At 50.3% G+C, this 57671-nt stretch carries 53 protein-coding genes, 1 rRNA gene and 2 pseudogenes (1 of these 56 running past the window's edge); 23 read left to right on the top strand and 33 right to left on the bottom strand.

Annotated features, from left to right (window positions below; translation table 11 throughout):
• A protein-coding gene (locus ACXAF9_RS07730; protein ID WP_475072514.1) for a DUF2333 family protein crosses the window boundary here: on the bottom strand, nt 1-251 show its beginning. The gene continues 787 nt to the left of window position 1, outside the view; only the first 251 of its 1038 coding nucleotides appear in the window; its start codon is at nt 249-251; the stop codon falls past the left edge of the window.
• Between the two features lie 583 nt (nt 252-834).
• Here ACXAF9_RS07730 and accB point away from each other — a divergent pair.
• From accB to ACXAF9_RS07685, 9 genes are all read left to right on the top strand, one after another.
• The gene (gene accB, locus ACXAF9_RS07725; protein WP_475072512.1) at nt 835-1293 is read left to right on the top strand and encodes an acetyl-CoA carboxylase biotin carboxyl carrier protein; all 459 of its coding nucleotides are present in this window, start codon (nt 835-837) and stop codon (nt 1291-1293) included.
• A 32-nt stretch (nt 1294-1325) separates the two neighbouring features.
• On the top strand, nt 1326-2666 hold the full coding sequence (gene accC, locus ACXAF9_RS07720) for an acetyl-CoA carboxylase biotin carboxylase subunit (RefSeq protein ID WP_475072510.1): 1341 nt from the start codon (nt 1326-1328) through the stop codon (nt 2664-2666).
• Nucleotides 2667-2779: 113 nt separating this feature from the next.
• A complete protein-coding gene (prmA, locus tag ACXAF9_RS07715; RefSeq protein ID WP_475072508.1) occupies nt 2780-3673 on the top strand; it encodes a 50S ribosomal protein L11 methyltransferase in 894 nt (297 codons plus the stop codon).
• Nucleotides 3670-4665 carry a zinc-ribbon and DUF3426 domain-containing protein gene (locus ACXAF9_RS07710; protein WP_475072506.1) on the top strand — a complete coding sequence of 332 codons (996 nt, stop codon included), beginning with the start codon at nt 3670-3672 and terminating at the stop codon, nt 4663-4665. Before prmA ends, ACXAF9_RS07710 begins: the two co-directional genes overlap by 4 nt.
• A gap of 130 nt (nt 4666-4795) precedes the next feature.
• Entirely contained in the window at nt 4796-5782 is a 987-nt protein-coding gene (dusB, locus tag ACXAF9_RS07705) for a tRNA dihydrouridine synthase DusB (protein ID WP_475072504.1), read from the top strand.
• A 42-nt stretch (nt 5783-5824) separates the two neighbouring features.
• The gene (gene fis / locus ACXAF9_RS07700; RefSeq protein ID WP_475072926.1) at nt 5825-6097 is read left to right on the top strand and encodes a DNA-binding transcriptional regulator Fis; all 273 of its coding nucleotides are present in this window, start codon (nt 5825-5827) and stop codon (nt 6095-6097) included.
• Nucleotides 6098-6137: 40 nt separating this feature from the next.
• Nucleotides 6138-7745 carry a bifunctional phosphoribosylaminoimidazolecarboxamide formyltransferase/IMP cyclohydrolase gene (purH, locus tag ACXAF9_RS07695; RefSeq protein ID WP_475072502.1) on the top strand — a complete coding sequence of 536 codons (1608 nt, stop codon included), beginning with the start codon at nt 6138-6140 and terminating at the stop codon, nt 7743-7745.
• A gap of 60 nt (nt 7746-7805) precedes the next feature.
• Nucleotides 7806-9092, top strand: a complete 1287-nt coding sequence (purD, locus tag ACXAF9_RS07690) for a phosphoribosylamine--glycine ligase (RefSeq protein WP_475072500.1) — start codon at nt 7806-7808, stop codon at nt 9090-9092.
• Between the two features lie 176 nt (nt 9093-9268).
• Complete coding sequence (locus ACXAF9_RS07685) at nt 9269-10699, top strand: tetratricopeptide repeat protein (RefSeq protein ID WP_475072497.1); 1431 nt, start codon at nt 9269-9271, stop codon at nt 10697-10699.
• Nucleotides 10700-10755: 56 nt separating this feature from the next.
• Here the strand turns inward: ACXAF9_RS07685 and ACXAF9_RS07680 are convergent, their stop codons facing one another.
• Together ACXAF9_RS07680 and ACXAF9_RS07675 are read right to left on the bottom strand one after the other, a co-directional pair.
• Nucleotides 10756-11577 carry a L,D-transpeptidase Cds6 family protein gene (locus ACXAF9_RS07680; RefSeq protein WP_475072494.1) on the bottom strand — a complete coding sequence of 274 codons (822 nt, stop codon included), beginning with the start codon at nt 11575-11577 and terminating at the stop codon, nt 10756-10758.
• A gap of 48 nt (nt 11578-11625) precedes the next feature.
• Nucleotides 11626-12831: a L,D-transpeptidase family protein gene (locus tag ACXAF9_RS07675; protein ID WP_475072490.1), complete on the bottom strand. Its 1206-nt coding sequence runs from the start codon at nt 12829-12831 to the stop codon at nt 11626-11628.
• Between the two features lie 804 nt (nt 12832-13635).
• On the opposite strand from ACXAF9_RS07675, the gene ACXAF9_RS07670 reads away from it, so the two are divergent.
• From ACXAF9_RS07670 to ACXAF9_RS07650, 5 genes are all read left to right on the top strand, one after another.
• Entirely contained in the window at nt 13636-15558 is a 1923-nt protein-coding gene (locus ACXAF9_RS07670) for a PrkA family serine protein kinase (RefSeq protein WP_475072488.1), read from the top strand.
• A gap of 31 nt (nt 15559-15589) precedes the next feature.
• Entirely contained in the window at nt 15590-16879 is a 1290-nt protein-coding gene (locus ACXAF9_RS07665) for a YeaH/YhbH family protein (protein WP_475072486.1), read from the top strand.
• Complete coding sequence (locus ACXAF9_RS07660) at nt 16876-18393, top strand: SpoVR family protein (RefSeq protein ID WP_475072484.1); 1518 nt, start codon at nt 16876-16878, stop codon at nt 18391-18393. Before ACXAF9_RS07665 ends, ACXAF9_RS07660 begins: the two co-directional genes overlap by 4 nt.
• Before the next feature lie 50 nt (nt 18394-18443).
• Nucleotides 18444-18809 carry a histidine triad nucleotide-binding protein gene (locus ACXAF9_RS07655; RefSeq protein ID WP_475072483.1) on the top strand — a complete coding sequence of 122 codons (366 nt, stop codon included), beginning with the start codon at nt 18444-18446 and terminating at the stop codon, nt 18807-18809.
• 103 nt (nt 18810-18912) lie between these two features.
• Nucleotides 18913-19878, top strand: coding sequence for a peptidoglycan-binding domain-containing protein (locus tag ACXAF9_RS07650; protein ID WP_475072481.1), 966 nt, complete (start codon nt 18913-18915; stop codon nt 19876-19878).
• 80 nt (nt 19879-19958) lie between these two features.
• Here ACXAF9_RS07650 and ACXAF9_RS07645 read toward each other — a convergent pair whose 3' ends face one another.
• Entirely contained in the window at nt 19959-20561 is a 603-nt protein-coding gene (locus tag ACXAF9_RS07645) for a LysE/ArgO family amino acid transporter (RefSeq protein ID WP_475072480.1), read from the bottom strand.
• Nucleotides 20562-20676: 115 nt separating this feature from the next.
• Between ACXAF9_RS07645 and ACXAF9_RS07640 the strand changes: the two genes are divergently transcribed.
• The 6 genes and pseudogenes from ACXAF9_RS07640 (at nt 20677) to ACXAF9_RS07615 (ending at nt 26903) form a co-directional block, all read left to right on the top strand.
• Entirely contained in the window at nt 20677-21609 is a 933-nt protein-coding gene (locus ACXAF9_RS07640; protein WP_475072479.1) for a LysR family transcriptional regulator ArgP, read from the top strand.
• Between the two features lie 129 nt (nt 21610-21738).
• Nucleotides 21739-22677: a bifunctional enoyl-CoA hydratase/phosphate acetyltransferase gene (locus tag ACXAF9_RS07635; RefSeq protein WP_475072477.1), complete on the top strand. Its 939-nt coding sequence runs from the start codon at nt 21739-21741 to the stop codon at nt 22675-22677.
• Nucleotides 22678-22689: 12 nt separating this feature from the next.
• Nucleotides 22690-23874 carry an acetate/propionate family kinase gene (locus tag ACXAF9_RS07630; RefSeq protein ID WP_475072475.1) on the top strand — a complete coding sequence of 395 codons (1185 nt, stop codon included), beginning with the start codon at nt 22690-22692 and terminating at the stop codon, nt 23872-23874.
• Between the two features lie 68 nt (nt 23875-23942).
• Nucleotides 23943-25256, top strand: coding sequence for a DASH family cryptochrome (locus tag ACXAF9_RS07625; RefSeq protein WP_475072474.1), 1314 nt, complete (start codon nt 23943-23945; stop codon nt 25254-25256).
• On the top strand, nt 25181-26731 hold the full coding sequence (locus ACXAF9_RS07620) for an FAD-binding domain-containing protein (RefSeq protein WP_475072472.1): 1551 nt from the start codon (nt 25181-25183) through the stop codon (nt 26729-26731). The genes ACXAF9_RS07625 and ACXAF9_RS07620 overlap by 76 nt, the downstream gene beginning before the upstream one ends.
• 5 nt (nt 26732-26736) lie before the next feature.
• Nucleotides 26737-26903, top strand: a pseudogene (locus ACXAF9_RS07615) (DUF2256 domain-containing protein).
• 14 nt (nt 26904-26917) lie between these two features.
• Here the strand turns inward: ACXAF9_RS07615 and fucP are convergent.
• A complete protein-coding gene (fucP, locus tag ACXAF9_RS07610) occupies nt 26918-28195 on the bottom strand; it encodes an L-fucose:H+ symporter permease (RefSeq protein ID WP_475072470.1) in 1278 nt (425 codons plus the stop codon).
• Nucleotides 28196-28427: 232 nt separating this feature from the next.
• Here fucP and ACXAF9_RS07605 point away from each other — a divergent pair, with 232 nt between their 5' ends.
• Nucleotides 28428-29444: a LacI family DNA-binding transcriptional regulator gene (locus tag ACXAF9_RS07605; protein WP_475072468.1), complete on the top strand. Its 1017-nt coding sequence runs from the start codon at nt 28428-28430 to the stop codon at nt 29442-29444.
• Here the strand turns inward: ACXAF9_RS07605 and rlmB are convergent.
• From rlmB to ACXAF9_RS07540, 13 genes and pseudogenes are all read right to left on the bottom strand, one after another.
• The gene (gene rlmB, locus ACXAF9_RS07600) at nt 29441-30172 is read right to left on the bottom strand and encodes a 23S rRNA (guanosine(2251)-2'-O)-methyltransferase RlmB (protein ID WP_475072467.1); all 732 of its coding nucleotides are present in this window, start codon (nt 30170-30172) and stop codon (nt 29441-29443) included. The genes ACXAF9_RS07605 and rlmB overlap by 4 nt on opposite strands.
• Before the next feature lie 22 nt (nt 30173-30194).
• Nucleotides 30195-31205 (bottom strand): ferrochelatase, encoded by a 1011-nt coding sequence (gene hemH / locus ACXAF9_RS07595; protein WP_475072465.1) that lies wholly within the window; start codon nt 31203-31205, stop codon nt 30195-30197.
• A gap of 166 nt (nt 31206-31371) precedes the next feature.
• On the bottom strand, nt 31372-32025 hold the full coding sequence (adk, locus tag ACXAF9_RS07590) for an adenylate kinase (protein WP_475072463.1): 654 nt from the start codon (nt 32023-32025) through the stop codon (nt 31372-31374).
• Nucleotides 32026-32321: 296 nt separating this feature from the next.
• Nucleotides 32322-34934 (bottom strand): phosphoenolpyruvate carboxylase, encoded by a 2613-nt coding sequence (gene ppc / locus ACXAF9_RS07585; protein WP_475072462.1) that lies wholly within the window; start codon nt 34932-34934, stop codon nt 32322-32324.
• Nucleotides 34935-35074: 140 nt separating this feature from the next.
• Nucleotides 35075-35473 carry a hypothetical protein gene (locus ACXAF9_RS07580; protein WP_475072460.1) on the bottom strand — a complete coding sequence of 133 codons (399 nt, stop codon included), beginning with the start codon at nt 35471-35473 and terminating at the stop codon, nt 35075-35077.
• Between the two features lie 28 nt (nt 35474-35501).
• Nucleotides 35502-36317, bottom strand: coding sequence for a nucleoside triphosphate pyrophosphohydrolase (gene mazG, locus ACXAF9_RS07575; protein ID WP_475072457.1), 816 nt, complete (start codon nt 36315-36317; stop codon nt 35502-35504).
• Nucleotides 36317-38602 carry a GTP diphosphokinase gene (relA, locus tag ACXAF9_RS07570; protein ID WP_475072456.1) on the bottom strand — a complete coding sequence of 762 codons (2286 nt, stop codon included), beginning with the start codon at nt 38600-38602 and terminating at the stop codon, nt 36317-36319. The genes mazG and relA overlap by 1 nt, the downstream gene beginning before the upstream one ends.
• A 237-nt stretch (nt 38603-38839) precedes the next feature.
• Nucleotides 38840-39745 carry a cysteine synthase CysM gene (gene cysM, locus ACXAF9_RS07565; protein WP_475072454.1) on the bottom strand — a complete coding sequence of 302 codons (906 nt, stop codon included), beginning with the start codon at nt 39743-39745 and terminating at the stop codon, nt 38840-38842.
• A gap of 152 nt (nt 39746-39897) precedes the next feature.
• Nucleotides 39898-40656 (bottom strand): spermidine synthase, encoded by a 759-nt coding sequence (locus ACXAF9_RS07560; protein ID WP_475072451.1) that lies wholly within the window; start codon nt 40654-40656, stop codon nt 39898-39900.
• 75 nt (nt 40657-40731) lie between these two features.
• The gene (locus ACXAF9_RS07555) at nt 40732-41067 is read right to left on the bottom strand and encodes a 4a-hydroxytetrahydrobiopterin dehydratase (RefSeq protein WP_475072447.1); all 336 of its coding nucleotides are present in this window, start codon (nt 41065-41067) and stop codon (nt 40732-40734) included.
• 20 nt (nt 41068-41087) lie between these two features.
• Nucleotides 41088-42299 (bottom strand): annotated as a pseudogene (locus tag ACXAF9_RS07550) (quaternary amine ABC transporter ATP-binding protein).
• Nucleotides 42292-43188: an ABC transporter permease gene (locus tag ACXAF9_RS07545; RefSeq protein ID WP_475072446.1), complete on the bottom strand. Its 897-nt coding sequence runs from the start codon at nt 43186-43188 to the stop codon at nt 42292-42294. Before ACXAF9_RS07545 ends, ACXAF9_RS07550 begins: the two are co-directional and overlap by 8 nt.
• Nucleotides 43189-43242: 54 nt before the next feature.
• Nucleotides 43243-44250 carry an ABC transporter substrate-binding protein gene (locus tag ACXAF9_RS07540; protein WP_475072444.1) on the bottom strand — a complete coding sequence of 336 codons (1008 nt, stop codon included), beginning with the start codon at nt 44248-44250 and terminating at the stop codon, nt 43243-43245.
• A 128-nt stretch (nt 44251-44378) separates the two neighbouring features.
• Between ACXAF9_RS07540 and ACXAF9_RS07535 the strand changes: the two genes are divergently transcribed.
• Nucleotides 44379-44906, top strand: a complete 528-nt coding sequence (locus ACXAF9_RS07535) for a MarR family winged helix-turn-helix transcriptional regulator (protein ID WP_475072442.1) — start codon at nt 44379-44381, stop codon at nt 44904-44906.
• A 17-nt stretch (nt 44907-44923) separates the two neighbouring features.
• Here ACXAF9_RS07535 and acpS read toward each other — a convergent pair whose 3' ends face one another.
• The 12 genes from acpS to rpoE all read right to left on the bottom strand — a co-directional run bounded on the left by acpS (nt 44924) and on the right by rpoE (nt 55019).
• Nucleotides 44924-45301, bottom strand: coding sequence for a holo-ACP synthase (gene acpS / locus ACXAF9_RS07530; protein ID WP_475072440.1), 378 nt, complete (start codon nt 45299-45301; stop codon nt 44924-44926).
• Nucleotides 45298-46071, bottom strand: coding sequence for a pyridoxine 5'-phosphate synthase (gene pdxJ, locus ACXAF9_RS07525; RefSeq protein ID WP_475072438.1), 774 nt, complete (start codon nt 46069-46071; stop codon nt 45298-45300). The genes acpS and pdxJ overlap by 4 nt, the downstream gene beginning before the upstream one ends.
• 12 nt (nt 46072-46083) lie before the next feature.
• On the bottom strand, nt 46084-46782 hold the full coding sequence (recO, locus tag ACXAF9_RS07520; RefSeq protein ID WP_475072436.1) for a DNA repair protein RecO: 699 nt from the start codon (nt 46780-46782) through the stop codon (nt 46084-46086).
• Nucleotides 46782-47723, bottom strand: a complete 942-nt coding sequence (gene era, locus ACXAF9_RS07515) for a GTPase Era (protein WP_475072435.1) — start codon at nt 47721-47723, stop codon at nt 46782-46784. Before era ends, recO begins: the two co-directional genes overlap by 1 nt.
• Nucleotides 47723-48409 carry a ribonuclease III gene (gene rnc / locus ACXAF9_RS07510; RefSeq protein WP_475072433.1) on the bottom strand — a complete coding sequence of 229 codons (687 nt, stop codon included), beginning with the start codon at nt 48407-48409 and terminating at the stop codon, nt 47723-47725. Before rnc ends, era begins: the two co-directional genes overlap by 1 nt.
• A complete protein-coding gene (locus tag ACXAF9_RS07505) occupies nt 48406-48783 on the bottom strand; it encodes a DUF4845 domain-containing protein (protein ID WP_475072430.1) in 378 nt (125 codons plus the stop codon). The genes rnc and ACXAF9_RS07505 overlap by 4 nt, the downstream gene beginning before the upstream one ends.
• Before the next feature lie 20 nt (nt 48784-48803).
• Complete coding sequence (gene lepB / locus ACXAF9_RS07500) at nt 48804-49619, bottom strand: signal peptidase I (protein ID WP_475072428.1); 816 nt, start codon at nt 49617-49619, stop codon at nt 48804-48806.
• A 9-nt stretch (nt 49620-49628) separates the two neighbouring features.
• Nucleotides 49629-51428, bottom strand: coding sequence for a translation elongation factor 4 (gene lepA, locus ACXAF9_RS07495; RefSeq protein ID WP_475072426.1), 1800 nt, complete (start codon nt 51426-51428; stop codon nt 49629-49631).
• 214 nt (nt 51429-51642) lie between these two features.
• Entirely contained in the window at nt 51643-53055 is a 1413-nt protein-coding gene (locus ACXAF9_RS07490; protein ID WP_475072424.1) for a DegQ family serine endoprotease, read from the bottom strand.
• Between the two features lie 20 nt (nt 53056-53075).
• Nucleotides 53076-53510 (bottom strand): SoxR reducing system RseC family protein, encoded by a 435-nt coding sequence (locus ACXAF9_RS07485; protein WP_475072423.1) that lies wholly within the window; start codon nt 53508-53510, stop codon nt 53076-53078.
• 3 nt (nt 53511-53513) lie between these two features.
• Nucleotides 53514-54395: a MucB/RseB C-terminal domain-containing protein gene (locus ACXAF9_RS07480; RefSeq protein ID WP_475072421.1), complete on the bottom strand. Its 882-nt coding sequence runs from the start codon at nt 54393-54395 to the stop codon at nt 53514-53516.
• 39 nt (nt 54396-54434) lie between these two features.
• On the bottom strand, nt 54435-55019 hold the full coding sequence (gene rpoE, locus ACXAF9_RS07475) for an RNA polymerase sigma factor RpoE (RefSeq protein ID WP_475072419.1): 585 nt from the start codon (nt 55017-55019) through the stop codon (nt 54435-54437).
• Between the two features lie 210 nt (nt 55020-55229).
• Between rpoE and nadB the strand changes: the two genes are divergently transcribed.
• Entirely contained in the window at nt 55230-56831 is a 1602-nt protein-coding gene (nadB, locus tag ACXAF9_RS07470; protein ID WP_475072417.1) for an L-aspartate oxidase, read from the top strand.
• Here the strand turns inward: nadB and ACXAF9_RS07465 are convergent.
• From ACXAF9_RS07465 to rrf, 3 genes are all read right to left on the bottom strand, one after another.
• On the bottom strand, nt 56824-57246 hold the full coding sequence (locus ACXAF9_RS07465) for a protein YgfX (RefSeq protein ID WP_475072414.1): 423 nt from the start codon (nt 57244-57246) through the stop codon (nt 56824-56826). The genes nadB and ACXAF9_RS07465 overlap by 8 nt on opposite strands.
• Nucleotides 57230-57484, bottom strand: a complete 255-nt coding sequence (locus tag ACXAF9_RS07460) for an FAD assembly factor SdhE (protein ID WP_475072412.1) — start codon at nt 57482-57484, stop codon at nt 57230-57232. The genes ACXAF9_RS07465 and ACXAF9_RS07460 overlap by 17 nt, the downstream gene beginning before the upstream one ends.
• Before the next feature lie 110 nt (nt 57485-57594).
• Nucleotides 57595-57671, bottom strand: a 5S ribosomal RNA gene (rrf, locus tag ACXAF9_RS07455); the annotation flags it as partial.

The following is a 57671-nucleotide window of genomic DNA, read 5'->3' as shown; positions in this document are numbered from 1 at the left end:
AATGTCGATGTAATGTGCACCAGTGCACCCACCGTACCCGCACCCACAACCGAAGCCGTGCCCGCTTCCGAGAGCGAGTACTCATACACGTTGAACTCGTCAGGCTCGTTGCTCCAATACACACCCAAAACAACACTGACCAGAAGATACACACCCAACAGGGCAAATATCGCTTTTATCCAAGTACTGCCACCGATAAAGCCAGTAATCGAATCCCAAAACCGAAACCAGATTCGTTGTAAAGCGTCCAAAAAAAACTCCTTTCGTTTTTCCAGCGATGGACCCATCGAGTGACGTTTAACAATCTCCCTGTCAGCGAGCACTCAACGGTAATGATAGGCGGATGTCTTTTATATATGCTGCATCGCAATATAGAGATCCCTTAAAGATGGATCATCACTGATTTACCCACCGATATCAACTTTTTAGTACAGTCTAACCCCTTGCCCTAATTGACGTTAAAAGCCATGAAAAGCACGCATGAATCGTTGCTGAACTGCACTAGCCTTTTGTCTAACGGCCTTTAAATCTTGCTAAGAACGTCGGCTATCTAGACGATAATTTGCAAAAAACGAGACAACTTCTAGACTCTTTTAGACCTTTAATGCAAACTATCGCGCACATTTGCTGTCACAGATTTTCATGTGGATGTTTGCCCATATTTACACCGGTGTTAATACGCACTCCGGTATGGCAACACCTGATAGATCCGTTGACTGAGCGGCAGGACGCCCTACTACTGTTTTTCGAGAACCCGGCATTGATGCCGCACGTCAACGCAGCAAGCGAACATAAAAGAAGCCTCATGCCAGTATCTGAGAGAAAGAGACAAGAATGGACATTCGCAAAGTAAAAAAACTGATCGAGCTGTTAGAAGAATCCAACATCAACGAAATCGAAATCAAAGAAGGCGAAGAGTCTGTACGCATTAGCCGTGCTTCTAGCGTCCAACAACCGGTTGCTATGCAAGTACCTGTTCAGCCGGCAGCGCCTGCACCTGTAGCGACTCCTGCGGCTCCACCTGTTTCAGCTCCGACTGCTGCTGAACCGCAATCCAGCGGTCACGCTGTAAAATCGCCAATGGTAGGTACTTTCTATCGATCACCTTCACCAACGTCACCTGCGTTTATTGAAGTTGGCAAAAGCGTTAAAGCCGGTGATGTCATCTGTATCGTTGAAGCGATGAAAATGATGAACCAGATTGAAGCGGACAAATCAGGCGTGATCGAAGCGATCTTGGTTGAAGACGGCCAGCCTGTTGAGTTCGATCAACCACTGGTTACTATCGTTTAAGATCCGATTCATCACAGCGAAAGGAATTTTCCATGCTGGAAAAAGTTGTTATAGCCAACCGCGGTGAAATCGCTCTGCGTATTTTGCGCGCGTGTAAAGAGCTGGGCATCAAAACCGTCGCAATCCACTCCCAAGCAGACCGTGATCTTATGCACGTGCGTTTGGCAGACCAAGCGGTTTGCATTGGCCCAGCGCCGTCTGCAAAAAGCTACCTAAACATCCCTGCGATCATCAGCGCTGCTGAAGTAACCGACGCTACAGCGATTCACCCAGGTTACGGTTTCCTTGCCGAAAACGCAGGTTTTGCAGAACAAGTTGAGCAATCTGGCTTTACCTTTATCGGCCCAACCGCTGATGTGATTCGTTTGATGGGCGACAAAGTATCCGCCATCGAAGCGATGAAAAAAGCAGGCGTACCAACGGTACCCGGTTCTGATGGCCCACTGCCTGAAGACGACTCAAAACTGTACCCGATTGCTGAACGTATTGGTTACCCGGTTATCATCAAGGCTGCTGCCGGTGGTGGTGGCCGTGGTATGCGTGTTGTGCATTCCGAAGCATCGTTGATCAACTCTGTACACATCACTCGCTCTGAAGCGGCTGCCGCTTTTGGCGACCCAACCGTGTACATGGAAAAATACCTCGAAAACCCTCGTCACGTTGAGATTCAGGTATTGGCTGACGGTCAAGGTAATGCGATCCACCTGTACGACCGTGATTGCTCGATGCAACGTCGCCACCAAAAAGTGGTTGAAGAAGCACCGGCACCGGGCATTGACCCGGACGCGCGTCGCCAAGTACTGCAAGCCTGTGTCGATGCCTGCATCGAGATCGGCTACCGTGGCGCGGGTACGTTCGAATTCTTGTACGAAAACAACGCGTTCTACTTTATCGAAATGAACACCCGTGTTCAGGTAGAACACCCAGTAACCGAAATGGTCACCGGCGTTGATATCGTTAAAGAGCAGCTGCGTATAGCAGCAGGTATGCCTTTGTCGTTCACTCAAGATCAAATCGAGTGCAAAGGCCATGCGTTTGAGTGTCGTATTAACGCAGAAGACCCGAAAACCTTTATGCCAAGCCCTGGTAAAGTGATCCACTTCCATGCGCCAGGCGGTAACGGTGTTCGTGTCGACTCTCACCTGTACGATGGCTACAGCGTACCACCGCACTATGATTCATTGATTGCAAAATTGATCACCTACGGTGAAGACCGTGACGTCGCACTTATCCGTATGCGTAACGCACTGGATGAGCTGCTGGTGGATGGCATCAAAACCAACGGTCCATTGCATCAGGACATCATGCGCGATGCGCACTTTATCGAAGGTGGTGTCAACATCCATTACCTCGAGAAGAAGCTAGGGCTGTAATTCATCCCTACGATAGAAAGCCCGCACTTGCGGGCTTTTTTATGCCCACCAATTCCCTTCAATGCACGAATACGTAATAATTTGTCGCTCTTTACCCGCTTTTAGGACGCATCATGCCCTGGCTACAAATCAAGTTACAGATCGCCCCTGACACCGCTTCATTCTATGAGGATGTTTTATTAGAAACAGGCTGTGCCGCTGTAACCCTACAAGACACTCAAGATACCCCGATTTTTGAGCCAGACTTAGGCACGACGCCACTGTGGTCCAATACAACCATCATGGGTTTATTCGATTCGGACTACGACCTTGATACCACCATTGAAGCGATCAAATCCGCCCATCATGCCCAATATTCGGACAAGCCGGTTCCGGTCATCTCTTCTGAAATTTTGGAAGATAAGGACTGGGAACGTGAATGGATGAAAAACTACCATCCGATGCAGTTTGGCCAACGTTTATGGATCTGCCCTAGCTGGCGCGAAGCACCCGAGCCTAATGCCGTAAACTTGATGCTGGATCCTGGCCTTGCCTTTGGTACGGGCACGCACCCAACAACCGCACTGTGTCTTGAGTGGCTGGATGCGCAAGCGTTGGATAATCTGAAAGTCACCGACTACGGATGTGGCTCTGGTATTTTGGGAATCGCGGCCCTGTTATTGGGCGCCAAGCATGTGCTGGCGGTGGATATTGATCCACAAGCGATACAAGCAACAAAAGATAATCTGGATCGCAATAAGCTGTCTCATGAGACACTCCATGCCTACCTGCCAGAAAACGCCCCGCACGAAGAGAGCGACCTCTTAGTCGCGAACATCTTAGCTGGGCCTTTGGTCGCACTTGCACCAACCTTGGCAGAGCGCGTTAAATCCGGTGGTCTTATTGCTCTTTCGGGCTTACTGAACCATCAAGCAGACGAGATTGTTGCCACCTACAGCCAGTGGTTTGATTTAGATCCGGTCACTGAGCGTGAAGAGTGGATCCGCGTCACCGGACGTAAAAAATGACAGAGCGCGCTTTTCAGACTCAATGCCCAGGCTGCAGCACCCGCTTTTCCGTGAACGAGCGGCAACTAACCGTTGCCTCAGGTAAAGTTCGTTGCGGTGTTTGCCTCAAAGTCTTTAAAGCGCACGAACACATTCCGGTTCCGGAAGAGGCTCTAGAAGACTTTCAGTCAGAGTCAATCTTAAAAACGGAGCAACCGGTCAACTCATCGACTGTACCGGAGCCAACACCCGCGCCACTTACCGCTGAAAAGCGCTCCAGTGTAGCGAAACGTTCAGCGCCCCCCAGCAAGAAAACTCGGCCTACTAAAAAGGTCGATATCGACACACTGGCGAACCAGCTGGATGCGTTCGACAACGGCACAAAGGGTTCAGCTAAAACTAAAAAATCATCCGGCCCATCAAGTATGGATCGCCCTTCATTTGATCAAGAAGCGATTCCATTTATCCCATCTGAATCGATCATACTTGAAGGGCAAATACCACCGAATAAGCGATCATCAACGTCACCGTTGCGCTTTGTTCAGTGGGGACTCGTTGGTATTTTAGTGCTGCTGCTAGGTGCCCAGTCTCTCTATCTGATGCGCGATCAAGGCCTTCGCTCCGCTACGTGGCAAGGGGTGTATCACACCCTCTATCAATGGATTGGACAAACACCGCCTGCTCAGTTTAATCCGGAGGCGATACGTGTGTACGAGATCCATTTGCAACCACACGAAACCTTGGGTGATGCGCTTCGCTTATCCTTCTTGCTGCAAAACCGAGCCGAAAAAGATCAACCTTTTCCAGCCCTGCAGCTCACCTTTACGGACATCAAAGAACGAAAAGTCGCCTCGCGCACCTTCCAACCATGGGACTACGTAGACCTATCACGCTTTGATCAACACCTAATGCCAAGCACCCGCCCCATTCAAATTCAGCTTGACATTTTGAATCCTGGCATCAGAGCTGTGGGCTATCAGGTGGATGTACAAACACCGTCGAAAAACGGTTAAAAAATCATCAAAACACCTTGGAGCAAACCGCGCTAGCGGTTATCATTACGCCCTTCCCTGATTCCACCCCTACACCCTCTTTTTGACGGGTGCGGGATCCCTTTTTCAAACGGTTGAGGTGCTTAACACGATGTTTCAGATCGGCCCCTACACAATCGACAGCCAGGTGATTCTGGCACCGATGGCCGGCGTAACGGACCAACCGTTTAGAAAGCTGTGTAAACGCCTTGGCGCGGGGTTAGTCGTCTCCGAGATGGTGATCGCTGATACCCGCCTCTGGAACAGCCGTAAGTCTTCTTATCGACTGAACCACACAGGCGAATCAGAACCCCGCTCTGTCCAAATTGCAGGTGGCGACCCAGAGATGATGGCACAAGCGGCACGCATGAATGTTGAGCGTGGCGCCCAGATCATCGATATCAATATGGGCTGCCCAGCTAAAAAAGTCTGCAATAAAGCCGCAGGTTCCGCTTTATTAAAAGATGAGCCTCTGGTTCACAGTATTTTGCAGTCAGTCACCGCCGCCGTGAATGTCCCTGTGACCCTTAAAATCCGCACCGGATGGGACACGGATAACCGCAACGCCTTAACAGTCGCCAAAATGGCACAGGATTGTGGCATAGCGGCGCTGGCCGTGCACGGCCGTACGCGCGCGTGCAAATACCGAGGCGAAGCGGAATACGACACCATCGCTCAAGTACGCGAAGTGCTTGAAATACCTTTATTCGCAAACGGTGATATACGCTGTCCTGAGAAAGCAGCCAGCGTTCTTAAGCACACCCAAGCGGATGCGGTAATGATCGGTCGAGCAGCACAAGGGAACCCATGGATATTCAGGGAGATAGATCACTATTTGCGCCATCATGAACACCTGACACGACCAAGCCAGCACGAAGTGCTGACCACTTTGCTTGATCACCTTTCGGAGTTACATGCTTTCTATGGCGATGTGATGGGTCCTAAAATTGCGCGCAAACACGTCGGTTGGTACTTGCAAGATCAGCCAAATAGCGTATCTTTCCGCGCTCATTTTAATCAACTGGAAACAGCAGAAGATCAGATCGCTGCGCTGAACGCTTTTTTTAACGGCGCTTCAGACGATTTTGCCGTAGCCTGATCAGTCAACGGGTATAAAAGTACTGTGGATATTAAAGAAAACATCAATACCTCTTACCGTGCGGACAACCACCAGGAAAGCCTGCAGCAACCCACACTGCGCGACAGTGTTCAGGTATCGCTGAACAACTACTTCAAGCAGCTGGATGGTCAACCGGTCTCCGATGTTTATCAAATGGTGTTATCGGAGATCGAAGCGCCGCTGTTCGAAACAGTCATGGCTTATACCAAAGACAACCAGACAAAAGCCTCTGAGCTTCTTGGCCTGAACCGCGGTACCTTGCGCAAGAAACTGAAGCAATACGGCTTACTGTAAGACTTCCTTTTTCATTTAACTGAGTGACAAAACCAGCACCATGGCAGACCAGACCTACACACCTATTCGTCGTGCACTGATCAGTGTGTCAGACAAAACCGGCATCGTTGAATTTGCTCAAGCCCTACAAGGCATGGGCGTAGAAATTCTATCCACAGGCGGCACTTACAAGCTCTTGTGCGATAACCAAATCCCAGCAGTGGAAGTGTCTGAGTACACAGGCTTCCCTGAAATGATGGACGGCCGTGTTAAAACACTGCACCCGAAAGTACACGGCGGTATTTTGGGTCGTCGCGGTCAAGATGACGGCATCATGCAGGAGCACAACATCAACCCAATCGATATGGTTGTGGTTAACCTGTACCCGTTCGAGCAAACCATCGCTCGTCCTGATTGCGATTTGCCATTGGCCATCGAGAACATCGACATCGGCGGTCCAACCATGGTGCGCTCTGCGGCTAAAAACCACAAAGACGTCGCCATTGTGGTTAACGCTTCAAGCTACGAAGCGGTGCTGGCTGAGTTAAACGCTCACCAAGGTTTGGCGTACAAAACCCGTTTTGATCTGGCTCTTCAAGCGTTTGAACACACCGCACGTTACGACGGTATGATCGCAAACTACCTAGGCACCATCGACCAAAGCGCTGACGAGCTGAGCACAGAAGGCCGCGATACATTCCCGCGTACCTTCAACAGCCAGTTCATCAAAGCACAAGACATGCGCTACGGCGAGAACCCGCACCAAAACGCGGCGTTCTATGTAGAAGCCAACCCTCAAGAAGCGTCTATCGCTACCGCTAAGCAGATCCAAGGTAAAGAGCTGTCTTACAACAACGTGGCCGATACCGATGCGGCCCTTGAGTGTGTTAAGTCCTTTACCAAACCGGCTTGCGTCATCGTTAAGCACGCAAACCCATGCGGCGTTGCCGTTGTGCCTGAAAACGAAGGCGGCATTCGCAAAGCGTACGACCTTGCGTTTGAAACCGACACTGAATCAGCCTTTGGCGGCATCATTGCTTTCAACCGTGAGTTGGATGCTGACACAGCAAAAGCAATCGTTGATCGTCAATTCGTTGAAGTCATCATCGCACCGAGCGTCAGCGCAGAAGCGGCCGGGATTGTTGCCGCTAAGCAAAATGTTCGTTTGCTCGCTTGTGGCGAGTGGCCGGCAGAGCGCATCGCAGGTCTTGATTACAAGCGTGTGAACGGCGGCCTTTTGGTTCAAGACCGCGATAACGGCATGATCAGCGCAGATGACCTGAAGGTAGTCACTCAGCGCGCACCGTCCGAAGCAGAACTTCACGACCTGATCTTCGCTTGGAAAGTGGCTAAGTTTGTTAAATCAAACGCCATTGTTTACGCGAAAAACCGTCAAACCGTGGGTGTTGGCGCGGGCCAGATGAGCCGTGTTAACTCTGCGCGTATTGCGGCGATCAAAGCTGAACACGCAGGTTTACAGGTTGAAGGCGCGGTCATGGCATCGGATGCGTTCTTCCCATTCCGTGATGGCATTGATAATGCGGCTAAGGTAGGCATTAAGACGATCATCCAACCCGGTGGTTCTATTCGTGATGATGAAGTCATCGCCGCAGCCGACGAAGCCGGCATTGCGATGGTCTTCACGGGTATGCGTCACTTCCGCCATTAATAACGATTGATCGATCAGAACCCGGACATGCGCCGGGTTCTGTGTATTCGGAGAACGAGTATGAAAATTTTAGTGATTGGTTCCGGCGGTCGTGAACACGCGCTGGGCTGGGCGGCCGCTCAAGATGCACGCGTAACCGACGTATTTGTGGCGCCTGGTAACGCAGGTACCGCAACCGAAGCAAAGCTACACAACGTTGATATCAATGTAGGTGAGCTGGACAAACTGGCTGCATTCGCAAAATCCAACGACATTGCTCTTACCATTGTTGGCCCAGAAGCCCCACTGGTAGACGGTGTTGTGGATAAATTCCGTGAAGAAGGCTTAGCCATCTTTGGCCCAACGGCGGCAGCCGCACAACTGGAAGGCTCAAAAGCGTTCACGAAAGACTTTTTGGCGCGCAACCAGATTCCTACCGCGGAATACCAAAACTTTACTGAGATTGAGCCAGCACTTGCTTACGTGCGTGAAAAAGGCGCTCCAATCGTCGTTAAAGCCGATGGCTTAGCGGCGGGTAAAGGCGTTATCGTGGCAATGACGCTTGAAGAAGCGGAAGACGCGATCAAAGACATGCTCGCAGGCAATGCCTTTGGTGATGCCGGCAGCCGTGTGGTCATCGAAGAGTTTTTGGATGGTGAAGAAGCCTCTTTCATCGTCATGGTCGATGGCGACAACGTACTTCCGATGGCTACCAGCCAAGACCACAAGCGTGTTGGCAACGGTGATAGTGGCCCGAACACGGGTGGAATGGGTGCCTACTCCCCTGCGCCTGTGGTGACGCAAGATATTCACAACCGCATTATGGATGAGGTTATCCTGCCTACCGTTAACGGCATGAAAGCTGAAGGGAATGAGTACACAGGCTTTTTGTACGCTGGCTTGATGATCATGGCCGATGGCACACCTAAAGTGATTGAGTACAACTGCCGCTTTGGTGACCCTGAAACCCAACCGATCATGCTGCGCTTGAAATCCAGCTTGGTTGAGTTGTGTGAAGCGGCGATCGCACGCACACTGAACACAACACAAGCCGAGTGGGACCCACGCCCATCTGTGGGTGTTGTAATGGCGGCAGGCGGCTACCCGGGTGATTATGGCAAAGGCGATGTGATCAGCCTGCCAGACTCAACGCCTGAAGCGTCCAAGATTTTCCATGCTGGCACCGCATTAAAAGATGGCAACGTAGTAACGGCCGGTGGTCGTGTACTGTGTGTCACTGCTCTGGGTGATTCTGTAACCGATGCACAAAAGCGTGCGTATGAATTACTGGAACACGTCTCTTGGAAAGATGCTTATTTCCGAACCGACATCGCCTACCGTGCGATTGCTCGCGAATCGGAAAAGTAATCAGAATAAGCCACTGGTAACAGTGGCTTTTTTGTAAATGTGACAAAACCAAAGGCATCACTGACGATGGGGCAAAAGAATGACTCTTACCCCCATTGCAGTGGTGTTCGTAAACCGCTAGTCTTTGTAACATTTTTCGACTTTTGAATATCGCACTCAGTGGATTAACGCGATTTATGGATATCAAACGCACACCTCTTGCTATTGTTCTGGCTGCCACCATGGCTACAGGCTGTAGTGCCAGCAATCGAGATGATACGCGCTCTGAATACTGCCGAAACGGTGGGTCTTCAACCGATTACACATGCGAACCTGGGCAACAATCCCCCGATCGTGAAGTGATCGACGCCAAATCTTTGCCATCTACCGACGAAGCGTGGATGCAAAGCAAGCTGGCCGAGATCAAAACTTGGCTCAAAGAAGAGAAAAAAGGCCAACCTGTGCCTTTGAATAATGCTCAGAAGCCTGCGACCGATCGCATTGTGGTTCGAGATCCATCCGCGACTGACCCAGAGCTGATGCGGATCGAAACCATGTCTCGCAATGGTGATCACCGTGCGGCCATGTCGGCGATCAACAGCTTTTTGACCTCTAACCCAAACAGTCTTGAGGGGACTCTGACTAAGAGTCTGGTACTCAATAACATGGGCGAGATAAAAGAAGCGGAAATGCTGCTTAAGCGCGCGATCAAAGAGCACCCATCATCGCCCGAGGTCTACAACAACCTTGCCGTTTTATACGCAGAGCAAGGCGATAACGGCCAGGCGATTGAAACCCTGTTACAAGCCTTTAGCACCCACCCAACGTACGCTCAGGTTCACCAGAACCTCCGCGAGCTATACGCTACCGTCGCATCGCAGGCTTACAGCCGTGCTCTGGATTTAAACCAGAAGCCTAACTCGCCTCAGCTGGTGATGTTGCGTCGCACTGCCGACGTAAATGTGCCGACGTTGGCGTATCAGCCGGCTCAGATTTCATCATCTAATAGCAGTGCGCAAACCATTGCGGCCGTGACTCCGCCGCCAGCGCCTAAGCCAGAACCAAAGCCAATTGCTAAAGTTGAGGCTAAGCCTGAGGTTAAGGTATCTGAGCCAGTAAAAGCGCCAGAGCCTCCAAAAGTTGAACCGAAACCAGAGCCTAAGCCAGTTGTTGTGGCCGCGAAGAAACCAGAGCCTGCGGTGGTCGAAGCGCCAAAGCCGAAAACAGAGCCTAAGGTGGAAGTGAAGGATCTAAGCATCAAGCCAGAACCGGCTAAGCCATCGGCTCCAGAACTGGTTCGTGAAGCGGTAGCCCACGTTAATCAATGGGCAGAGCATTGGCGCAATCAGAACGTGAATGGCTATGTGGGCAGCTACACGGCTGATTACAAGCCATCCGGTCTATCTCACTCTGGCTGGGTTGCACAACGTAAGCAACGTCTGAGCAAACCAACCTTTATCAAGGTGACGCTATCCGGTGTTAAGACAACTTTGGTTAACGACAACACTGCAAAAGTTGTGTTCACGCAGGGTTACCAGTCCAACACCTACCAGGACCAAACGCGTAAAGAGCTGACGCTGACACGCGTTAACGGTCAATGGCGCATCAGCGCAGAGCGTTCTTTATAAGTTATCGCTCACTACAAAAAACGCCGGTCTAACCGGCGTTTTTTTTGAGTTTGCATTTAAGGGTTAGTGGAGACCTCTTGCGTGATTCGCCACTGATCGCCATCTAAACGAAGCTGCAAGCTCTTTTGAGTTTCATCTTGATAGTTAGAGGCGCGATACACCTGCCAAAAAGTGACCTCCACGTGTGCTGCATCCAAGTGATTAAAACTCAGCGGACCAATATCCACACGGATCCACTTCGGCCGCTTCAGACGCGTTGCACGGCTTTTTACCCACGCTGCGTGACTGCTCGCATCCCCTTTATAATCGGCTGAATAGATCGATGTGTATTGATCCACATCCTGAGCACTCCACGCCTTTGCCCAAATGCTTACCGCTTCAGTAATGTCCGCTTCAGCAGTGATCTTAGGGTCGGTCGCTTTCGGAGTCTCGACGTTATGCCGCCCTGCGCTTTCTTGCACATCAGAAGCCTCCTCGTTAGGCGTGGCAGCTGGGCTAACTGTCGATTCGGAAAGCTGAGAGTTTGAGTTTGCTTCTTGGGTAGGCTCGGTGTCGATGCTTTCAGCGCTCTCTTGGTCCTTTGGAGGAACAGGCTGACCCTCGACATCATCGAGGGGCTCAACAGCTTGAGGCTCAGGCGATTCAGTAATATCTGGTTCAGCCACGTCCAGGGAAGCAACCGTCTCCTCTTTGGGGGACTCGTTGGAGATCGCCTCTTGTGATTCAGCAGTTGAGGGTTCACTTGCCAACTGCTGTGCAGGCTCTGGCTGAGTTGGATTCTCAGCCTGCCATTTTTTGATCAAAAACCAAGCGGTTGCGCCAATCACCAGACCGGTCATGGCCGCTGAAAACCACCAGCGTATTCCAGAGCGAAACATAGAGACGATCCTTAACAGAAACCCGCTCCCTCATTAACACTACACTGACTAAGGAATCCCTTTGGATGGGTCCCCTTCAAATGCGATTTTCCATTCGCCCTGTTCCCGCACCCAGTACTGGCGTTTAATCGACTCGCCTTTGTAGTTATTCGACTGGTAATCCTGACGGAAGGTAGCGACCATGAGGTCGGGATTATTTGGATAAGTAAACAAACTCAAATCATCAATGCCGACTTTGATGTACTCTTTCGCGCTGTTGACACGCTCTTTGTAGGCACTGAAACTATCGTAATTTCGTGAACCATCTTTGTAGGTTTTCGAGTAATGGCTGATGTAGCGGGAGTGATCTTTGCTTTCCCAATCTTGACGCCATTGATCAATGAAGGTGGCTAACTGGCCTTTCTGTTTTTTCCATTGATCTACGCTCACCCACTCGACACTTTTACCGATTAAGACCGGTGTATTCTTGATATCAACCAGCTTATCCAGCTCGATAAAGTCAGGGTTGGTTAGTGAGATACAACCTTCGCTGGCCTTAGGAGGGCGACTGTAGGTATCCACCGGCGACCCGTGCACCCAAATACCGTTTCCGGTGTGGCCTAAACGGTAATCCCACTGGTTTGGGTAGTTTATGGGCAACGCCCCTGAGCCGTAACGCTCTGGTAGGTTGCGATCTTGGTAGCGCATGGTCACAAAATAAACGCCGAGCGGCGTTTTAAGGTCGCCCTGCTTACGTTTTTCAGTACCACCGCGGCCATAAGAGGCATAGTAGTCTTTTACTAAGGTCGGTGTGCCGTTCACGTTCTCGAACAAGAACAAGCGCGAAAGGTCTGTATCAACCAAAATCAGATACTTCTGATCATCGCTCATCTGGACCAAGCTTTTCGGCACTAACCCTTGGCGACGGGTTTCTTTATAGGTCAGGCGGGCACGCGCCTCATCGATCAGCCCCTGAATCTGTTTTTTTCGCTGAGCCTGATCACCACCGGCTTCTCCCAGTGGGTTGGCTTGCGCTGCCAATAAGTCGGCATACACCAGTTGCGCCAAACGAAAGTCAGGGCGCTTTTGGGTCAGTTCTTGGAACTGTGTTAATGCATCATCAAATTGCTGAGAGGCCAATGATTCAAGCCCCTGGATTAAGAGTTCTTCATTTCCCTCTGACACGCCGTAGTCCGGTGCAGCCTGAACCGAAAGCACCGCCATAAGAGGAAGAGCACCCAGTGTTTGCCTCAGAAGTGTATGAATGTTGCGCATGTTCTACCTAATGATGTCTAACTTTAAAACTTCGCCAAAAGAGTTAGCGACCAAAGAATCAAATCTTTGAGACAGCTGACCGAATCATACCACAGTTAATGCTGACTCAAATGCCAAGTTCAGACCAAGTTTTACCTCAAAAGTGCCCCCGCATCATAAGATTATGCAAACTTGATCTAAGCCCAGCGTGCCTTAGCCACATTTGATGTATCGTTCGGTCAGCACCCTACGGTTTTGCACCAAAGAGGAACACATCACTGTTCTTTTTTTTAACAAACCAGCACCTTCATTGCTTGAAAAAAAAACACAACAAAGCTCACACTTCAAAAATTCTGGACGATACTGTTAATAGGTCGGGAACAAAGTTCGCCGGCTTGGTTGCGAAGAAACGGTCTTTTCTTGGACGTTCACGAGTAAAGGCCACCTAATTGCTGCAGTGCAACATTAAAGCCCCTGATGATGGATCTCCTCACTCGTGTTATGGGTAGGTCGGGTCTAACAAAAACCTGATCAATCAGTCAGGTTGGCTCAGACATTGCACTGATCAACATAGGTCACTTTTTCGTAAAGGCATTGTAAGAAAGTTGTGTTGACCCTGAACGATTAGAGGTGTAACACATCTAATTAGCTGTTAAAGCAAACCTAATTTCCTGAAAGAGCTGAACGGTCAGCTTTTTTAAAACATCGAATTAATCACCAGCAGCAAGAGTGAAATCGAGTCAATGAAAACTGTATAGCGTGGGCCAGACTGCCATCCAGGTTGTGTTTACCTTGGGCTCGCCGAATTGAGAAGGGGTGCAAGATATGGGTATCTTCGAACACTATAAGTCGCGTTACGAGTCAACCACCCAGGAAGAGATGAGCCTTACGGATTATCTCCAACTCTGTAAACAAGACCCGATGGCATTTGCCAGCGCTTCCGAGCGTATGCTCAAGGCGATCGGTGAGCCGGAGCTGGTCGACACCTCCCGCGACCCTCGTCTGAGTCGGATTTTTTCCAACAAAGTGATCAAGCGCTATCCAGCTTTTTCGGAGTTCTACGGCAACGAGGAAGCGATCGAAAGCATTGTCGCCTACTTCCGTCACGCCGCTCAAGGCCTGGAAGAACGTAAACAGATTCTTTACCTCCTGGGCCCTGTCGGTGGCGGTAAGTCATCGCTTGCAGAGCGTTTAAAACACCTCATGGAGCGCATCCCCTTCTATGCAATCAAGGGCTCACCGGTGTATGAATCCCCTCTTGGTTTATTCAATCCCGAAGAGGACGCTGAGATCCTCGAAGAGGAGTACGGCATTCCACGTCGCTACCTCAAAGGCATCATGTCCCCATGGGCAGTAAAACGTTTGCATGAATACGGCGGAGACATCTCGAAATTCCGCGTGGTGAAACTCTACCCATCCATCCTGAATCAGATCGCCATCGCGAAAACAGAACCTGGCGATGAGAACAACCAAGACATTTCAAGCTTGGTCGGTAAAGTGGATATCCGTAAGCTTGAGGAGTTTCCTCAACACGACCCCGATGCTTATAGCTTCTCGGGGGCGCTGTGTAACGCCAACCAAGGTGTTATGGAGTTCGTGGAGATGTTTAAAGCACCAATCAAGGTACTCCACCCGCTGCTGACCGCGACTCAGGAAGGTAACTACAACAGTACCGAAGGCATGGGCGCCATCCCGTACGACGGCGTCATTCTTGCCCACTCCAACGAATCCGAGTGGCAGAGCTTTAAGAACAACAAAACCAACGAAGCCTTCATTGACCGTGTGTACATCGTCAAAGTCCCGTACTGCACGCGCATCAAAGAAGAGATCAAAATTTACGAAAAACTGCTCGAAACCAGTTCGTTGAACAAAGCGCCGTGCGCGCCGGATACTTTGAACATGCTCGCGCAGTTCATTATCTTGTCGCGCCTTAAAGAGCCAGAAAACTCCAATCTGTACTCTAAAATGCGCGTCTACAATGGCGAGAACTTAAAAGACACCGACCCGAAAGCTAAGTCACTTCAAGAGTACAAGGACATGGCGGGTGTCGATGAGGGCATGAACGGTCTATCCACACGCTTTGCCTTTAAGATCCTCTCTAAGGTGTTCAACTTTGATCCATCCGAAGTGGCAGCCAACCCTGTTCATCTGATGTATGTGCTAGAAAGAGAGATCGAGCAGCAGCAGTTCCCGCAGGATACGCAAGAGGCTTACGTAAGCTTCATCAAAGAGTTCATTGCGCCCAAATACATCGAGTTACTGGGTAAAGAGATTCAAACCGCTTACCTTGAGTCCTACTCCGAGTACGGCCAGAACATCTTTGATCGCTATGTGACCTACGCGGACTTCTGGATTCAAGACCAAGAGTACCGAGACCCAGAAACCGGTGACATTCTGGATCGTCAGTCCATCAACGAAGAGCTCGAGAAGATCGAAAAACCAGCTGGCATCAGCAATCCGAAAGACTTCCGTCACGAGATTGTGAACTTTGTGCTGCGCGCCCGCGCCAACAACGAAGGCAAAAATCCATCGTGGATGAGCTACGAGAAGATGCGCACCGTGATCGAGAAGAAAATGTTCTCGAACACCGAAGATCTTCTGCCTGTTATCTCGTTCAATGCGAAAGCATCGTCCGACGAGCAGCATAAACACGGTGAGTTTGTGAAGCGCATGATCGAGCGGGGCTACACCGAGAAACAAGTTCGCTTGTTATCTGAGTGGTATATCCGCGTTCGAAAATCGCAGTAATCACCGCCCGACCGGCTAAGGAGAACGGAGCATGAGTTACATCATTGACCGCCGTCTCAACGGAAAAAAGAAAAGCACTGTGAACCGCCAGCGCTTTCTGAAACGCTATAAAAAGCAGATTAAGGAAGCGGTGGAAGAGTCCATCAAGCAGCGCTCTATTCAGGATCTGGACCGGGGTGGAAAGATTACCATCCCGCGTAAAGACACCAATGAGCCCATGTTTCACCACGGCCAAGGAGGCAAGCAAACTCGGGTATTTCCGGGTAACAAAGAGTTTACAACCGGTGACGAATTCCAACGCCCTCAAGGTGGGGGCGGCGGAGGCGGTGGTGGACAAGGCCAAGCCAGCAATCAAGGCGAAGGTGAAGATGAATTTAGCTTCCACATTAACCAAGAGGAGTTTTTGGACTTCATGTTTGAAGACCTCGAACTCCCCTATTTGGTAAAAAAGCAGCTCAAGGACAGTACCAGCTTTGAAACCAAGCGCGCGGGTTTCACGACCGCAGGCTCACCCGATAAGCTTAATATTGTTCGCTCGCTAAGAGCGGCCCATGCCCGCCGAATCGCTTTATCTGGCCCTAATCGTCAGGAGATTCGTTCACTTAAAAAACGTTTGTGGAATCTAGAGGATCAACCGGCGTCGGATGCGCGTACCGCCGAAATGGCCGAGATCCGCGAGAAGATCACGGAGCTTGAGAAATCCGTCAAAAAGCTACCCTTTATTGATGAGTTTGATCTTCGCTACAACAACATGGTTAAGCACCCTGTGCCTTCAAGCAAAGCGGTTATGTTTTGTTTGATGGATGTTTCAGGCTCGATGACGCAGTCCATCAAAGAGATGGCCAAGCGTTTTTTCATCTTGCTTTACCTCTTTTTGCAGCGAAACTACAAACACATTGAAGTGGTGTTTATTCGCCACCACACCCACGCCAAAGAGGTCACAGAGGAGGAGTTTTTCTACTCCCGCGAAACGGGCGGTACCATCGTATCAAGCGCCTTAGATCTGACCGCCGATATTTTGCGCAAACGCTACCCGCGCAACGACTGGAACGTGTATGTGGCTCAGGCATCGGATGGGGATAACTGGGAGGGTGACTCGCAACGTTGCTCAGATATCTTGTACAAAGAGATTCTTCGCGAAGTGCAGTACTTTGCCTATGTAGAGATCACCAACGGGCCACACCAAAACCTGTGGGAGGAATACCTTCAAGTCCACCAGCGTCATCCTGAGCAATTTGCGATTCAACACATCGAAGAGATGTCCGATATTTATCCGGTGTTTCGCAAACTCTTTGAACGTAAAACGGAGGGGGCGGCATGAGCAAACGCGAACCCATTTCCACCGGAGCCGAGTGGAGCTTTGAACTGATCGAAGCCTACGACAAAGAGATCGGTCGTGTGGCAAGAGAGTTTGGCCTGGACACCTACCCCAATCAAATTGAGATCATTACCTCTGAGCAGATGATGGATGCCTACGCCTCCGTCGGTATGCCACTCAACTACAACCATTGGTCCTACGGTAAGCAGTTTGTCCAAACCGAGCAGCAATACAAACGCGGCCAGATGGGTCTGGCCTACGAGATTGTAATCAATTCCAACCCGTGTATTGCCTATCTAATGGAAGAGAACACCATGACCATGCAAGCGCTGGTGATTGCGCACGCGTGCTATGGTCATAACTCCTTCTTTAAAGGCAATTACCTGTTCAAAACCTGGACCGACGCCTCGGCCATCATTGATTACTTGGTGTTTGCTAAGCAGTACATCGCCAAATGCGAGGAGCGCCACGGCGTAGAAGAGGTCGAGTCGGTTTTAGATTCGTGTCATGCCTTAATGAATTATGGGGTCAACCGCTACAAACGGCCTAAACCTTTAACCGCCGAAGAGGAGCAGGCCCGTATTGATGCGCGCGAAGAATACAACCAGCGCCATCTGAATCAGATCTGGAACACCATTCCGAAAAAAGCGGATGAAGAGAGCGCCAGAGAAGCGCCTAAGTTCCCACCGGAACCGGAAGAGAACATTCTCTATTTTATCGAGAAAAACGCGCCTCTCTTAGAGCCTTGGCAACGTGAGATTGTGCGTATCGTGCGTAAGATCTCCCAGTACTTTTATCCGCAAAAACAAACTCAAGTCATGAACGAGGGGTGGGCCACCTTTTGGCATTACACCTTGCTGAATAAACTCTACGAGGAAGGGCTGGTCACCGATGGCTTTATGATGGAGTTTCTGCACAGCCACTCCAGCGTGGTCTATCAACCCTCCTTTGATAGCCCCTACTTTTCAGGGATAAACCCCTACACCTTGGGCTTTAATATGATGTGCGACATTCGCCGCATCTGTGAAGACCCAACCCCAGAAGACCGGGAGTGGTTCCCAGACATTGCTGGGGCCGATTGGCTGAAAACCCTCGATTATGCGATGCGCAACTTTAAGGATGAGAGTTTTATCCTGCAGTATTTATCGCCCAAGCTTATTCGAGAACTGAAGCTCTTTACCATCTTAGATGATTCGGATTCCCCGACGTTAAAAGTCTCGGCCATTCACGATGATTCTGGCTATCGCCGCATTCGCGAAGATATCTCCGCTCAGTACAATCTGGGTAATCGGGAGCCTAACATCCAAGTGTACAACGTGGACGTTCGTGGAAACCGATCCTTGACCTTGCGTCATTATATGCATAACAACCGACCGCTGGGCGACGATACCGACGAGGTACTCAAACACATCCACCGACTGTGGGGGTTTGATGTACACCTGGAATCCGTGACCCCGGAGGACAAAGTAACCCGCACTTATCACTGTCCGCCAAAAGAGTTGCTTGAGATCGGCTAAGCCGATCTCATATACTTTGGGCTTCAACCTTAAATTTTGGATGAAGCCTAATGGATTGTTTATTTTGTAAGCTCATCAACAAAGAGATCCCAGCTAAGATTCTTTTTGAAGATGACGACGTTTTGGCCTTTGAAGACATTAACCCTCACGCGCCCTTCCATGGTTTGGTGATTCCAAAGAAACACATCCACACCTTGAACGATGTCACCGAAGAGGATCACACCCTTGTCGGTAAAGTGATCGCAACCGCCGCACACTTAGCAAAAGAGCACGGTTTTTCCAACGATGGTTACCGAACCGTCTTTAATTGCAACCCACATGGTGGACAGACGGTGTATCATATTCACCTGCACGTGTTAGGTGGCAAACCTTTAGGCTGGCCTCCGTATCAAGACTCGCTTAAAGTAGACGTGTAAGATACCAATAAAAATAAAGCTAAAGTTGGAGTAACTTTAGCTTCGTTTTGGGGTCATAGTCCCTTAAACGCGAAACATACCGAATTTGAAAGGAATCTCTGTCATGAAACGACGCATATCATTTTTTGCGATTTCGTCTCTGGCACTTGCTGTTCTTAGCGGCTGCAGTGTCTTCAAACCTACACAGGACGTTAACCAGTCCTCTAACGTTCAGCGCCAAAACAGCTTACTCCCGCCCAACCCCAAACCGGGTGAATGCTATGCACGTGTAGTGGTGTTACCTGAAAACAGCGATGCAAACCTTAAGATTGATGCCAGCGCATCCAATCAGCATTTTGAAACGGTTGAGCCTAAATTTGAGTGGGTTGAAGAACGCGTTTTAATCAAAGACGCGTCGGAATCCACCGAGATCATCCCGGCTAAATACAAAACCGTTACTGAAGAGATCCAAGTATCGGATTCGGCCGATGAGCTTATCCGCATTCCTGCAAAGTATGAAACGGTTACGGAACAAGTCTTAGTCCGCCCTGCACACACCGAGTGGAAAAAAGGCACGGGGCCTATCTCCAAACGTGATGAGCAAACCGGTGAGATCCTCTGTTTAGTCGAAGTACCCGCCGAATACAAAACCGTCACGAAAGAAGTGTTGGTCGAACCTGAAACCGTTAAAAAAGTGTCGGTACCGGGTAAAACTCAAACCATCACCCGACGCGTTTTAGTCAAGCCTGCGACTTCTCGTACCGTTAAGATCCCGGCTGAATATCAGACCGTTAAGGTGCGCAAGTTGGTGAACTCGGGCGAGCCTCGTGTGATTGCCAGCAACGGCCAAGCACAGGCGGCCGATGCCTACCTTGAGTGGCGTCCTATTTTATGCGAGACCAACACGACTAAAGACCTCGTTAAGCGACTTCAACAAAGCTTGAAAAACAAGGGTTACAACCCAGGTATTGTCGATGGCATCATGGGGCGCAAAACCATGCGTGCGGTTACAGCCTATCAGCGGGATCAAAAACTCCCCTCCGGTCAGCTAACGCTAGGCACTCTTGAATCCTTAGGTGTTCAAATCTGAGGACTGATGATCACCTCGCTAGATTAAGAAAGGCCCTGATGGGCCTTTTTGCTGTCTGTTGATTGTGAATCAATCGAGTATCAATGAGTCAACAACCAGTAGGCGATCCAAAGCATTAAGCAGCCAATCCCCAAATCGATCCAGCGCCACACATTGGGCTTTTTCAACACTGGAGATAAAGCCTGTGCGGCGGCGGCAAGCACCGTAAACCACACCACGGATGCGGTCACTGCGCCCAACCAAAAGCCGTTTTTCTCGCCCCCTTCCAGCTGGTTACCAATACTGCCCAACAGCACCACCGTATCGATATAGACATGCGGATTTAACAAGCTCACGGCCAATGTGGTCATCACCGTGCGGGTCAGCGTGGTGTACATCATGTTCGGGCTCAGCCCTTTAGGGTGCATAAACCCTTTAAAACAGCCGATGGAATACCAGAGTAAAAACGCTGCGCCACCGTAGCGAAGCACGTCCAGAATCAGCGGCCAAGTTTCAAACACATACCCGCCCCCTAACATACCAGCGCTGATCAGCACCGCATCGCAACTCATGCAAATGAGTGCAACCCACCAATGATGATGTTTTTGTACGCCCTGCCCCAGTACAAAGGCGTTTTGCGCGCCGATGGCTACGATCAGCACAATGGCACTGCTGAAACCTTGAAGAACATTGATAATCGACATGATATTACTGCTTATGTAAGGATATCGGGTGATAAAAGCTTGAAAGAATCGTCATTTTGCACAAGACTAAAAATAAAGAAAAACTGATAATTTTAATGAAAGATAAGTAAAGCTAATGATCGACTATCGTCAAATCCAAGCCTTAGCCATTGTTATAGAAGAACAAAACTTTGAGCGTGCCGCCGCGAGATTACACGTAACCCAATCGGCCATTTCCCAGCGCATCAAGCAATTAGAGGAGCACGTAGGCCAAGCCTTGCTGATCCGCTCTCACCCTTTAACGCCCACCGACGCAGGCCAAAGCCTGCTAAAACATTATCGTCAGGTCGAGCTGTTGCAAACCCATTTGATGGAAGAGCTCAGCCCAGATGATGTGGGTGGCTTTACGCGACTCTCGATCGGGTTAAACGCCGACACCCTTGCCACTTGGTTTCTACCTGCGTTGGAGCCATTGTTAAACGAGCATGCCTTATTGCTGGACCTTAAAGTCGATGATCAGGACCAGACTCTACAGCTCCAAAAACAAGGGGATGTCATGGGCTGCATCACAGCAAACGAAAAACCGCTGCAAGGCTGCCACTCCATCCCATTGGGTGTTTGCGTGTACCGCGCGTTTGCCTCCCCAAGTTTTATGCAGCAGTACTTTGCCGAAGGGGTCGATCGTGCGGCCGTTCGTAAAGCACCGGTGGTTGACTACAACCACAAGGATGCGCTGCAAATTCGCTATTTACGCAGCTTCTATCATTTGGAACCCAGTGAATATCAATGCCACCGTATCCCTGCGGCCGAGCCGTTTGTGGATCTTATTCTACGTGGCTTTGGCCTGGGTATGATTCCCGATCAGCTTGCCGACCCGTTGGTGGAACAAGGACGTTTGGTTGATATCGCGCCGGGTCAGTTTTTAGCGGTACCTCTGTATTGGCATGTCTGGAGTTTAAAAACGCCGCTAGCAAAACACCTAACGGACGCACTGGTGCGTGCTGCAGAGGCCGAGCTGGCTCCGTTTGATCAATACCCAGACTTGTACCGACCGAAGCTGACTCGTTAACGCTGATGTAGGTCATTGTCATTTTGTTGCAGTGCGGCATAATCATACTCTCGTGGCAGTAACTTTTTACACCTTGTACTGATCAATGGATCTGACCCTTTAGGATCGAATCTTCAAAAGGAGTGAGTGATGAACATGCCTGCCCAGCCACCTGCACATGATCAATTAGAGTTCTTCATTGAACAAGCCGCTAACGATCAACCGATTCGCACCGCCGTCGTTCATCCGGTATCCCACAACGGACTGCTCGGTGCCGTTGAAGCGGCCGAGAAAGGCTTAATCCAACCGATTTTGATTGGCCCGCTTGCCAAGATTCGAAGCGCAGCCGAACAAGAAGGCATCGATATTTCCGCTTACGAGTGTGTTGATGTGGAACACAGCCACGCCGCGGCCGAAAAAGCCTGTGAGCTGGCCCGCCAAGGGAAGGCCGATGCACTGATGAAGGGGGATCTTGGTAGCTCGGAGCTGATCAGCGCCATTATCAACAAGCAGACCGGCCTTCGCACCGAACGCCGCTTAAGCCATGTCTTTGTGTTTGATGTCCCGCATTACCATAAGCCGCTGGTCATTACCGATGGAGCCATTAATGTCGCCCCTTCTTTAGATGACAAACGCGACATCACACAAAACGCCATCGATTTTTGTCACGCCCTAGGCATTACCACCCCTAAAGTGGCGATTCTTGCGGCGGTCGAAAAAGTGAAAGCCTACATGCCAAGCACCATTGATGCGGCCTGTTTGTGCAAAATGGCCGACCGTGGCCAAATTACCGGCGGTGTATTGGATGGCCCATTGGCGTTTGATAATGCCATATCCAAACAAGCCGCGCTGGATAAACACATCAACTCCCCCGTCTCTGGAGAGGCCGATATTTTACTGGCGCCGGATTTGGAAGCGGCGAACATGATCGCCAAGCAGCTTATCTACCTAGCGGAGGCAAAATCAGCGGGTCTGGCTTTGGGCGCACGCGTGCCGATCATCCTGACCAGCCGAGCCGAAACACCGTTAGGTCGTTTAGCGTCCTGCGCATTGGCTTCGTACATGGTTCGCCACGCCAACAACACCTAAGGGAGTCTCGTTATGCAAACCGTTTTAACGATTAACGCAGGCTCCTCCAGTTTAAAAGCAACGCTGTTTCTTACAGGCCCGGTTCAGGAACAACCTATTGTTCAGATCAAGCTGGGGAATTTGCTGGGCAATACTCGGCTGAGCATTAAAGATGCCGATGGAAGTACCTTGGTGGAGGATCATATCGATCTGAACTGCGATGAGGACGAACGCCATCACAGCGCATTGGATTTTGTGCTTAATTGGATCGCCGAAAACCGAAGCCAATACCACATAACGGCGTTTGGCCACCGAATTGTTCACGGGGGTAAGCACTTCCTAACCCCAACGCTTCTGGATCACAAAAGCGTTGAACACTTAAAGACTCTGATACCTTTAGCCCCCCTGCATCAGCCGTACAACACCCTATTGATTGATTGCTGCCATGCATTAATGCCAAGCCTTCCACAAATTGGCTGCTTCGACACCATGTTTCACGCCAGCCAATCCGATCTTGAGCGCCACTACGCCCTGCCACGAGAATTAACAGAAGCAGGCATTCAGCGTTATGGATTTCATGGTCTATCCTACGAATACATTGTCTATCGTTTAGGTCAGATTCGCCCACGGGCTGAAAAACGCAAAACGGTGATCTGTCATTTAGGGGCCGGTGCCAGCATGTGTGCGGTAAAAGAGGGAAAAAGTGTGGCTTCATCGATGGGCTTTACCGCGGTGGACGGTTTACCGATGGGCTCGCGTTGCGGCTCGATTGACCCTGGAGTGATTCTCTATCTAGAACGCAACTACCAGATGACACCCGATCAGATCGAACACCTGATCTACAAAGAGAGTGGCTGGCTTGGGGTGTCTGGGGAGTCCTCCGATATGATTCGCTTAAAGCGCTCAAACAGCCCAGAAGCACAAGAAGCCATCGCCATGTTTGCGTACCGCATCGCACTGGAACTCGGTCGTTTAACCGCCGCCTTAGGGGGACTTGAACAGCTGATCTTTACAGGCGGTGTCGGTGAAAACGACGCCGAGCTTCGTGCCCGTGTCTGTGAACAAAGCGCGTGGTTGGGTATTCAGCTCGATACCGAGGCCAACCGGTCATCCGCTTTGAACATCAACTCAGAAGGCAGCTCTGTCGAGGTATGGATCATCCCCACCAATGAGGAGGCGATGATCGCGCACCATGTCACCGAAGTAATTGGTGCCTAATTATCTGTGATCTGCCAAACAGCAGCCAGCGTAGGATGGTCAATTGACTGATATCTGCGGAGCCTTTGATGCGCACCTTGCTGCTGTTTGGTAATGATTTACGAATCCACGATAATCCGGCTTTATCCGAAGCGGCCCTCGCATCAAAACTGCACTGCCTTTTCGTCATTGACCCGGCACTGTTTAAACCCGGCCGTTACCAACAACCAGCGCTCTCACCTAAACGCTGGCGCTTTTTGCAAGAAGCGCTCACACAGTTGGATCAGTCCCTAAACGCACTGGGGCAATGGTTGGATGTTCAGCAAGGTCACTGGGTGGAAGTCGTCTCCCACACCATCGAATCCTTAGAGATCGAGAAAGTCGTACTCTCACGCCCCGTCGGTATAGATGAGCTAAAAGCGCTCGATCAACTGAAAAAGCGTTGCCCAGCAACACGCTTTTCGGTGATCGATACCTTTACGTTATTTGAACAAGGCCAATCGGATCTGCTCGATACCAAGTTGCCCAAACACTTTACCCCGTTTCGACACAGAGCCAATTCGCTGACGGTTACCAAACCCTGTTCGGCCGTTCGCGCGTTACCTTCCCCACTGCAACCACCATCTGAATCATCACTCCTGAGTGCAGACACTACCCAGGATCATGCTCTTGCCGCCCACGGTGGAGAAGGCGCTGCGCTTAGTCACCTAAAGGCTTATTTTAATAGCCAAGCGCCGATTCATTACAAAGCCACTCGCAATGCATTGTCGGATTGGGAAGCATCGTCCAAGTGCTCGTTTTGGCTCAGCCAAGGGGCTCTATCGTGCCGTACGCTCTGGAAAGCGACGCTCGATTACGAGCAACAGCACGGGAAAAACGAAGGAACCGACTGGCTGCGATTTGAGCTCTTATGGCGCGAGTATTTTCAGTGGCTAGCCAGACAACAAGGTCAACGCTTGTTCGCGTTTAAAGGGGTAGCGAAGCACCCGCCCCTCACCAGCTTTTATCCACAACGTTTTCGAGCGTGGTGTGAGGGAGAAACCCCTTACCCTTTGGTCAATGCCATCTTGAAGGAGCTCAGTGAAACGGGATATATCTCTAACCGGGCTCGTCAAATCGCGGCCAGTGCTCTGGTGAATGAGCTGCAAGTCGACTGGCGTTATGGGGCGGCGTGGTTCGAACAACACCTTCTGGATTACGATGTTGCCAGCAATTGGGGTAACTGGCAGTACATTGCCGGTGTCGGGGCGGACCCTCGGGGTGGACGTCACTTTAACCTTGAAAAACAACGCCAACAATTTGATCCAGAGGGGCACTATCAAACACGATGGCTTGGGCCTCAGGCACACAAAGCCGCACCATTGGACAGCGTGGATGCGGCCGATTGGCCGATCATGCCATGACCAATAACGAACGACCTTCCATCAATATCGTGTGGTTTAAACGGGATCTTCGCTTAACCGATCACACTCCGCTTCGTTTAGCGATTGAACACAATAAACCGATTGTATTGCTCTATGTTGTAGAGCCGATGCTATTGGATGACCCACACTACAGTGAGCAGCATTGGCGCTTTATCTGGCAATCGTTAGAGGACCTGAACCGTCAGCTAACGCCATATCAAAGCCGTATCCAAGTGGTGCACGCTCCATTGCCGGATGCTTTTGAGCAGATAGTGAAGGTTGCGGATATCGATCACCTTTACAGCCATGAAGAGGTCGGCCTTAACAACACCTTCGCTCGAGATAAAGCCGTCAAAGCTTGGTGTAATAACCACGGCGTTTTATGGCATGAAACGCCGCTGGGGGCCGTGATACGCGGTGCTAAAAATCGCGATAATTGGGATGCACACAGGAAACGCACCATGCGAAGCCCAATGGATACGCCCGATTTAGGGTCACTTAAAACGTTTCATCTACCCAGTGATATTTTTTCCGAATGGACAGCGCCCACCAGCTGGACGTTGGATGACACTCATCGACAAACCGGTGGCTCAACCGCCGCTTGGCAAGTGGTAGAGTCCTTCTATCAAGGACGCGGGCGCGACTATCATTATCGCATTTCAAAACCGATGGAGAGCCAACAAAGCTGCTCTAGGCTCTCGCCCTATCTGGCGTTTGGGAACATTAGCCTTCGCGAGGTGTATCAAACTTTGCTCCGCCAGTGGAAACAACCCGGTTGGCACAAGGCTTTAAGGGCATTAGCCTCGCGTTTGCATTGGCATTGTCACTTTATTCAAAAATTTGAAAGCGAATCGGAGATGGAGTTTCGTCCCGTCAATCAGGCGTATCAACGCCTTGATTACCGCACGGATGATCTAGTCGACCTACACGTTGAGGCCTGGTTGCAAGGCCAAACCGGTTACCCGCTGGTGGATGCCTGCATGCGCTGCTTGAACACGACCGGTTACATCAATTTTCGGATGCGCGCGATGCTGGTGAGCTTTCTTTGCCATCATCTCAAAATTGATTGGCGAAGGGCCGCTGCCCCGTTAGCGCAGCGCTTTTTGGACTTTGAGCCAGGCATCCATTACCCACAAATTCAGATGCAGGCTGGGGTCACAGGCACAAATACCCTTCGAATTTACAACCCGACAAAACAAGCGCAGGACCACGACCCCGAGGGGCTGTTTATCGCCAAGTGGATTCCCGAGCTTGCGCCCCTTCCGCCGGCGCTACGCCAAGAACCTTGGTTAATGACACCCATGGAAGAGGTCATGTTGGAGGTCACTCTGGGCAAGGACTACCCCAAGCGCATCATTGATATACAGATAACCGGGGCTGAAGCCCGCGAGCGTCTTTGGTCGTTCCGCTCCCGCGCCGATGTTAAAGCTGAAAGCAAGCGCATCTTAGCGCGCCACGTACGAGCGGACACTTAAACCCAATGGCACATAAGAAACCCCACTTACCCAGCAAAATATGCCCAGTCTGCGAGCGGTCTTTTACGTGGCGTAAAAATGGGCACGTTGCTGGGATGAGGTCCGGTATTGCTCCAAAAGGTGCAAAAGCGATGCTACAGGTATAAAAAAGGCCCCCAATCGGGAGCCTTGATACCACAAGCTCTGTTAGCGGGTTTTCAGCTCGGAGCCCTTCGCGCCATAGAATACGATGTACAGGTAACACGCCGCTGCCACTAAGAAGGACAGCTGAACACCGACGCTGTCGGCCACAAAACCTTGAATAAGCGGCACAATCGCACCGCCCACAATGGCCAAGCACAAGATGCCAGAACCTTGGCTGGTATGCGCACCCAAACCACGTACCGCTAAGCTGAAGATGGTTGGGAACATAATGGAGTTACACAAACCCACCAGCAAGATCGCGAACATAGCCACATTGCCTTCGGTGAACGTCGCTACCAAGATGAGCACCACCGCCATTAACGCATTGAACGCTAGGATCTTCGCAGGGTTAATCTTCGTCATCAGCGCCGAGCCAATGAAACGCCCGACCATTGCACCACCCCAGTAGTAAGCCACATAGTGCGCAGCCGAGGTTTCAGCTAAGCCTGCAATGTGAGGCTCACCCAAGAAGTTGACCAAGAAGCTACCAATCGCCACTTCACCGCCCACGTACATAAAGATAGCAACGGCACCCAGCACCAGGTGGGAATACTGCCAAGCGGACGTGTTAGTACCACGGCTGATGTCTTCTGACGTATCTGTTTGATTGTCGTCGGACAAGCGTGGCAACTTCAGTAGTGCAAACACCACAGCCAAAGCAATCAAGGCGCCTGCGATGATCACATACGGCATTTTAACCGTCTCGATCTCGTGGGCCACTTCACTGACGCCTTCAAGTGCAGGTGCACCGGCTGTCAAAATCAGAATCGCACCGAAAAACGGAGCCACTGTCGTACCCAAAGAGTTAAAGGCTTGGGTTAAATTCAAACGGCTTGATGCGGTTTGAGCAGGGCCTAGAATCGTAACGTATGGGTTAGCCGATACCTGCAAAATCGTGATACCAGAGGCCAATACAAACAAAGCGCCCAAGAACAGCGGGTACATTTGTAGGGTGGCGGCTGGTACAAACAGCAAGGCACCTGCGGCCGCTACTAACAAACCGCACACAATGCCCATCTTATAGCCTAAGCGATGCACCAGCGCACCGGCTGGCAGAGACATGACAAAATAAGCACCAAAGAAACAGAATTGGATGAGCATCGCTTGCGTGTAGCTCAGATCAAAAATGTTTTTAAGGTGTGGAATCAGAATGTCATTAAGACTGGTAATAAACCCCCACATGAAAAACAGTGAGGTTAATGAAATAAGTGCAAATCGGAAATTACCGCTTGCCGGTGTTTCTGAGTGGTTAGTCGATAGACCTGGTGTGGACGTTGCCATCAAATTGCCTCGTTCAGCGATCGTTGTCCTTGTTAACTCAGGTAACATCACCTGAGCGCCGAGCAGATGGCGGCGCAGTCTGTCCAATTATGACAGCGCTGTCAATAAAAACTTATTGTACCCTAACGTTTAAGCAAACCCTATAAAACATGGGCTTTACGAGAATTTGGGAGATTCACCCCAATGTGCGATACTGCGAACACAATAAAAACAAGGCAGTAAGGAAGAACCTGTGAGTACACCGACCATTGATGATGTCGCCTCACACGCTGGTGTGTCCATAAAAACGGTTTCACGTGTGATTAACGGTGAGCCAAACGTCAGTGAAAAAACACGAGAAAAAGTACAATCCTCGATTGAAGCATTAGGCTATCAGCCAAACTTATCCGCACGCCAACTCGCCAGCAAACGCTCATTTGTCGTGGCGCTTTTGTACGATACGTTTTTGGCGGCCTCCTCTTACGTCATGAAGGTTCAATTTGGGGTCATTCAGCGTTGTCACCAAGAGGGGTACGAGCTGCTCATCCACCCTATTACCACCCAAGCCACGCACCGCCCCAAGGATGTCCACGCCTTTTTAAAACGCACCCGTGTCGATGGGGTTATTTTGACGCCGCCTCTGAGCGACGATGAAAACATTGCTCAATTATTCGATGAGCTGAACATCCCATACGTTAGAATCTCTCCGGTTGAAGACCATCCACGCGCCTCGTGCGTGCGTACCGATGACAAAGCCGCGGTTGAAGATTTAACGGATAAATTAATCCAGACAGGTCACAGAAAGATCGCATTTATAGCGGGACGGGCCGATCACAAAGCCGTCACCGAGCGAAAAAAAGGCTATGAGGCAGCAATCACGCAGCACGCTTTAGACCTGCCATCGGATTTTACTCAGCAAGGTGCGAGTACATCTGAGTCCGGTTACCAATCAGCTAAAACGCTACTCTTAAATACCCCGCGTCCAACCGCCATCGTTTGCGCCAACGATGAAATGGCAGCCGGTGCGCTCAGTGCGGCGCACGACCTCAAGGTTCAGATACCCCAAGAACTCTGCGTAACGGGCTTTGATGATGCCGACTTGGCTACCCAGTGCTGGCCTTCATTGACGACTATTCGCCAACCTATGCAGGCCATGGGCGAAGAGGCCGCCAACCTATTGTTGAAAGCCTTAAAACAACCCTCGCTTCATGAAGAGGTGATGCTCAAAACCGAACTGATCGAGCGAGCATCCAGTGACTTACACCTTTAGCGACGCTGACGAACCGCTTCAAACAGGCAGACACCTGTTGCAACAGACACGTTCAAACTGCTAACCTCCCCAGCCATGGGGATTTTGATCAAGAAATCACAGTGCTCGCGCGTTAAGCGGCGCATCCCTTTGCCTTCGGCACCCATGACCAGGGCCATGGGGCCTTTTAGGTTCGCTTCATAGACCATCTGTTCCGCTTCACCGGCCGTTCCGGTTACCCAAATGCCACGCTGCTGCAAATCCTGCAGCGTACGCGATAGGTTAGTTACCTGAACGTAAGGCACGACTTCAGCAGCGCCGCACGCGACCTTCGCGGCCACAGAGGTCAGCGGAGCGGATTTATCCTTAGGCGCAATCACCGCATGAACACCTGCAGCATCGGCGGTTCGAATACACGCCCCAAGATTATGCGGGTCGGTTACACCATCCAGCACTAATAAAAACGGTGCTTCTTCAAGGCCGTCCAATAACTGATCTAAAAAGCGCTCATCTTTCGCTTCGATCGGTTTTACCTCAGCGATGATCCCTTGGTGAACGCCGCCTTCAGCCAGATCGTCCAGTTCACGACGATCTTTGCGCACCACCTGTATGCCCGTGAGGTCGTTCAGAAGCTCGGTGATCCGTTTATCTTCCCGCCCTTTTAGCACCAACAATCGCTGTACGCGATCAGTATCGTATTTCAGGACAGTTTTCACGGCATGGATGCCAAAGACGCGCTCAAGGGACATGGTCAATCTCAGTTATTCAGGTTCAGCGGTTCAGCCAATCGGACGCTTGCTCATTCACAAGGCTGGCTAATAAATCAATAAACAGTGGCTCACTGTTCAAAGCAGGGATGTAAGCGTAATGACTTCCGCCGGCTTCTTCAAAGACTTCCTTGTTTTCTTCTGCAATCTCTTCAAGTGTTTCAAGGCAATCAGCCGTAAACGCAGGGCAAATCACATCCACATGACGAGTCCCCGACTTTGCCAAGGACTCTAAGGTTTTATCCGTATAGGGTTTTAACCACTCGGCAGGGCCAAATCGAGACTGGAAGGTCGTTAGCCATTGATCATCGCCCAAGCTCATCGCATCTGCAATCAAACGGGACGTTGCATGACATTGCACCGGATAAGGATCGCCCTTATCGGCGTACTCTTTCGGGATACCGTGATAAGAGAGCACCAGCTTTTCTGCGCCCGGGTGTGCACTGGTATGCGCGTGAATCGAAGCCACCATCGCTTTGATGTACTTGGGGTGGTTGTAAAACGATTTTACGATGCGAATGTCCATCACTTCGCGGCGCTTTAACTGAAAGCGCGCAATCTGATCATAGATGGGTGCCGTGGTCGTTGCGGAGTACTGCGGGTACATCGGGACCACAAACAGGCGTTCAACGCCCTCTTTGGCCAAGGTGTGAAGCTGATCGGTCAGGCCTGGTGAGCCATACGTCATGGCAGGCACGACACGCGGCGCGATATCCAGCTGCGCTGACAGCGTGGATTGCAGCGCACCCACTTGCTCCATCAAAATTCGGCGCATCGGGGAATCATCTTCCCAGATGGATTGGTACAGCTTAGCTACCCGTTTAGGGCGAAAGGTTAAAACAATGCTGTTGAGCACGGCCAACCATAACCAGCGACGCGGCCCTTTGCCTTCGACAACTCGACGGTCCGAGAGAAACTCTTTCAAATAGCGGCGCACCGATGATGGCTCGGCCGAATCGGGCGTGCCCAAATTGACTAATAAGATGACGGTTTTCGGATCAATAGAATGTGACACAACAGACTCCCAGAAGCAGGCAGGTATTATCGCCAAAGGCTGCCTAAAAACCCACCGCTTTGCTCAACAAAGCCGCGGTTTTTGATGCCCAATGACACTCGACTTGATCCAGACACAAAAAAAGCCGCATCAAGCGGCTTTTTTACGAGTCGATGTCAGGCTTAGATTACGCCAGACCTTCAAACACTTTATCGCGGATATCATCAACGCTGCCAACACCCGGTACGTAAACGTATTTAGGTGCCGTTGCTGCGTTTTCTTCAACCCAACCGCGGTAGTAAGAGATCAATGGCTCAGTTTGCTCGTGGTAGACGTTCAAACGACCTTTTACAATGTCTTCTTGGTCATCGTCGCGTTGAATCAAGTCTTCACCCGTAAAGTCGTCTTTGCCTTCTACTTTGGGTGGGTTGAAAACAACGTGGTATGTACGACCCGAACCTGGGTGCACACGACGGCCGCTCATACGCTTGATGATCTCTTCGTCTGCAACGTCAATCTCAACCACAGCATCAATTTGTACGCCCGCGTCTTTCAGAGCATCCGCTTGAGGGATGGTGCGTGGGAAGCCATCAAACAGGAAACCGTTTGCACAATCGGACTCAGCAATACGCTCTTTTACCAGACCAATGATGATGTCGTCAGACACCAGCTCGCCTGCATCCATAACGGCTTTGGCTTTAACACCCAGTGGTGTGCCCGCTTTTACCGCAGCACGCAACATATCCCCAGTAGAGATTTGTGGAATACCGAACTTTTCGGTCAGGTACTGAGCTTGAGTGCCTTTGCCAGCGCCCGGCGCGCCAAGAAGGATAATTCGCATGAAGGGTAACTCCAATAATCGTTTTTCTTAACTGTAAATTTGGTTTGGGCTGGACGAAAGCCAAGGCTTCGATGCTTGCCACGGTATGCAGAAACCATACTGATGCGATGAAATTCGAACAATTCGACGTTAGCACTAGCAGAAGGGATCCATTGCAACAGATCAACTCGCACTAAAGTCGGATGCGTCAGTGTTTTTGCAAAAACAGAAGGAGGTTAAGCCAAACTGATGATTGGCTCAACCCCACACAGGTGCTTTCACTCGATTTTCAAGCGCTTATGCGCTTTAGATCAGGTTTACCCCGTATTTCGCATGCCCGCCGAGATCCCCGCCATGGTGACCATCAAGGCTTGCTCCAAACGGTGATCCGGTTGGTTACGATCGCGATACAAAAGCTCAGCCTGAAGGCCGTGAAGCGGATCGATGTAAGGGTTTCGCACATCAATGGATTGACGAATAACTGGGTTATCCGACAAGAGATGATCGCGCTCCCGAATCGTCAACACACACTGTTTGGCGACGGCCAAACGGGCCCGTAAGCTTGAACCTAGGACTTTTAGTTCTTCGGAAACCAGTCGAGACTCGTAGTATTCGGCCAAGTCCACATCGCTTTTGGCCAAGACCATTTCCAGCATATCGACGTAGGTTTTGTAGAACGGCCATTGCTCGTACATCTCTTGCAATAAGCTGACTTGGTTGTGATCGATCGCCTCTTTCAATGCCGCTTCCGACCCTAACCAAGCAGGCAGCATCAAGCGAATTTGAGTCCATGCAAAAATCCACGGAATGGCACGCAAGCTTTCGACACCGCCATCGGCACGGCGTTTAGCAGGCCGGGAACCCAACGGCAATTTGCTCAGCTCTTGCTCCGGTGTAACCGCTCTAAAGTACGGCACAAACTGTGGATCATGACGCACCACCGCTCGGTAGGACTCTAACCCTTTAGCGGCCATCTGATTCATCTGCTCGCGCCAATGCCCTTTTGGTGAAGGCGACGGAGAGAGCGTGGCCATCAAAACAGCCCCGGCGTACAGCTCGAGGTTACGTACCGCAAGCTCAGGGATACCAAACTTGAACCGGATCATCTCCCCTTGCTCAGTCACTCGCAAGCTGTGATCAACCGACCCAGGCGGCTGAGCCAGAATCGCTTTGTGGCTAGGACCGCCCCCACGACCGACCGTACCACCACGACCATGGAAGAGCGTTAGATGAATGCCCTGCTCTTTGCACAGCGCTGTCAGTGCCTCTTGCGCCTGATATTGCCCCCACGCTGCGGCCAACTGACCGGCATCTTTGGATGAGTCCGAGTAACCGATCATCACCTCTTGATGCCCCTCGGTGTATTGCTTGTACCAAGGCACTTCCAGCAAGGACTCAATGCAGCTGCGCGCATTGTTCAAATCATCTAAGGTTTCAAACAAAGGCACCACACGCATGTTGTGTGTGATCCCTTTTTCGCGCAGTAACAGGATGACAGCCAGCACATCAGAAGGCTGCCCAGCCATAGAGATCACATAAGACCCAAGCGACTGCGGGTCAGACTTAGCCACCACTTCACAGGTGTCCAGCACCTCCTGAACCTCGGGGGAAGGCTGCCAATGATGTGGGATTAGCGGTCGACGGCTTTGCAGTTCGCGTAACAGGTACGCTTGTCGGCCCTCTTCACTCCAACTGGTGTATGAGCCTAAACCGTAAAACTGGGATAATTCTTCAAACACCATGGCATGACGATCGGAGCTTTGGCGAATGTCCAGCTTCACTAAAGTCATTCCAAAACAAGCAATGCGGCGGATGATGTCTTCAAGCGCCCCCTCAGCAATGATCTCCATACCGCACTCTTTCAATGAGCGGTGGATCAGCATTAAAGGCTCAAGCAGTTGATCGGAACGGATCATCAACCCCTCTGGGGCATCCGACGGTTTGTCATCCAAGTGCCCTTTCACCCAACGCTGCGTCGTTATCAAGCTGGCTTTCACATCGCCCAAGAGCTGACGATAGGGTTCTGCGCACTCCTCCCCCACGCGTTGTCGAAGCTCTTCATTGCATGCGTACATCGAAAGCTCGGAGCGCAACTGGTCGATGTCCGTAATGTACAGATCCAAGGCCATCCAGCGCGAGAGCATCAACACCCGCTTAGTCACACAGGCCGTCACATTGGGGTTGCCGTCCCGGTCCCCGCCCATCCAAGAGGCAAAACGAATCGGTGAGCAGGTCAGCGGCAGTCCTTTACCTAAAATGGCGCGGGTTTGCTGATCGAGCTTTTTGATAAATCGCGGCACCGCCTCCCAAAGGGAGTTTTCGATCACCGCAAAGCCCCATTTGGCCTCATCAACCGGCGTTGGGCGGACTTGGCGGATCTCGTTGGTGTGCCAGATCTGGGTAATGAGTTCGTTTAACCGGTGATGAGCCGATTCACCGCGATCGAGTGCTTTCAAACAATCGGTGACATCATCGTATTTCTGAATCAGGGTACGGCGATTCACTTCGGTCGGGTGTGCGGTCAATACAAGGTCGACCGCCATGTTTTGAACGCTGTTGATAATCTCGTCAGAGGAGTGGCCCTTTCCCTTTAGCTCTTTGAGCAGCTGTGCAAAGGAGTCGGTGGATTCAAGATCGCAGATCTCTTGGTGGCGTCGCACTCGGTGGTGCTCTTCTGCAATGTTGGCTAGGTTTAAAAACTGAGTAAAGGCCCGAGCCACAGGGAGCATTTCATCTTCACTGAGCCCTTTTAGCTCGGCGAGTAATTCATCTCGACCGGTGGCGTTGCCGGTGCGTGCCTCTTTGGCTTTTTTGCGGACTCGCTCGACCTTATCGAGAAAACCGGTCCCTAGATGTTGTGCGATGGTTTGACCGAGGCAATCGCCCAGCATGCGAACATCGTCACGTAACGCTTCGTGTAGATCACTCATTCCGACTCCTTTTCCATTCCCTATCATGAACGCAGTCGTCGCGTTTTTATTAGAGAATAGGAGCTTTTTGTGCTGTGCACAATGCAGAGCGTAAAATCTATTGTCGGGGTGTTAAGTGATTGTCCAAATGAGGGAAAGCGTCAGTCGTGCTCGGGGTGTTCGGCAAATTTCAAAGCGCGAAGACGCTTGTGGACACGCTCCGCTAAAAACTCGTCTCGGTATTTCACCTCCAGTTTTGGTAACACCGAAGCCCGTGTAATCAGCTCTAGGCGATAGTTTTTCTCGCCGCGCTTATCCAAGTCGTACAAGATTTCAGAGGAGATTAAATCCTCGATGGGAAGGGTGTAGTGCTTTTCAGCAAAAACAAAGCCCAACTGACGCTTGGCTTGATCAACTACAATTTTGGGCTCGCCTTGTAAGTCTTCACTGACCGTAAAGCCATCACGTTCTAATTGCGCAAGTTGACGATTGATCTTCTGACCGTTTTGATACGCCAAGTACCCCATGACTCCAACAGCGACCGCGACTACTAACCACACCGTTTTCATTCCTTTTTTATTATCCGTTTCAGAGGCCTTCCTGTTTGGCCTTATCCCAGTATTGATCTAGCTGATCTAAGGTGTGATTATCCCAACTGTTTCCAGAAGCTGCAACGCACTGTTCAACAAACCGGAACCGTCGCTCAAATTTTTGATTGGTGCCACGAAGGGCGTGGTCAGGTTTGACCTTTAGATGACGAGCCAGATTCACCTGCGCGAATAACAGATCGCCCATCTCATCTTGAACACGCGCATGCTCACCCGAGGCAATCGCTTCGCGAAGCTCTTGGATCTCCTCTTCGATCTTATCCAGCACACCCGATGGGTCATCCCAATCAAAGCCTACTTCGGATGCCCGTTTCTGCAACTTTTCGGCACGATTGAGCGCAGGCAGCGCACGAGGCACATCATCGAGAACACCGTTCTGTGACTTTTCGCCCCGCTCTTGCTGTTTGATCTCATCCCAGCGCTGTGAAATTTCGTCTTCACTTAGGGTAACGGTGCCTGGTGGCGTCTCGAGCGTACCGTCCGGGAATACATGAGGATGACGTCGCAGCAGTTTTTTCACGATGCCATCTACGATGCTGTCCCAACTGAACCGCTGCTCCTCTTCACCTAGCTGCGCATAGAAGATCACTTGAAAGAGCAGATCCCCTAACTCATCGTTTAGGTGCTCAAAATCCGCTTGTTCGATGGTGTCAGCCACCTCGTACGCTTCCTCAAGCGTATGCGGTACGATGGTGGCGTAGGTTTGTTTTAAATCCCAAGGACAACCGAACGTTGGGTCGCGCAAACGCGCCATCAAGGTTCGTAAGTCATCCAAGGAATACTGACGATCAGCCATTATTTCGAACCACTTCGTTGACGATGCACATCAATCACGTTTGGTACTTGGTTAATCTTATCCATGATCCGACCAAGCAGCTCCAATCGAGAGATCTCAACGGTCAGGGATAATCGCGCCACGTTACTGTTTTTATCCGTCAGCGTATTGGCCGATAAGATGTTCATATTTTCGTTGGCCAAGACCATCATCACATCACGCAATAGGCCAGAGCGGTCATACGCTTCGATGTAAATGTCCACAGGGTAAGTTGTCTCGCCCTCTTCGCCCCAATCCACCGTGACGATGCGCTCTGGCTCGTTTTCACGAAGGGAGAGCAAGTTACTGCAATCCTCCCGGTGAATCGAAACACCACGGCCTTGAGTAATAAAACCAACGATAGGATCACCCGGTACCGGCTTACAGCAAGACGCAATGGTGGTCAGCAGGTTACCCACACCAAGGATTCGAATCCCTTTATCGCCTTGAAGGTCGGCCTTTTTGCTCGGCGCAGAGGTCGGCAAAGCCAAATCAAGCTGCTCGTCGTGTTTGTGAGGTGTGTCCACCTGACGCTGAGCGGCATTGAGAATTTGAGACAATCGAATGTCGCCGGCCCCAAGAGCGGCATACACATCTTCAGCCGTTTTGCAGTTGACCTCTTCGGCCAATTTGCGAAGGTCCAGCTCGCTGGTATCGATCGCTAAACGCTTAAACTCACGCTCAACGATGTGACGGCCAGCATCGACGTTTTTGTCCCGGTCTTGCATTTTGAACCAGTGTGCCACTTTTGCACGGGCACGAGAGGTCGTTACAAAACCTAAGTTACTGTTGAGCCAATCGCGACGCGGCAACGCCTCCTTGGAGGTCATAATCTCGACCTGGTCACCGGTTTTGAGCGGTTTATTCAGCGGAATAATTCGTCCATTTACCTTCGCACCGCGGCAACGGTGGCCTATTTCGGTGTGCACACGATAGGCAAAATCGACGGCCGTTGAGCCTAGCGGCATATCGATCACATGCCCATCTGGGGTGAACACGTAAAGACGGTCCTGCACCACATCGCCGCGTAGCATGTCGCCAATCGCTTCGGTGTCGCCCAGCTCTTCATGCCACTCAAGAACCTGTCGCAGCCAAGCGATCTTATCTTCGTACGCATCGCTTTTAGAGTGAGTATCCGTGCCTTTATAAAGGTGATGGGCACAGACACCGAGTTCAGCCTCTTGGTGCATGTCTTGGGTACGAATCTGTACTTCTAGAACCTTACCTTCTGGACCAAATACCGCGGTGTGCAGCGAGCGGTAGCCATTGGGTTTAGGAGAGGCAATGTAGTCATCAAACTCGTGCGGGATGTTCCGCCAAAGGCCATGAATGATCCCCAATGCGGTGTAGCAGTCACGAATTTCGGGAACTAAGATTCGCACCGCACGTACATCATAAACCTGATTGAAGTCGATGTTCTTGCGCTGCATTTTTCGCCAAATGCTGTAGATGTGTTTGGCGCGGCCATATACGTCAGCAACAATATTTTGCTTAAGCAGCTCATCTCTTAACGTCGACACCACTGAGTCGATAAACTCTTGGCGATCTAACCGCTTTTCATCCAAAAGCTTAGCTATGGATTTGTAATCATTTGGCTTTAGGTAGCGGAAGGATAAGTCTTCAAGCTCCCACTTGATATGACCAATGCCTAATCGATGTGCTAAGGGCGCGTAGATATCAAACACTTCACGCGCGACCAAATAGCGTTTACGACGCGAGGCATTTTTCACCCCACGGATCGCACAGGTACGCTCGGCAATCTTGATCAGTGCAACGCGCACATCATCAATCATCGCCACCAGCATCTTACGGACGCTTTCTAACTGACGCGCACCGCTGCCAAGCACTTCGTGCTCAGTCCGAGGGTTCGCTCGGCTGCCAATGGCCGCCATTTGCAAAACACCATCGATCAAACGCGCAATGGTGTCCCCAAACTGATTCGCGACACTATCGAGCTTTAAGCGATCTTCTCGAACACTGCGGTACAAAATAGCCGCCACAATGGAATCTTGATCTTGCTGAAGCTCCGCTAAGATCAATGCCATCTCAAGGCCGGTAATGAAGCTGTTAGGACGCGCCTTCTCGCCTTCGTCCTCTTCACTGTCGGGTATCGAGGTTTGCTCATACACTTGCTGAGCAATATCGCACGCTTTGCGCACCTCGGATGGGTTTTCGAGATCGACCATCGTGGTCAGCCGATCCATCCATAAATCCAGATCCACCGAACCGTCTTCACGAATCGGGTGATCTTCTCGAACTTTAACCATGGCGTGTCGCCACTCCTTAACCTTCGACTCGAAATCTGCGGTCGTTTTTATTGTTATCCTGGCACGTTTATAACAACCCAATCGTTACAAACGCCACCTGCAGAAAATATATTTTACACTAAGACCGGAATTGATGAGCAAGTTCCGTGCACATATCGGCCAAGGTCAGTGTTTCTGCATAAAAAAAGCCGATTGATTTCTCGGCTTTTTTTAGACTTGTTCACAGAATAAACAATTTTATGACGCGTCGGGTGAAAACACCCCTGTGGACAAGTACCGATCGCCTCGGTCACAAATAATACACACAATGACCGCGTTCTCGACCTCCTCGCTTAGGCGCAACGCCCCAGCCACCGCACCGCCGGATGAGACCCCACAGAAGATCCCCTCCTCTTTGGCCAGTGCGCGCATGGTGTTTTCAGCGCTTTGCTGATCCACATCGAACACCGCATCCACACGCGTTTCGTCAAAGATTTTCGGCAAATACTCTTTTGGCCAGCGGCGAATCCCCGGAATTTGCGAACCATCTTTTGGCTGTAGCCCGACAATCTGTACGTCGCTGTTTTGCTCCTTTAAGAAGCGCGAGGTCCCCATTATGGTGCCGGTGGTCCCCATTGAGCTAACAAAGTGCGTGACACGCCCTTGGGTTTGCTCCCAAATTTCTGGGCCTGTACCTTGGTAATGCGCTTCTGGATTATCGCCGTTCGCAAACTGATCCAACACAATCCCTTCGCCGCGCTCTTGCATCTGGATGGCTAAATCGCGGGCATATTCCATCCCTTGCTCTTTGGTTACGGTAATCAGCTTTGCACCGTACGCCGTCATAGAGGCTTTGCGCTCCATGCTCATGTTATCGGGCATGATCAGTACCATATTGTAGCCTTTGATGGCGGCGGCCATGGCCAGCGCAATACCGGTATTACCGGAGGTTGCTTCAATCAAGGTATCACCAGGTGTTATGTCACCGCGCGCCTCAGCTCTTGCTATCATGCTAAGCGCAGGACGGTCTTTCACCGACCCAGCCGGGTTGTTGCCTTCAAGCTTACACAGAATGACGTTTCCACGATCATTTTGGCCAAGGCGCTGCAAGCGCACTAAAGGCGTTTTACCGACATAGTCCTCAATGGTAGGAAAGTCATTCATAGCGTCGAATCCTGATATTGCTTATATATAAATTCCAAATAAATATAAAAAGATAGATTAATATTACATTTGGATATGAGAATAATAGTGAGCTTGGCCAACCGGGTCAATCCAGTCACTGCAACAGAGTGTCGCAGCTAAAGGTCATCCGTTTAACGCTGACTGGAGTGATGCACTAAACGCGCAACAAAGGGCATCAACGAAAAACCCAATAAACTCGACAAAGCCTTGGCCTGAGCCTTCAGCGTTTTATCACTGCCAGCCATCGGGCGCTTACCGGCGTAAATCACCCAGTTACCGCTTTGCGTGGTGCAGCTTTTAATGTCACTGAAATGCTCTGACAAGGCTTCGATCACTTCGCTCCCTTGATGATCACGCCAGCAATTTAACACCAACCAGCCATCGGGTTTTAAGCGATCCGCGCAGCCTGCCAGAAAAGCGGGGTCTAACTGCTGTTCATCAAGGCCAGCATCGGTATAGATATCGCTGATCAGCAAATCCACACGCTTATCCACCGGAACATCTTGAAGATACTGTTTGGCATCCATCACCGTGAGCGTCAAACGCTTACTGCGCGGAAACTGAAAATAGCGATACGCAACGTTGACCACCTCTTGACGAAGCTCGACGATCTCTTGCTTTAAGGAGGGGAAACGTTCGTGCAAGCAACGATTGAGCGTACCAGACCCTAGGCCCATACAAAGGATGCGCTTTGGGTTATCAACAAACAAAAGGCCCATCACCATGGCACGTGTGTACTCATGCTGTGGGATCAAAGGCTCGTTTTTTAACCAGCAGCTTTGTTCGTCGGTTTCACCGAACGACAGGTATCGTTTGTTTCCGTCATCAAGAACACGCACGGCACCGTACTCGTCGTGTCCTCGATAGATCTCTTTACCAGAGAGTGCCATGGATTATCTCTGCAGACTTAAAGGGCAGCGCAGTATAAACCTAAGCACCGGAATTGCCGAACACTCTTCGAAGGATCAGTCGAATAAAGCGTCGGTTTTGGCGGCACAAATCAGATCGTTTTTGTGCAGCCCGTCGATTTCATGGGTCCACCACACCACGGTGACTTTACCCCACTCCGTTGTGATCACAGGGTGATGACCCTCGCCTTCCGCCATGTCGCCTACCCGTTGGGTAAACGCCAGTGCGTCTTTAAAGGTGCTAAAAGGGAAAAGGCGCGTGATCTGCTCTACCCCATCACGGGTGATCAGTTGCCAATCGGGCAGTTGCTTAAGCTCAGCGGCAAGCGCTTCGCCGGCCAGTTGTGGCGCGCCTTTACGGCACGCCTCGCAGCTTTGTTGGGACAGTGTCACGTCAACTCCTTGTAAGGCCGTTATGACTTACCTTCACGGTTTTCCGTGTTGGACGTCGCTAGAATGTCCGCAAGGTTACCGCGACTGAGCTCTCCCGCCAACTGGCCTTCTTCATCAATAACCGGCAGAGGGTGTTCGGCCTCAAGCGTATCGGGAATGACCTCTTCAAGCACCGCATCCATCGACAAACAAGGCGTCTCTTGGCACACAGCGGCTTGCGTGTTCTGCTCGCCCCGCTCTGATGCCTCTTGAAGGGCTGATTGGGTCACCACCCCTTGGAAGCCCTCTTGGTTAATAAAGTAACCAAAATCTTGCTTGGATGCCCGCATCTGATTTAACGCATCCGCGATTAGGTCGGCACTGATTCAACAGATAGCCGGCTGCATGACCGCATCCACCGTTAAGGCGCGAGCGCGATTCACATCTTTAACAAACGCCTCAACATAATCATCCGCCGGATGAAGAAGAATCTCTTCTGGGCGGCCCTGTTGCACCAACTGGCCATCTTTTAAGATCGCAATACGATCCCCCAAGCGCAGCGCTTCATCCAGATCATGCGTGATAAAAATGATGGTTTTGTGCAGAGTTTCTTGCAGCTCAATCAGCTGATCTTGCATTTCACTTCGAATCAGTGGGTCAAGCGCCGAAAAGGCTTCATCCATCAAGAGCACTTCAGCATCGGTGCACAGTGCTCTGGCCAAGCCCACACGCTGCTGCTGACCACCTGATAACTGAGCGGGGTATTGCTTCTCGTAACCTGCTAAGCCCACGGTATCCAGCCACTCTTTGGCTTTAGCCGTACGCGCCGTTTTATCCACACCTTGAATCGCTAGACCATAGGCGACGTTATCCAACACTGTACGGTGCGGCATCAAGCCAAAGCGCTGGAAGACCATCGACATTTTATGGCGACGAAATTGCTCCAACTCCTTTGCCGAAAGCTTCATCACATCCACATTATTGACCAGAATCTCGCCTTCGGTCGGCTCAATCAGGCGGTTGAAGTGGCGGATCAAGGTCGATTTACCGGAGCCAGACAAGCCCATGATGACAAAAATTTCGCCAGGGTAAATCGAGAGGTTAATGTCCTTTAAACCCAAGGTATGACCCGTGCGCGCTAAAATCTCATCTTTGCTTTTACCCTCGTGTACCAAGGACATCACCGACTCAGGTTTTGAGCCAAATAACTTATAGAGATTTTTGATTTCGATCAGAGGCTGCTTATCAGTCATGGCGACCTCCCAAATGCTGCTGAGTGCGCTTTGCGTACGCTTGAGAGATACGATCAAAAATAATCGCCAAAGCCACAATGGCTAAACCGTTCAGTAAGCCCAATGCAAAGTATTGGTTAGTGATCGATTTCAACACCGGCTGACCTAAGCCTTTCACACCAATCATGGAAGCAATCACCACCATCGAGAGCGCCATCATAATCGTTTGGTTCACACCCGCCATAATCGTGGGCATCGCCAACGGAAGTTGAACCCCAAACAAGCGCTGAGACCGGCTTGCGCCAAAGGCGGTTGAGGCTTCCAATACCTCTTTATCCACCAGCCGTATACCAAGATTGGTCAATCGAATCACAGGTGGTATGGCGTAGATCACCACGGCGATCAGTCCTGGAATTTTACCAATGCCCAGCAACATGACGACGGGTATGAGATACACGAAGGCGGGCATGGTCTGCATTACATCCAACAATGGGGTAATGATGTTTTGAGTGCGATCCGATCGGGACATCAAGATCCCAACCGGTATGCCTAATCCAATGGCGAGCAAAGTACACACCGTGATGATGCTCAAGGTGCTCATGGTGTCCTTCCACATACCGAAGTAGCCAATCAACGCAAAGGCCACAATAACACCCACGCACAACTTCCAAGACCGGCTGGCCGCATAAGCCAAACCAGTAATGACGAGGATGACCATCGGCCAGGGCGTGGCCAACAGTAATTTTTCAAACCAAACAAGAAACGTCAGCAAAGGATCGAAAAAACCTTCGATCATATCGCCGTATTCGCGGGAAAAACCGCGGTAGGCTTCATCAAGCGTTTTACGAATGTCCCGTAACTCGCTTCGCCCAAGGGAAGGAAACTCAGACCACCAATTGGATTCTGCCATATGTTACTACCTATCTTACATAAAAAAGCCCAGCACAAAGCTGGGCTTAAACCATCAAAGGTCGTCTAACGCCGACTTCACTTTGTCAGCCACATCACTCGGTACCCAAGGGCTCCACAGCTCCGGATACTCCGTTAGAAAATGCTCCATGGTGTACTCACCATCGGCTTGGTTATCTTCCATCCATGCCAGCAAACCGTTCATCTGGTCGTTGGTAAAAGCCCGTTTTGTCAGATACTCATACGCTTCTGGGGCACGCTTAGCAAAAGCTTCGGTGGTCAGCGTTTGCACCAATGAAGGCGGGTACATCGTCACTTTCGGGTTTTCACAGCCCTCTTTAGACGTACAGGTTAGGTACTCCTCTTTATCAACGCCGCTGCCAAAATCCACTTTGACCATCTTGTACTTACCCAGCACCGCCGTCGGGGCCCAGTAGTAACCAAACCATGGTTCTTGACGCTCGTATGCCTTGGCAATGGAAGCGGCAAGTCCCGCACCGGAACCTGGGTCGACTAACTCAAAACCGACCTCTTCAAGCTTAAGTGCGCGGAACAAATTACCGGCCGAAATTTGGCAGTTCCAACCGGCTGGGCAGGTGTACATGGCCGATGCGTCTGGATCTTCCGGGTGATCAAACAGGGCTACATTTGCGATCACTCCTTGAATGGTTGCCAAGGATGGATCTTTATCCACCATGTATTGCGGCACCCAGTAACCTTCTTCACCACCATCGGATAGAGAGTCACCGGCAAAGCGCAGTCGTCCCTCTTCGACACCGCGCTCCAGGGCTTCACGCATCGAGTTACTCCACATTTCAGGGGCGATATCCGGCTCCCCTTTTTCGATCATGGAGGTCCCAGTAGGCATCGTATCCCCAGGAACAAGTTCGGCCTCACATCCATAGCCATTTTCGAGAATGAATTTATCCACATGTGCCATAAAGGAGGCTGAGTTCCAATTCATATCCGCGATCTGAACCGACCCGCACTCGGCACTTGCTGAGTTGGAAAAGGCAAACAAACTGGCAGTTAGACAGGGCCAAACGAGATGGTGTTTCTTCATAACTTGCTCCGGTTATACGTTTTGAACTATATACATTATAGATCAAATGATTAGATCTCAAATCTTATTATGGGTTGTAGATCCATGTTAGGCACGTATAATCCGCCCTCTTAAACGGGATAGAGCGCATGACAACACCTTACTGGCCAGAAGTACTGATCTCTTTACGACAGATCATTAGAGCAACCGACCTTCAATCGAAGCGCGTCATGAAAGCGTGTGGGCTGACCATACCGCAAGTCATGGTGTTAAAAGCGATCGAGAGTCTTGGGGATGTGACCGTAAAACGGATTTCCGATCACGTTTCGCTTAGTCAAGCGACGGTGACCACAATCCTGAATCGTATGGAAGATAAGGGTTTTGTCGAGCGGGTTAGAAGTGTAAAGGACCGTCGTATCGTCAATGCACGCATGACCGAATCAGGCCTTGCGATGTTAAACAGCGCACCGCCTCTGTTGCACGAAGAGTTTATCCGTCAGTTTGAATCTCTACCGAAAGACCAAATGCAGACCATTTTGGATTCCCTGCAACAAGTCGCTACGATGATGCACGCCGAGCAACTGGACGTTGCACCCATGCTGGATATCCAAGCAACTACCCCAGAAGTGGCGCTGGCACAAGCGGATGTTCTACTGAACGATCAAGAGGAAGAGTAAGCACCTAACCTGATGCGTTAAGCGCTTTCAGCGACGGCAAACGCCACGACTGACTCTTGCTCATCCGAATACGAGAGATGAATGGTCTCTATCCCCTGCTGTTGGGCTTTTTCTAAAGCTCCTTCAGATAAAGTCACTAAAGGTCGACCCAGCGCATTTTTATGGATGCGAACGTGTTGCCAACTGACCCCACGTCCGATGCCCGTTCCCAGCGCTTTGACCACCGCTTCCTTGGCCGAAAAACGTTTGGCAAAGTAACGTTCGGGCTGGCTGTTCTGATTAAACTCGAGCTGTTCTTCGGGTGTCAGTACTCGACGTGCAATCGCGGGCGTGCGCTCTAAAGCCGCTTTAGCCCGCTCAATGCTGAGGATGTCTGTACCAATCCCGATGATCATTTTCGAAGTGCATCACGCTGTGCTTGAACACGCGACTGAGCCACTCGCATTAGATCACGCATTTCAGAGACCGCGCCTCTTAAACCAACAAACACAGCGCGGGCAATAACACCGTGACCGATGTTCAGCTCGTTCAGTTGTGGAATTTCGGCGATCGGCTCAACGTTATGATAGTGCAATCCGTGACCGGCATTAACCACCAAACCACGCTCAAACGCATACTCAGACGCTTTACGAATGCGCTCAAGCTCCGCTAATTGATCGGACTTTGAACGTGCATCGGCATACGCGCCCGTATGCAGCTCAATGGTCGGTGCGCCACAGGCAATGGCCGCATCGATCTGGGCAATATCAGGGTCGATGAACAATGACACATCGATCTCTTTCTCGGCCAACTGTTCAGTCGCCGCACGAATATGATCAAGATGCCCCAAAACATCGAGCCCACCTTCTGTGGTCAGCTCTTCACGCTTTTCCGGCACTAAGCAGCAGTGCGCCGGCGAGACTTCTCGAGCAATACGCACCATCTCATCCGTCACGGCCATCTCAAAATTCATGCGGGTCTGCAGCGTCTGAGCCAACAAGTAGATATCCCGGTCTTGGATATGACGTCGATCTTCACGCAAGTGGACTGTAATGCCATCGGCACCGGCCTCTTCGGCAAGGGCTGCAGCCACTAGAGTATCTGGGTATCGAGTGCCACGCGCTTGGCGCAGAGTCGCCACATGGTCGATGTTGATGCCGAGTAAAAGACGATTCGCTTCGATCACGACGGTTTCCTCTTATGATCGTTTTTGGAACAAGCTTCGGCTTTGCAGCGGCTTGTCCTGAGTAAGATGGTCAATGGCAAGGCGCATTAAGCGCTTTGCCGATTTACGGGCCGATGGGTGCTCGTAAGCGTCATCCTCGATGTGAAGAAGATCTTGCCCCGAGAAATACCGTATCCGTTCCGATTCCGAAAGTTGGCTAACTTGCCTAAAGCACCAACCTTCCAGATCAAACCGATACACTTGGTCGGCCATTAATTGGCTGTAATCTAAACCATACCCGGTTTCTTGCAAAATTTGTCGCTCAAACGTCCTCAATGCGCCTTCGACATCGTTTTGCTGCACCAACGCCGTGATCACGTATTGATAGAACACATAAAGACGAGGCACACCGTCAAAAGGCATGAGTAAACGCTGAAGTAACTCATTGACGTATAAACCACACATCAACGCATTACCGGTCAAGATACCGTTATGACCAACGGCTTCGGCACTGATGAGCGACTTTAAATCTTGACGGCCACGCCAACGAATCTGCAAGGGAATAAAGGGTTGAATCACCGCACGCTGTTTCGATCCCGGGCGTCTTAACCCTTTCACAACAGCGCTGACTTTTCCGTGCTCAAGGGTAAAAAAATCCACAAGAGCACTGGTTTCACGGTAAGGGCGGGTATGAAGCACATAAGCCGCAACCGGCTCGTCGGGTGCAACCATTATTGATTATCTTGATAGCCTAGCGAGCGCAATGCGCGTTCATCATCGGACCAGCCGCGTCGAACTTTAACCCAAAGGTTGAGCATGACTTTGCACTCGAACATCCGCTCGATGTCTTTACGGGCGTCACGACCAATGGTTTTCATTCGCTCGCCCTTGTTACCGATGATGATCTTTTTCTGGCCGTCCCGTTCTACTAAAATCAGGGCGCTGATGGTCAGGAGTGTTCCATCATGAATGAACTCTTCGATCTCGACGGTTGCGCCATAAGGGACTTCTTCACCAACGTTACGCATCAGCTTTTCACGAACAATTTCAGCCACAATAAAACGAGAGCTTTTGTCGGTAATCTGATCTTCCGGATAATGGTGCGCAGCTTCCGGCATGTAGGAGGCAATGACGGTCTCAAGCTGATCCACATTGTTGCCATTCTTGGCCGAAATGGGCACGATGTCGGCAAACGACATTTTACTTGAAAGCAACTCTAACTGCGGCAGCAGGTCGGACTTATCCTCAAGCTGATCGACTTTGTTGATCACAAGCACCACAGGGCAATCGGCACGCTTTACCTTCTCAAGAACAATCTCGTCTTCTTCGGTCCACGCGGTGCGATCCACCATAAACAACACTAAGTCGACACCACGAAGCGCTTCACTGGCCGCTTTATTCATGTAGCGGTTCAGGGCTTTCTCGTTCTCTTTGTGTAAACCGGGCGTATCTACAAACACCACTTGAAGATCATCTTCAGTTTTGATCCCCAAAATCTGATGACGTGTGGTTTGTGGCTTACGTGAGGTGATACTGATCTTTTGACCCAGCATACGGTTCATCACAGTGGACTTACCCATGTTCGGGCGGCCTACAATCGCAACAAAACCGCAACGCTGTACAGGTTGCTCACCGGCTTCAGGTTCTAACCAACGACGAAACTCTTCTTTCATCAGCGAACACCTGCTTTTGCCAATTCATTCAACGCCGCTTTGGCAGCTTCTTGCTCAGCTTGGCGACGGCTACTGCCTTCACCTTTTGTTGGCATCTCTAAAGGCTCGATATGACACTCAATGTAAAAGGTTTGAGCATGTGCTTCACCATCCACCCGAGTTAAATCATAGGTTGGCAAAGTCAAACGACGAGACTGAAGCCACTCTTGCAGGCGTGTTTTGGAGTCTTTCAGTGCCTCATCAATGTCCAAATTTTCAAGACGCTGATGAAACCAGCCTAAAACCACCTTGCGCACCTGCTCAAGATCGCTGTCCAGATACATGGCACCAATCAAGGCTTCAACCGCATCTGCTAAAATCGAATCGCGACGAAAGCCACCGCTTTTAAGCTCGCCAGGGCCTAGGCGTAAAAAATCACCCAGTTTTAACTCCCGGCCGATCTCTGCCAAGGTTTCCCCTTTGACCATGCGTGCACGCAGACGACTCAACTGTCCTTCGCGCGCTTGAGGAAAGCGTTCGAACAGGTCATCAGCAATCACAAAGTTAACGATGGAATCCCCAAGGAACTCCAATCGCTCATTGTTCTTTTTGCCACAGCTTCGGTGAGTCAGAGCCAGTTCGCACAAAGACTCATCAGTAAAGGTATAACCCAGCTTTCGGGTTAATTCAGAAATCGGTTTAATCAAGGCTTATTGGCTTCGTATTCGTCGTTAAACTTCACAACCGCATCGATGTTGTAGAACATCGGCACGCGTCGCTCGTATTTCAAAGTGAATTTAAGGACGCCTTCTTCATTACGGATATCCAACGCTTCGCGCTCAGGCAAAGACACTTGGTTAATGTAAAAGCGTTTATCAATGTCAGAACGGATCTGGGCAATCGGCTTAGCCAACTCATTTCTATCTTGAACAATGGCTTCAACGACCGACTTGATCGTTTGATGCTCCAGATAAGGTGAATACAGCTTAAAACCAATCGCGACAAAGGTACCCACCATCAAAACCACAATCAGGGTTCCGAAAAAAGAGGCGCCTCTTTGCTGTTTTGGTAATTCCCTCATCCCGACAGTCTCCTTATCTATTATTCAATGCCACGTGCGGCGGTAAAATCAGGGATACTGGTAAAGGTAGGCCAATGCATCCAAACCGCAAACGCACGACCAACTAACAGTGAGTCTGGCACAAAACCCCAGTAACGGCTGTCATTACTGTTGTCACGGTTATCACCCATAACGAAGTATTGGCCTTCAGGCACCGTCCATTCTTTGGCAAAACCGCCCGGGGTGCCTACATCATTATAGATCTCATGCGTCACACCGCTTAGGTTTTCTTCAAGCAACAAGGTGCGAGGGCTCATCGGCGGTAGTTTCGCTTCTAACTTAACGTTTTGAAGTTCGCCGTTCACATAGATTTTTTTGTCTTTGTAGGTAATGACATCACCCGGTAGGCCAATCAGTCGTTTGATGTAGTTTACTGATGGGTCATTCGGGAATTTAAACACAACCACATCACCGCGCTCAGGCTCCCCAACGGGGATCACTTTAGTACCGAGTACCGGCAAACGTAGGCCATAGTCGTATTTATTCACCAAAATGAAGTCACCGATTTTTAACGTCGGCAACATGGAACCGGATGGAATTTGAAACGGCTCAACTAAAAATGAGCGGACGATCAGCACAATCGCCAACACAGGGAACATCGAACGGGAAAAATCGGACCACCAAGGCGTGGTATCCAGTTTTTCTTTCATCTCTTTGGTCAGTTCAGCATCCATGCCTTCTTGCGCTTTACTGAACGTTGCGGTTCTGGGCTTTTCGTAGATCATTTTATCGATCAACCAGCCAATCCCCGTCACCAACGTGGCGATTACTAAAATCAGCGCAAAATCAAAGTTCATTGTGTGTCCTTAGTTATCCACTTTCAGAACGGCCAGGAACGCAGCCTGTGGAATCTCCACACTGCCCACCTGCTTCATCCGTTTTTTACCTTCTTTCTGTTTCTGCAACAGTTTCTTCTTACGGCTTACGTCACCACCGTAACATTTCGCGGTTACGTTTTTACGCAGCGCTTTCACCGTAGTACGCGCAATGACTTTACCACCAATTGCCGCTTGGATAGCGACATCAAACATTTGGCGTGGGATCAGATCTTTCATCTTTTCACACAACTGGCGGCCACGATATTGTGCGTTATCACGGTGTAAAATGACCGCTAAAGCGTCAACTCGTTCACTGTTGATCAGAATATCCAGACGTACCAACGACGCCGGTTCAAAACGGTTGAAGTTATATTCCAGTGAGGCATAACCACGACTGGTCGACTTCAAGCGGTCGAAGAAGTCCAATACCACTTCCGCCATTGGCAGCTCGTAGGTTAACTGAACTTGTTGACCAATGAATTGCATGTTCTTTTGGATACCGCGCTTCTCAACGCACAAACCGATAACCGCGCCCAGATAATCATTCGGAACAAGAATATTGGCTTGAACAATAGGCTCGCGCATTTCACGGATGAGGGATGGATCTGGCAACTTAGATGGGCTGTCGATGTGCACCACCTCACCGCTGTTAAGTTCAATCTCGTAAATTACCGTTGGGGCGGTCGTGATCAGATCCAGATCGTATTCGCGCTCTAAGCGCTCTTGAATGATCTCCATGTGCAGCATTCCAAGGAAGCCGCAGCGAAAACCAAAACCCAACGCATCGGAGGTTTCTGGTTCAAAGAACAAAGACGCATCGTTAAGCGTAAGTTTATCCAACGCGTCACGGAAATCTTCATAATCATCAGAGCTGGTTGGGAAAAGCCCGGCGTACACTTGCGGCTGAACCTTCTGGAAACCTGGCAACGGCGCAACATCAGGTGTTTTTTGATGCGTTAGCGTATCACCCACCGGCGCACCATGAATGTCTTTGATACCCGCGACCACAAAACCCACTTCACCAGCACGCAGAACGCCGGTTTCTTTACGTTTTGGGGTAAAGATACCCACAGAATCAACCAAATGACTTTGTCCGGTCGATTTAACCAGAATTTTATCTTTCTTGGACAAGGTGCCGTGTTTCACTCGTACCAAGGAGACAACGCCTAAGTAGTTATCAAACCAAGAATCGATGATCAGCGCTTGCAATGGGGCATCGATATCGCCTTCAGGTGAAGGAATCGTTTTGATCAAGGCTTCAAGTACTTCATCAACACCCATACCGCTTTTGGCAGAACAAGGAATCGCATCCGTTGCATCGATACCGATCACTTCTTCGATCTCGTGACGAACACGGTCAGGCTCAGCTTGCGGTAGATCCATCTTGTTCAAGACCGGCAAAACCTCAAGCCCCTGTTCAATAGCGGTGTAACAGTTCGCTACAGATTGCGCTTCCACACCTTGTGCCGCATCGACTACCAGCAGCGCTCCTTCACAGGCCGCCAGCGAGCGCGATACTTCGTACGAGAAGTCGACGTGCCCTGGGGTATCGATAAAGTTAAGTTGGTAAACGTTGCCATCTTGGGATTTGAAATCCAAGGTAACGCTCTGAGCTTTGATCGTAATACCACGCTCACGCTCGATGTCCATGGAATCCAGCACCTGCTCTGCCATTTCACGGTCAGAGAGGCCACCGCACACTTGAATAAAACGGTCGGCCAGTGTGGATTTACCATGGTCGATGTGGGCGATGATGGAAAAGTTACGAATGTGTGCGAGCTTACTCACGATAGATAGTCTCAGATCAGTAATAGGGGTTACATCGTTGCTGACCACCTACTTCGTGTGGATGCGCAGGAGAATCGATCTCAATCCTGGCAGAGGTGCCCTCAGCAAACGCGGAATTTTAGCCTATTTATAAATCGCTCGCCACGATTGATCAGGGTATAGGCTCTGGTTTGGGCAAAAATAAAGCGCCCTTAAGGCGCTTTATCTAGGAAGTTTACTGATTCAATTTCAGCGGAATGAAGATTGGACTGCCACGTCGCACAATGCGCATAGGCACAGCACGCTTGTTAGGTAGGTCATCTACAATTTTTGTGAATTGACGCGCATTTTCAACACGCTCACCATTGAGCATGGTGATCACATCGCCAGACATCAACCCAGCTTCAGCAGCAGGACCTGCCATCACTTTTTGTACAAGAATACCGTAGTTAACACCCATGTCTTCCAACTCATCGTTGGTCAGATCCGAGAACAAGATGTTCAGGCGGTTATTCTTGGGCGCTTCGCCTTCCTGTCCAGAGGTTTTCATTTGGCGAGGGTCTTCCGGAAGAGTGCCAATCGTAACCGGCATTTCTTGCTCACTTCCATCACGAATCACGGTGACAGTAGCTTTTACGCCAGGCTGCACTCGACCCACCAAATGCGGTAGATCTGAGGACAAATTCACTTCATCACCATTAAACGCTGTGATGATATCGCCCTCGCGAAGACCTGCATCAAACGCTGGGCTATCCGCTAACACTTTAGCGACCAGGGCACCAGAAGGCTTATCCAAACCAAAGGATTCGGCTAGGTCTTTGTTGACTTCTTGTATGATGACGCCCAACCAACCACGAGTGACAAAACCACTGTCTTTAAGCTGATTCGATACGTTCATGGCCACATCAATTGGGATCGCAAAGGACAGCCCCATAAACCCACCGGATCGTGTGTAGATCTGCGAGTTAATCCCGACCACTTCACCATCTAGGTTGAACAAAGGGCCACCTGAGTTACCTGGGTTGATTGCCACATCGGTCTGGATGAAAGGCACATAAGTCTCGTTTGATAGCGCTCGTCCTGTCGCACTCACAATGCCCGATGTCACAGTGTGATCAAAACCAAACGGTGAACCGATAGCGAGTACCCACTCACCCTGCTCTAACTTGGAGGAATCACCAATCTTCACCGTCGGTAGATCGTCAGCGTCAATCTTCAATAGCGCAACGTCGGAGCGCTCATCCGAACCGACCACATCGGCTTCCAGCTCGCGTCGATCATTCAAACGAACAATGACCTGATCTGCGCCTTTTACGACATGATGATTCGTTAAGATATAGCCGTTTTTCGAGATAATGAATCCAGAACCCAGTGATTGTGGAACACGACGCTCAATGCCGCCGTTATCTCCACCTTGGTCAGGAATTTGGAAGAAGTGACGAAAGATTTCAGGTATCTCTTCTCCATTCGGGCCACGAAGATTAAATCCGTAAGGCGAGCTGTTTTCCTGAACTTTTTGAATGGTACTGATGTTTACAACCGCCGGTGCGGCTTGTTTAACCAGGGACTTAAAATCCGGCAACTCTGCTTTTACACTGCCTGACACAACCACCAAAAGACAGGTAAACGCGACTAACAGACGTTTCATAAGTCAGCATTCCTCTTGTTTTAGGAGACTCTGAGCAAGATCGGTCGGTACGTGTTGCGCTTTTCCATTGCTTTCCCGAAAAAACGGACCATCAAGAAGCCAACACCCAAACCGAGAAAAGAAGATAGAATGACCACAGGCTCGGCCAACGCATTTAAATGCGCCGCGACACCAATCGTGATCATCATAAGAAGCGGGAGCATGTAAATAAGCGCTGATGCCTTTACAAAGCCCCCTTCATCAATCCCAACGATGACATCGTCACCGATGTGAACAGGAAGGTTGCCAGGGTTGTCTACCTCGATGTGCGTCATTTTGGAAGCCGCCCATTCAGAGAGCGACTTCTGACCACAACTGCTGGCCGCCTGACATTGTGCACACACTGATGTTCGGGCAGCTTCAATAATCACCCGCCCTGGCATCAACTCTACAACCCGTGCACGTTCCTCAATCATCGATTAGTGAACCTGTGAGTGAGATTGAGTGACCGACGCTGCGATACGATCAGCGATCATTAACGGTACATCACCAACAACAGCGACGAATTGATCACCTTTGTTCATGCCAACAGCAACAACATCACCGGACTGTGTCACACCTGCAGGCACTTTTTGATGCCCTTTAGGCTCGATACTTACCGATACGGAATGACGTCCATCACTGTAAACCATGATTTCAGCATGTGGCATCACTTCGTGGCGGATACGTGTGAACCCATCCGGTAACCAGTGTGCATCCCATGAAGGCTGGCTATCACTGATCAACTGATTGTGTTGATCGATGTAGCTTTTCAAACCTTGAGATAAACGAATCACCTCTGGCTCTTCGTAAGATGTACGGATAACCGATGCATCTGTACTCAGGTCAGAACCAAACTGCGTTCTCTGAAGGTTAGAAGACGCCGGTGCAGGTGCATTCAGAGCAAGCTGCGGATCATTCGCAGGCGCTGTTGGTAATTCAACACCGTCTTGAGTGAAACGCTGGCCACCTAGAATAACCACAGCTGTTACAGAAGCCGCAACGGCCATACTGGCGAATGGCTTCCACCAATGATTGGTATCAGAACCCACGACTTGTGGTTGATCTTGCACAGCCGTTTGAGTCATGTGATGTGACTCTTCATCCTCAAGCGCATCGCGTACACGAGACACCAGATCAATTTCAGGTGTCAAAGCCGCAGGCGTTGAGTTGTGTAACGTTTGCTGCGCAAGATGATATCGCTGCCACTTTTCGCTGAGCGCGCGTTCTTCAGGAAGACGCTCAATTAAGCGACGGAGCTCAAAAGACGATACTTCACCGTCCATTGCCGCCGACAGCGACTCATGAGACTCATAGCTCATCACATTACCCTCATAACTACGTCGTTAAACTTGGATCTCTCACGACAAAAGCGGAGCGATCTCTTTATCGATTGCTTCACGTGCTCGGAAGATACGAGATCGCACAGTACCGACCGGACAATCCATCACGGTGGCAATGTCTTCGTAGCTCATTCCTTCAAATTCACGCAGCGTCAGTGCCGCACGTAAATCCTCTGGAAGCTGATCCAAAGCTCGCTTAACGGTTTCATTTAATTCATCGCGAAATAGACTGTTTTCAGGGTTTTCGAGTTCCCGAAGCTCGTCACCTGCGTCGTAATATTCCGCATCACCCACATCAACATCGACATCAGGCGGTCTACGCCCACGTGACACCAAGTGATTTTTTGCTGTATTGATCGCAATTCGATACAACCAAGTATAAAAAGCACTGTCACCTCGGAAACGTGGCAAGGCTTTATAAGCCTTGATAAACGCTTCTTGCGCGATATCCATTGCTTCATGGTGGTCATACACGTAGCGACTCACTAAGCCGACTATTTTGTGTTGGTACTTACCAACCAGCAGGTCAAACGCCCGCTTGTCTCCGGCTTGTACTCGTTCAACTAACTGCTGATCAATATCCGTCTGGTTTTCGATCGACACCACTGATCCTTAATCAAAGTCATCCCGACATATACGGACATTGACATCAAACGCTGAATCTTCAGGGATAACAGGCACTTGATGATCATCTTCATTCGTTATGAGTCGGGAAAATGTAATAAGTTCACGCCCACCTGTAAAAAATATGACGCTGTGCAGGTATAGTGGGCATAATATCCAACAGTTATTAAACGTGATGCTGAACTAAAGATGCAACAGGAATTTGATGTTCTAATTATCGGCAGCGGTGCTGCAGGACTTTCATTGGCACTGTTATTGGCTGATCAAGCTAAAGTAGCCGTACTGAGTAAGGGTGAGTTAACCAGTGGTTCAACTTGGTTAGCACAAGGTGGGATTGCCGCTGTACTGGATAAAGATGACCAGATTCAAAACCACATCGAAGACACATTGACGGCAGGTGCGCACCTAAGTCACAACGATGCTGTCGAGTTCACCGTAACGCACGGACGTGAGTCCATCGAGTGGCTGATCCAACAAGGGGTTCCGTTCACTCAAGAAAATGGACGATACCACTTGACTAAGGAAGGCGGACACTCCCATCGTCGAATCATCCATGCCGCAGACGCCACTGGCCGAGCGGTTCAAGAGACATTAATTGATCGGGCTAAAGCGCATTCGAGTATTCATTTATTCGAGCAACATACCGCTATTGATTTGATTACTCGGCGCAAGCTAAAGCAATCGAACAACCGTTGCCTAGGTGCGTATGTCTTTAATGGCAATACAGGGCACGTTGAAGTCTTTAAAGCCAACTTTGTGGTGCTGGCCACAGGCGGGGCATCGAAGACTTATCTATACAGCAGTAACTCAGATGGCGCGAGTGGTGATGGCATAGCCATGGCTTGGCGTGCTGGCTGTCGAGTAGCTAACCTTGAGTTCAACCAGTTCCACCCCACGTGTTTGTATCACCCACAAGCCAAATCGTTTTTGGTATCTGAAGCGGTCCGTGGCGAAGGCGGCAAACTTTTGTTACCCGACGGCACGCCATTTATGCACCGCTTTGATGAGCGTAAAGAGCTTGCCCCGCGTGACATAGTTGCCAGAGCCATTGACCATGAGATGAAGCGACTGGGCTGCGATCATGTCTTTTTAGACATATCTCATAAACCTGCTGATTTCCTGAAATCTCATTTTCCAACGATTTACGAGCGCTGCTTAAGTCTCGGCATTGATATCACCAAAGACCCTATCCCAGTCGTCCCTGCAGCGCACTACACGTGCGGCGGTGTAATGACCAATGAGTGGGGGTGTACCGATTTAAATGGCTTATATGCGATAGGTGAGACCTCATTCACAGGCTTACACGGCGCGAATCGACTGGCCTCGAACTCACTGCTGGAATGTGTGGTCTTTGCAAGCTCTGCAGCCCGCCACATTCTTGAGCACTTCGAAAAGCATCATGAAGATGTTGATATCCCCCTTTGGGACGAGTCGCAAGTCACTGACTCAGATGAGGATGTGATCATCTCCCACAACTGGGATGAGCTACGACGTTTTATGTGGGATTACGTGGGGATTGTGAGAACCAACAAGCGATTACAGCGTGCTCAGCATCGTGTTGATTTATTGCAGCAAGAAATCACCGAATACTACTCGAATTACAAAGTCAGCAAAGATATCCTAGAACTGCGTAACTTGGCTTTGGTAGCTGAGCTAATCATACGCTCCGCTGCCCTTCGCAAAGAAAGCCGTGGTTTACATTACACCTTAGATTATCCAAACCTACTACCTGAAGCACGGGATACTATTCTTACGCCGATCAACTTTGATTGGAGCCGAAGCGCTAAGTAAATTTAGCGAAACGGATCATAACGCGTAAGCGTCTTGCTTCCTGAACACTCAACATATCTGGCCATACCCAAACTGTTTGTCTGGGTATGTCTGGATGTCGTATCTTAATAAACGATACAGGCCCATACTGACACGCCTCTTCGACTTGTCCTGTCGAATACCACGCACCTTTATACAACACAGAGCAATCGTTTAGCTTCGCATTCCATACAAGCTGTTGAATCTTGGATTCGGAACGATACGAACACGTAAAGAAGAGAACAGCACTGCTGATTGCGGTTGCCAAAAGAAAGCCTAGAGGCCAATTGGGAATATCGGAAAACCAAGGTGCAATCGCCGCTAAAGCGGCAGCACCCCAGATAAGATGCGTGAGGTGCTTAGAGGATTGGAAAGTAAAACTACTTGGGCTGAACACGATCTAGGATAATACGCACGATGCGATGCATATCCGGGTCTTGAGGCTCTTCTCGCTCCATCAACCAAACAAACAAGTCTTGGTCTTCACAGGCAAGCAGATTAACAAAACGGTCCTGGTCATCTTTGGGTAAATCACGGAAGGCATCGTTTACGAAGGGTACAAATAACACATCCAGCTCTAACATTCCGCGACGGCTTTGCCAGGCTAATTTACGAATATCTTCTTCTGTGTACATACATGACCTCTTTCATCAAAGCAGTGATCTACTGCGCTATTGAAGAGTAATTTCACCTTCATTAGAACGAAAAAACCCCGATCACATGGTGACCGAGGTTCCGTATAAAAGCTTGGCGATGACCTACTCTCACATGGGGAGACCCCACACTACCATCGGCGCTAAGGCGTTTCACTTCTGAGTTCGG

The sequence above is a fragment of the Neptunomonas sp. ABH4_499 genome, assembly GCF_056160565.1.
The sequence above is the reverse complement of the archived record's forward strand: the minus strand, read 5'-3'. Positions and strand labels throughout refer to the sequence as shown.

Coding starts and splice junctions, on each gene's coding strand:
- dusB (WP_475072504.1), top strand. CDS start 4,796: ATGTTTCAGATCGGCCCCTACACAATCGACAGCCAGGTGATTCTGGCA.
- ACXAF9_RS07685 (WP_475072497.1), top strand. CDS start 9,269: ATGGATATCAAACGCACACCTCTTGCTATTGTTCTGGCTGCCACCATG.
- ACXAF9_RS07625 (WP_475072474.1), top strand. CDS start 23,943: ATGCGCACCTTGCTGCTGTTTGGTAATGATTTACGAATCCACGATAAT.
- acpS (WP_475072440.1), bottom strand. CDS start 45,301: ATGATCATCGGGATTGGTACAGACATCCTCAGCATTGAGCGGGCTAAA.
- ACXAF9_RS07460 (WP_475072412.1), bottom strand. CDS start 57,484: ATGTACACAGAAGAAGATATTCGTAAATTAGCCTGGCAAAGCCGTCGC.
- era (WP_475072435.1), bottom strand. CDS start 47,723: ATGAAAGAAGAGTTTCGTCGTTGGTTAGAACCTGAAGCCGGTGAGCAA.
- ACXAF9_RS07660 (WP_475072484.1), top strand. CDS start 16,876: ATGAGCAAACGCGAACCCATTTCCACCGGAGCCGAGTGGAGCTTTGAA.
- ACXAF9_RS07535 (WP_475072442.1), top strand. CDS start 44,379: ATGACAACACCTTACTGGCCAGAAGTACTGATCTCTTTACGACAGATC.
- mazG (WP_475072457.1), bottom strand. CDS start 36,317: ATGGCTGATCGTCAGTATTCCTTGGATGACTTACGAACCTTGATGGCG.
- ACXAF9_RS07710 (WP_475072506.1), top strand. CDS start 3,670: ATGACAGAGCGCGCTTTTCAGACTCAATGCCCAGGCTGCAGCACCCGC.
- accB (WP_475072512.1), top strand. CDS start 835: ATGGACATTCGCAAAGTAAAAAAACTGATCGAGCTGTTAGAAGAATCC.
- rlmB (WP_475072467.1), bottom strand. CDS start 30,172: ATGTCCCTTGAGCGCGTCTTTGGCATCCATGCCGTGAAAACTGTCCTG.
- ACXAF9_RS07655 (WP_475072483.1), top strand. CDS start 18,444: ATGGATTGTTTATTTTGTAAGCTCATCAACAAAGAGATCCCAGCTAAG.
- prmA (WP_475072508.1), top strand. CDS start 2,780: ATGCCCTGGCTACAAATCAAGTTACAGATCGCCCCTGACACCGCTTCA.
- ACXAF9_RS07630 (WP_475072475.1), top strand. CDS start 22,690: ATGCAAACCGTTTTAACGATTAACGCAGGCTCCTCCAGTTTAAAAGCA.
- ACXAF9_RS07650 (WP_475072481.1), top strand. CDS start 18,913: ATGAAACGACGCATATCATTTTTTGCGATTTCGTCTCTGGCACTTGCT.
- purD (WP_475072500.1), top strand. CDS start 7,806: ATGAAAATTTTAGTGATTGGTTCCGGCGGTCGTGAACACGCGCTGGGC.
- adk (WP_475072463.1), bottom strand. CDS start 32,025: ATGCGAATTATCCTTCTTGGCGCGCCGGGCGCTGGCAAAGGCACTCAA.
- lepB (WP_475072428.1), bottom strand. CDS start 49,619: ATGAACTTTGATTTTGCGCTGATTTTAGTAATCGCCACGTTGGTGACG.
- ppc (WP_475072462.1), bottom strand. CDS start 34,934: ATGAGTGATCTACACGAAGCGTTACGTGACGATGTTCGCATGCTGGGC.
- cysM (WP_475072454.1), bottom strand. CDS start 39,745: ATGAATGACTTTCCTACCATTGAGGACTATGTCGGTAAAACGCCTTTA.
- ACXAF9_RS07665 (WP_475072486.1), top strand. CDS start 15,590: ATGAGTTACATCATTGACCGCCGTCTCAACGGAAAAAAGAAAAGCACT.
- ACXAF9_RS07490 (WP_475072424.1), bottom strand. CDS start 53,055: ATGAAACGTCTGTTAGTCGCGTTTACCTGTCTTTTGGTGGTTGTGTCA.
- ACXAF9_RS07670 (WP_475072488.1), top strand. CDS start 13,636: ATGGGTATCTTCGAACACTATAAGTCGCGTTACGAGTCAACCACCCAG.
- fucP (WP_475072470.1), bottom strand. CDS start 28,195: ATGGCAACGTCCACACCAGGTCTATCGACTAACCACTCAGAAACACCG.
- ACXAF9_RS07560 (WP_475072451.1), bottom strand. CDS start 40,656: ATGGCACTCTCTGGTAAAGAGATCTATCGAGGACACGACGAGTACGGT.
- ACXAF9_RS07505 (WP_475072430.1), bottom strand. CDS start 48,783: ATGAGGGAATTACCAAAACAGCAAAGAGGCGCCTCTTTTTTCGGAACC.
- recO (WP_475072436.1), bottom strand. CDS start 46,782: ATGGTTGCACCCGACGAGCCGGTTGCGGCTTATGTGCTTCATACCCGC.
- ACXAF9_RS07635 (WP_475072477.1), top strand. CDS start 21,739: ATGAACATGCCTGCCCAGCCACCTGCACATGATCAATTAGAGTTCTTC.
- nadB (WP_475072417.1), top strand. CDS start 55,230: ATGCAACAGGAATTTGATGTTCTAATTATCGGCAGCGGTGCTGCAGGA.
- ACXAF9_RS07675 (WP_475072490.1), bottom strand. CDS start 12,831: ATGCGCAACATTCATACACTTCTGAGGCAAACACTGGGTGCTCTTCCT.
- ACXAF9_RS07680 (WP_475072494.1), bottom strand. CDS start 11,577: ATGTTTCGCTCTGGAATACGCTGGTGGTTTTCAGCGGCCATGACCGGT.
- ACXAF9_RS07540 (WP_475072444.1), bottom strand. CDS start 44,250: ATGAAGAAACACCATCTCGTTTGGCCCTGTCTAACTGCCAGTTTGTTT.
- ACXAF9_RS07620 (WP_475072472.1), top strand. CDS start 25,181: ATGGCTTGGGCCTCAGGCACACAAAGCCGCACCATTGGACAGCGTGGA.
- ACXAF9_RS07485 (WP_475072423.1), bottom strand. CDS start 53,510: ATGATTGAGGAACGTGCACGGGTTGTAGAGTTGATGCCAGGGCGGGTG.
- accC (WP_475072510.1), top strand. CDS start 1,326: ATGCTGGAAAAAGTTGTTATAGCCAACCGCGGTGAAATCGCTCTGCGT.
- ACXAF9_RS07640 (WP_475072479.1), top strand. CDS start 20,677: ATGATCGACTATCGTCAAATCCAAGCCTTAGCCATTGTTATAGAAGAA.
- ACXAF9_RS07480 (WP_475072421.1), bottom strand. CDS start 54,395: ATGAGCTATGAGTCTCATGAGTCGCTGTCGGCGGCAATGGACGGTGAA.
- purH (WP_475072502.1), top strand. CDS start 6,138: ATGGCAGACCAGACCTACACACCTATTCGTCGTGCACTGATCAGTGTG.
- ACXAF9_RS07545 (WP_475072446.1), bottom strand. CDS start 43,188: ATGGCAGAATCCAATTGGTGGTCTGAGTTTCCTTCCCTTGGGCGAAGC.
- ACXAF9_RS07645 (WP_475072480.1), bottom strand. CDS start 20,561: ATGTCGATTATCAATGTTCTTCAAGGTTTCAGCAGTGCCATTGTGCTG.
- relA (WP_475072456.1), bottom strand. CDS start 38,602: ATGGTTAAAGTTCGAGAAGATCACCCGATTCGTGAAGACGGTTCGGTG.